This window comes from Streptomyces cavernae, from assembly GCF_004023625.1.
Lineage (GTDB): Bacteria > Actinomycetota > Actinomycetes > Streptomycetales > Streptomycetaceae > Streptomyces > Streptomyces cavernae.
In genome coordinates this window covers 173,015-217,329 of the sequence record NZ_RPDJ01000026.1, presented here as the reverse complement: position 1 = coordinate 217,329, position 44,315 = coordinate 173,015, and the positions used below count along the sequence as shown (strand labels likewise).

Here is a 44,315-nt window from a genome sequence, read left to right as displayed (position 1 = left end):
CGCACCGCCGCGTCCGGCGCGCACCGCCGTGTCCGGCGCGCACCGCCGTGTCCGGCGCGCACCGCCGTGTCCGGCGCGCACCGCCGTGTCCGGCGCGCACCGCCGTGTCCGGCGCGCACCGCACCGTGCGGCACACACCGGCCCCGTCGGGCCCGCGCCGAGCGGTCCCTCAGCGCCCACCCGACCCCGGTGCGGCCCAGGCCAGCAGATAGCCGATGCCGTTGAGCGCCCAGTGCAGTGCCGCGGGCGCCACCAGGCTTCCGGAGCGGCGCCGCAGCTCGCACAGAACGACCCCGGCGGCGGTGGTGCCGACGACGGCCGCCGCCATCGCGAGTGTGGCACCCGCCGACCCGGAGCCGAGGGTCGCCGCGGCGGCGTTGGCCCGGGCCAGCCCGCGAGAGGGCAGCACATGCCACAGACCGAACAGCGACGACGACACCGCGGTGGCCCAGGCGGTACCTCGCCGACGCCGGACCATCGCCCACAGAACCCCCCGGAAGGCGGTCTCCTCCAGCAGCACGGTCCCGAACGGCACGCGGAACAGTACCCGCCACAGCAGTTGCCCGGCCGACAGACTCGCCGCACGGTCGTCCTGGAACGCCTCCCGGGTGGCCGGCACGGCCAGCGCGAGCAGGTAGACGGCGAGGACGGCACCGATGAGGACCGGGGCCCACCGCAGCCCCCGGCGCAGGCCGGGCCCGTCGAGCCCGAGGTCGGCGCGGGTGAGACCGTCCCAGCGGGCGATCAGCAGCAGCGCCGCGGTCGCGACCACGCAGGTGAGCACGTAGACGCCGGGCGCGAACCGGTTGTTGAGCAGGTTCGCGCCGAGCAGGACCGCGATGGCACAGAACAGCCGCATGGTGTCACCAGGATCCCGCGACGAGCGCGCCGGGGCCCACCCACCGGTCGGAGTCGGTGGACCCGAGCCCGCCTGCCGTCGAGCGAATCGTCGTCGAGGTGGCGGTGCGGGTAGGCCGGTGGCGTGCTTATCGCGGGTCGGCTGGTGGGGTGGCGGCGCGGGTCGGCCGGTGGGGTGGCGGCGCAGGAGGCGGTGGCGTGCTCATCGCCGGTCGGCCGGCACCGGCGCCGTCGCCGACGCCTCGCCGCCCGCATCAGGAAGCACCGCCTGCTCACCGACCGCCGGGCAGCGCCTCCGGTCCGGCCGAACGGGTCCGCAGGGGCGCGGTCTCCAGCAGTTCTGGTCGTAGCTCAGGGACAGACCGGCCAGCCGAGCGGTGCTCCCATCTGCGTGAAGCTCGACCACAGTCCGCGCCGCCGCTCCCCGGCGTGCTCGACGACCATGAGCGTGGCACCGCCCCACTCGCCGCCGATGGCGACGCCCTGGACGACACGCAGGGTGATCAGCAGGACCGGCGCCCAGACGCCGATGGTGTCGTAGGTGGGCAGCAGGCCGATGAGGAAGCTGGCGCCGCCCATCAGGCCCATCGTGAGCAGCAGCATGGACTTGCGGCCGAGCCGGTCGCCGAAGTGCCCGAAGACGATGCCGCCGAGCGGGCGGGCGACATAGCCGGCGGCGAAGGTGCGAACGCGGCGGCGGGGGCGGCGGCGGGGGCGGCGCCGGGGAAGAACAGCTCGCCGAAGACGAGGGCGGCGACGGTTCCGTAGACGAGGAAGTCGTAGAACTCCACGGCGGTGCCGAGCAGTCCGGAGGCGGCGACTCGGCGCAGCTGCCGGGCTCGTTCAAGGTCTGCGGACGGTAATGCGTGGGGGGACGGGGGCATCGCGGTCTCCCTTGACCGGGGAAGGACACCCGCGAATCTGAGCATCTGACTTACTGTCGTCAAGAAAGTGCACAACATTGACAGGTGGGGGACAGGTGGGGCTCCGCCCCTGCGCCGATATTGGGATTCGTTGCGCTCATGACAGACATGGCTGAGCTGTAGATGTCACGCCCCCGCCGAAGGTGATCGGTGACCTCGCTTCAGAAAGACGCGAACCACTCGACGATGGCCTCGCGGTCCGCGTCCCGCACCAGCAACTCATGGAGCAGGAGGCGTGCTTGGTACGGGCCGAGTTCGCCGGACGGGATCAGCCCGCGGCCGATCAGGTCCTTCTCGGAGCCGGGATATCCGTAAGTTCCGGTCAGGACGGGGCCGTTGTCGATGCGCGAGGAGAGGACCACGGGGAGCCGCGCGGCGAACCGCTCGAGGCCCTCGACGAGTCGCTGAGGCACGTGGCCCACACCGAACGCGGCGACGACGAGCCCGTCACAACGGCCCTCCCACGCCCCGAGCAGCGCGCCGTCGTCGCCGAGGCCGACCGTGTACAGGCCCACACGCACCTCTCGGCCGCGCGGCCGGGCCAGGGGGCCGACCCGGCGGGGCGGCGCGGCGATCAGCCGTACGCGGCCCTCGGCGATCCGACCGACGGGCCCGGTGGCGGGCGAGGTGAAGGCAGCGGGGCTGGTGGTGTGGGACTTGCGGACGTGGCGTGCCGCGTGGATCTCGTCGTTCAGGACGACCAGCACACCGGCGCCGCGCAACCGCGGGTCGGCCGCGGCGAGGACGGCCGCGTACAGGTTGGCGGGTCCGTCGGGGCCGGCCATGGTGGGGTTGCGCATGGCGCCGGTGACGACGACGGGCTGCTCGTGGCCGTGACGCAGGTCGAGGACGAACGCCGTCTCCTCGATCGTGTCCGTCCCCTGCGTGATCACGAGCCCGTCGACGTCGCCGCCGGCGAGGGTCTCGTCGATCGCCGCGCCGAGCTCCGCCAGGTCGTCGAAGGTGAGCGAGGCACCGGCCACCCGGCGGAAGTCGTGCACGCGCAGCTCGACGCCGTGGCCTTCCAGGTGGGGGACGGCGGCGAGCAGGTCATGCGGGGAGAGGGCCGGGACGACCGCGCCGGTGGCCGGATCGGTGGTCATGGCGATGGTCCCGCCCAGGGAGTAGACGGCCACCGTTCTCACCGCGCTCATCCGCGCCCCCACTTCCGACCGATCCCGGCCTGACCCTCACCCGTCGAGGTCGCCCGGTGCAGGCTATCGGGTGCCCGTCCGCGGACGCCGGTCACATGACGCCGGTCGCCCGTGGACGGTCACCTGTCGCCGGTCACCTGTATGCGGTCACCTCTCGGAGGGCGACGGTGCGGGTCGGCAGAGCACCGCGGCCAGGGCCTCCCTCAGCAGGCGCGTCGCCTCCTCGACGCCAGGGGCACCACCCGGCCTGCGCCACGCCACATACCCGTCGGGACGGACCAGCAGTACGCCGTCCTCGTCGATCTCCGCGCGGCGGCTCCACTCGCCGTAGGCGTCGTGCGCGTCGCGGTCGATGACGACGGCACGCAGACCGAGAGCGAGTTCCCGTGCCACGGCGTCGGCGGCGTCCGCCCACTGCGTTCCGGACAGGGCCGCGTCCTGCTCGAAGTCGATCAGCGCGGTGTTCAGCCTGACCACGGCGCCCCGCTTGGCGGCGCCCGCCAGGAGGATGGGCTCCAGATAGGTCTGCGGGAGGTCGATCATTCCGCACGGGCTCTGGGCCGCGTACTCGGTCAGGCTCTCGTCGCCGGTGCCCCAGGTACGGATGCGGCCGATCTCGTCGCCGAGCAGCGCGGTGGCGAACACCGTGTCGCCCATCAGGGAGCTCGGGGTGCCCTTCTCCAGCACCTCCTGCTCGATCCCGAGATCGCGGAAGACCTCCATGGCACGCTGGTTTGCCGACGCTTCTCCTGCACGGACGCGGTATTCCTCTGCACGAAAACGGCGTCGGCCGCCGCCCGGGCCAGGGCGGCAGGCGGCTTGCCCACCCACGCACGGGCGGACAGACTGGGCCGGGAAGGAGGCCGCAGGGCAGCCCTCCCCACCGGTACCAGGGAGGACCCCATGACGCCGCTCCTTGTGGGCAAACGCTGCCTGCCGGGGCACTAGGTTCTCGGCCGCCCCGGGTGAGTGCCGGCCGCCCCGGTTGTCCGGCCGCCCCGGTCGGACAACGACCACCCCGGGTCAGTGCCAGCCGAACCGGCGGTCCACGACCGCCGCGAACTCCTCCAGGGTCAGTTCCGCGTCCCCGTTCTGGTCAGCGGCGTCGAACAGCGCGGAGGAGGCGTCGACGTCTCCCAGTCCCCAGAACGGCAGATCCCCCGACGCGGCCAGAGACGGCCCCTTCGCCCGCAGGGCGATGATCACCTCTTCGCGGCTCAGGGTCCCGTTCTGGTCGAGGTCGAGTGCCTCGAACAGTTTGCGGGCCTTGTCGCTCATCTCGTCGTCCTCGTTCCTTCCGCCGACAGGGCGGGCCGCCCCGCCCCGCTCCCACTGGTAAGAACGCCTCCATCGCGGTCCGGGTTCCCTCGGGGCGCCTCCGGGAGCTCATCCCTCCCGCCCCGGTCCCCCCGGTCCGTGTGGACCGTAGTGCTCCAGGAACATGTCCACCCCGCTGACGACGAGGCGCTCCGTGAGGCTGTCGTCGATGTGGGTGTCGTACATCCCGAAGACCATGTGGGGGAAGACGAGCAGCGCGTAGAGCTGGATGATCGCCGCTTCCAGGTCGGGGATCACCAGCCGTCCCTGGTCCGCGAGCGCGCGAAGTGCGCCGGCGACGGCCGGGTGGTGGCCCTCGGGACCGCGCCCCTGCCAGGCCCGTCCCAGTTCCGGAAAGCGGTTCCGTTCGGCGGCGACCAGGTTGCGCAGGGCGATGACGTCCTCGTTCGTCCTGACGGCGTGCACCCAGGCGCGGGCGGCGAGGAGGAGGGCCGCGCGCAGGTCCTCGGCCTCCGGCAGCCCCTCGAGCGCGGCCGACGAGGCATGGCCGAGGGGTTCGTCGAGCGCACTGGTGATGACCGCTGTGAACAGGGCTTCCTTGCTGCCGAAGTGGTTGTAGACGGTCACCTTGGACACGCCGGCCTCGGCGGCGATGACGTCCATTCCGACACCGAAACCGTCCCGCAGGAACAGTTCCCGCGCCGCACGGACGATGGCCCGCCGTTTCAGTTCTGCACGAGGGCCGCTGGGGGGTTGCTTGACGTTCTCCGCGGTCATGAGCCCGATCCTAGCGGCTGAACTGAACTGAACCGTTGAGTTCAATTGAACTGTGCCGTACAGTTCAGTTGAGGCCTCGCCCACCCGTCCGTCTCCAGCCGTCGAGGAATCGTCATGACTCACCCCGCAGCCGGCACGCAGCACGCGCCGGACCACCACAGCCCACCGGCCGATCCCCGTCGCTGGACGGCACTGGCTCTCATCTGCGTCGCGCAGTTCATGCTCGTCCTGGACGTCACCGTGGTGAACGTCGCGCTGCCCGACATGGCCGCCGACCTCGACCTCGGCCGGACGATGCTGACCTGGGTAGTCACCGCGTACACCCTGTGCTTCGGCGGCCTGATGCTGCTCGGTGGCCGCCTCGCCGACGCCCTGGGCGCCCGCCGCACCCTGCTCACCGGGCTCGCTCTCTTCACCGCCGCGTCGCTGGTGGCCGGCCTCGCCTCGAGCGCCCCCATGCTGCTCGGCGGCCGTATCGCCCAGGGCGTCGGCGCCGCCCTGCTCTCCCCGGCGGCGCTCTCCGTCGTCACCACCACCTTCCACGGCACCGAGCGCAACAAGGCGCTGGGCGTCTGGGCCGCGATCGGCGGCACCGGCGCGGCCGCCGGTGTACTGATCGGCGGCGCACTGACCTCCGGACCCGGCTGGCAGTGGGTCTTCTACATCAACGTGCCGATCGGCCTCGCCGTCCTCGCTGCCCTGCCCGCGTTCGTCCCCGCCCGCCCACCGCAGCCGATCCGGCTCGACGTGCCCGGCGCGCTGCTGGTCACCACGGCCACCGCCTCCCTCATCTACGGCCTGGTGCAGGCGGGTGACGTGGGCTGGGACGGCGCCGCCGCACTGCTCCCGATCGCCGCCGCGCTGGTTCTGTACGCGGTGTTCGCCGCGGTGGAACGGGCGAGCCGGGCCCCGCTGATGGACCTGCGGATGTTCACCCGGCGGCCGGTCGTCGCGGGCGCGTTCCTGATGCTGATCGCCACCGCGCTGCTGCTCGCCTTCTTCTTCCTCGGCTCGGTCTACCTGCAACACGTGCGGGACTTCAGTCCGCTCAAGACCGGTCTGCTGTTCCTGCCGATGGCCGTGGCGACCGGTCTCGGCGCCCACCTCGGGTCCCGGCTCGTCGGGCGGCTCGGCAGCCGCGCCGTCGCCGTGGGCGGCATGGCGATCGCGGCTGCCGGAGCCGTGCCCCTGACCCGGCTCACCGCCGACGGGAGCGTGTACGCCGGTCTCGTCTCCGGCTTCGTCGTCGCGTCCTTCGGGATCGGCGCGGTCTTCGTCACCGCCACCACCACCGCCCTGGGCATGGTGGAGCACCACGAGGCGGGCCTGGCGTCCGGAGTCGTCAACACCTTCCACGAACTGGGCGGTTCGATCGGCGTGGCGGTCGTGTCGACCATCGCCGCGACGGGCATCGAGCGCGGCTCCGTCGGCGGCTTCAAGGACGCCTTCGTCGTCTGCGCCCTCGCGACGGCGGCGAGTGCGGTGGTGGCGCTGGGACTCGTACCGCGCGGTAAGCCGCAGTCGACCGGCGGCCCGCATGTGCACTGACGGCATCGACGCCCGCCGGGTCACCCGCCGGCGGGCCGGCTCGGGGAACTCCATCGACCGGCCGAGAGGACGACCGCAGTGAAATCCGGAGCTCCGGGTGGACGGATCCTCGTCGTCGGCGGCTACGGAGCCGTCGGTTCGACGGTGACCTCCCAGTTGAAGGAGTGGTTTCCCGGGCAGGTGGTGCCCGGCGGACGTGACGGTGCCCGCGCTCGTCGGCAGGGCGGTCAGCGGGTCGACGTGGGTGACCTGGCCGGCTTCCGGCAGGTGCTCGACGAACTCGGTGACGTGCTCGTCGTGGTGTTGTGCGTCGAGCCCCCGGAGGCCGCGGTCGCACGAACCTGCCTGACACGAGGCATCCATGTCGTGGACGTCGGCGCCAGTCGTCGGCTGCTGGACGCCGTGGCGGAATGGCACGAGCCCGCGGTCGACGCCGGGGCCACGGCCGTCCTCAGCGTCGGCGTCGCCCCCGGGCTGACGAACCTGCTCGCCCGCCGCGCCCACGAGGCCGTCGGCGGAGCCGACCGCCTCGATCTCACGGTGCTGCTCGGCGCGGGCGAGCGGCACGGCGCCGACGCGGTGCGCTGGACCGTCGCGGCTCTGGCCGAGCCGGTCACGGCCCGTCCGAAGCGCATCGCCGTGCCCGGGTACGGAAGGAGGACCGTCCATCCGTTCCCGTTCTCCGACCAGTACACCCTGCGGCGTACGCTCGGCGTCCCCGAGGCGACCACACGGTTGTGCCTGGACTCGCGGCCGCTGACCGCCGCGCTCTTCGCCCTGCGCCGGACCGGACTGCTGGGCGGCGCCGGTCGGCCCGGGCTCCAACGAGCGCTGACAGGCTCCTTCAGCCGTGTCCATTTCGGCGGTGACGGCTTCGCCGTACGGGCCGACGCCCGCCGCGGTGACCACCGCGCGGCCTGTGCCCTCACCGGGCGGGCACAAAGCCGCGTCTCCGGACTGGTGGCCGCGTACGTCACCCGCGAACTGCTCACCGCGAGCGTGCCCGCCGGGGTGCACCACATCGAGCAGTTGCCCACGCTGGCGGATCTGCCCGAGAGGCTGGCCGCCCACGGGGTGACGGTGCGGCACCTCGCGGGCTGACGGGACAGCCGGGCCACACCAACTCCCTCCCTGGTGCTGTCAGTTCGGTTCGAGCGCGAGCTGGGTGCCCGGCGATGACCGGGAACCGTGACCATGACCGCGACCGTGCCCCTGCGCCGCTTTCGTCGTCACGCCTCCTGCAGCGCCGGAGCAGGGCGCTCGCCCGAACCCCGGACGATCAGCCGGGTGCGGACGGTGATGGTGCGGACGCGGGAGCGATCGCCGTCCAGGCGGGCCAGGGCGGCGGTCGCCGCCGATCTGCCGATCTCCTCGGGGTGCTGGGCAACGACCGTCAGGGCCGGTTCCAGTGCCTCGGCGAGTGCCACGTCGTCGAAGGCGACGACGGCGACGTCCTTGCGTCTGCGGCGGGCGAGTTCGGTGACGATGCCCAGCGCGACGATGTTGTTGCCCGCGAACAGGGCGGTCGGGGGATCCGCCAGGCCCAGGAGTTGGGAGGTGGCGGCCGACGCCCCGCGCTGGTCGTGGGCGTTGACGACCAGCGAGCGGTCGTGGGGGAGACCGGCTTCCTGCAGGGCCGCACGGTATCCGGCCAGGCGCTCGCGGCGGGTGTAGAGCTTGGTGGGAAGGTCGCCCACGAAGCCGATGCGCCGGTGGCCGTGGGCGATCAGGTGGGCGACGCCGTCATGGGAGCCCGCGCGGTTGGAGCTGACGACGCTGTCCGTGACCAGGCCCGCACCCGGACGGTCGACGAAGACGACGGGCAGGCCCGCGGCGCGGTGGGTCCTGAGGTGGGAGTGGTCGGCGCCGACGGACGGCGCGACCATCAGGATGCTGATGCGGCGGGCGAGGAACGTGTCCGTCAGAGCGCGTTCGCGGTCGGGATCGTCCGCGGACGATCCCATGAGCAGGGTCAGGCCGCGGTCGCGGACCGTGTCCTCGATGCTCCTGGCCACGGCCCCGAAGAAGGGGTTGCCCAGGTCGGGGACGACCAGTCCGATGGTGGTGTCGGGCCCGCCGACGCGGATGTTGCGTGCCATGAGGTTCGGCTGGAAGCCGAGTCTGGCCACGGCGGTGAGCACCTGTTCCCTGGTCCGGGCCGAGACGGGTCCGTCCTCGTTGAGGACGCGGGAGACGGTCTTCGCACTGACACCCACTTCTCGGGCGACGTCTGCCAGCGTGGGGCGGCGGCCTGCTGCCATGGAGTGAACTGTCTCCCATGCTCGTCGGTTCCGGCCGCGGCGGCAAGGTGCGTGGCACGCGGCCGGACCCCGTGAGTGTTTCTGTCGTGTCGTCAGTTTGCCTGGACGCCCGCGGCCTTGGCCGCCTCGGAGTCCGCAACGACCGTACCTCCCGCAGCATCGACGGTGAGCGCCCCGGTCATGATGGCGACGACCTCCGCCATGGAGTAGTCGGAGGGCTTGATCACGGCAGCACGCCGGCCCAGCCGGTGGACGTGGATCCGGTCGGCGATCTCGAAGACGTGCGGCATGTTGTGGCTGATCAGGACGACCGGCATGCCCCTGTCCCGGACGCGGCGGATGAGGTCCAGGACCTGACCGGACTCCTTGACGCCGAGGGCGGCGGTGGGTTCGTCCATGACGACGACGCTGCGGGCCCAGGCGACGGAACGGGCGACCGCCACCGCCTGCCGCTGGCCACCGGAGAGCGTCTCGACCGACTGCGTCAGCGAGCGCAGGCCGATCTTCAGGTCGGCCATGTGCTCGGCGGCCTCCTGACGCATGCGCTTCTTGTCCAGCATGCGGAAGACACTGCCGAGGACGCCGGGACGGCGAAGCTCGCGCCCCAGGAACACATTGGAGGCGATGTCCATCGAAGCGGCCACGGCGAGGTCCTGATACACCGTCTCGATGCCGTGGGCGCGCGCACTCTGCGGACCGGAGAAGGTGATGGGTTCGCCGTTGAGACGTATCTCGCCCGCGTCGGGGACCAGCGCGCCGGTGAGAGCCTTGATCAGGCTGGTCTTGCCCGCCCCGTTGTCGCCGATGACGGCGAGGACCTCGCCCGGCAGCAGATCGAAGTCGGCGCCGTCGATGGCGGTGACATGGCCGTAGCGCTTGACCAGACCGCGCGCCTGCAGCACGGGGGTGGGGGAGGAGGTGGTGGTCATCGGGCCTTCTTCCGGGAGATCTGGTCGACGGTCACCGCGAGGATGACCAGGACTCCGGTGATCAGGGTCTGGTAGATGGAGGCGACCCCCATCAGCTGCAGGCCGTTGCGGAAGACGCCGACGATGAGGACGCCGATGAAGGTGCCCAGGACCGATCCGCGTCCGCCGAAGAGGCTGGTGCCGCCGAGGACCACGGCGGTGATGCTGTCGAGGTTGTCGGTCTGTCCCGCCTGCGGGTCGCCGACTCCGGTGCGGGAGATGAGCAGCAGGGCGGCGATGCCGTAGAGGACGCCGGCCACGGTGTAGATGCCCACGGTGAGCCGGCCCGTGCGGATGCCGTTGAGCCGCGCCGCTTCCTGGCTGTTGCCCAGCGCGTAGACGTGCCGGCCCCAGCTGGTGCTGCTCAGCGCGTAGGCGAAGGACAGGAACAGGGCGATGGTGACCAGGGAGCCGTAGGTGATGTCGGTGCGGCCGAGCGGGAAGGTCTGCCCGAGGGCCGTCAGCGGGCCGGGCAGGTTGGTGACCGTCTGCTCCTCGGAGTAGATGTGGGTCAGCGCGAACGCCACGTTGAGCATGCCGAGGGTGACGATGAACGGCGGCAGCGGGATCTTCTGCACCAACAGACCGTTGATCAGCCCGAATCCACCACAGACGGCGAGACCCAGGCCGATGGCGGCCAGCGGGGGCAGTGAGCCCTCGGCCGCCATTCTGGCGATCACGATGCTGCCGAACGCCATCACGGCACCGCACGACAGGTCGATGCCCGCGGTGAGGATGATCAGGGTCTGCCCGATGGCGAGGGTGCCGACGACCATGACCTGCTGCACGATCAGCGAGAAGTTGCCGCCCGTGAGGAACTGGTCGGTCGTCAGGGAGAAGAAGACGCAGGCGAGGAGGAGGGCGACCAGCGGGCCGGTGGTCGGTGCCGTGAGCAGTCTGCGGGCCGTGGTCGGTGCCTTGAGCTCGGCGTACGGCTTGGATGTGGACGGTGGCACGGACGGTGGCGTGGACGTGGCAGTCATCAAGAACTCCTTGCGTGGAAACATTTCCGGACACGCAGCGTCCGGCATGCGTTACGCTGTGTCGCGCCCGCCGGTGACAGCCAAGTCGGCGGGCGTACCGCCGGGCTGGCGGGAAGTCAGGTCTGTGGAGCTTGTGTAAGACCGTGGGCGGCGCACCGTCCCTTCGCTGGTAACCCAGGCGGCAGCGGGCTGTGAAGCAGAAAGCCCGACCCGCGAGGAAAGGGATCCCCGTCGTTCGGCGGGGAGGAGGTCAAGTGAAGTCCTTGTCGGAGGACGAGAGGCGGCCGCCCCTGGTCGGGAAGAGGGGTCGGCCGCCCCGCTGAGGGGTTTCAAGAGGCGGCGGTGGCTGGCGCGTGGGCGGCTCAGCCCCAGCAGTTCTCCAGGCCGTAGGCGGTGTCCTTGGACGCGACCCCGTCCTGCGGCTTGTCGGAGATCAGCGTGACGCCCGTGTCGGTGTAACCGGACGCCTTCTTGCCGTCCTTGGCGTAGGTGACGACGGCCTTGACGCCCTCGGCGGCCATCTTCAGCGGGTACTGCTGGGACGTGGCGGCGATCTTGCCGTCCTTGACGGCCGTGGTGCCGGTGCAGCCGCCGTCGACGGAGACGATCAGGACGTCCTTCTCCCGGCCCTTCGCCTTGAGCGCGGTGTAAGCGCCCAGAGCGGCCGGTTCGTTGATGGTGTAGACGACGTTGATGTCGGGCTCCTTCTGGAGGCAGTTCTCCATCGCCGTCTGGCCCTTGGCCTGGTCGCCTCCGGTGTCCTGGGAGCAGACGACGGCCGGGTCCTTCTCGTCGATGCCGAAGCCCTTCAGGAAGCCGTTGTGCCGCTGGACGCCCACGGACACGCCCGGCGCGAGGTCGAGGGTGGCTATCTTGGCGGTCTTGCCCTTCATGGCCGCCTTGGCGTATTCGCCGATCAGCTCGCCGGCCTTGAGGTTGTCGGTGGCGAAGAGCGCGTCGACCGCGTCTTCCGGCTCGGTCGGGGTGTCAAGGGCGATCACCAGGACGCCCTTGGCGCGGGCCTTCTCGATGGCGGGCACGATGGCCTTGGAGTCGCTCGGGGTGATCAGGATGCCCTTCACGCCGGAGGCGACCATGTTCTCGATGGCCGTGACCTGGCCTGCGTTGTCGCCGTCGAACTTGCCTGCGGCGGTGACCAGTTGGACGCCGTTCTCCTTGGCGGACTTCTCCGCGCCCTCCTTCATCTTCACGAAGAACGGGTTGGTGTCGGTCTTGGTGATCAGGCCGACCTTGACGTCACCCGAACCGGCGCTGGCGGAACCCGATCCGGAACCGGAGCCGGATCCGCAGGCCGTCAGGGTGAGGGCCGCGATGCCCGTGCACGCAGCGACTCTGAGGAGAGACAGGGGCAGACGAGTGGTGCGAGACATGAAACGACTCCTGCGGGATTGGAGCGGCGCGGCCGGCATCGGAGCATGCCGTCCCGAGGTGTCATCGTTGACTTATGTCATCGTTGACACTGCATGGCGAGGATGATGGACTCCGTCTCCCGGAAACGTCAATGCCCTGCACTCGTCACAAATCGGCAACGCCCGTGGCCCTCGCCCATCCCCAGATGTCGGGCGGCTGCCCCACGAATGCCCCGTGGGTTTCCTGCCCCGGACTGTTGACGGACCGACCGGATGGCCCCCATCATCGGGCCACTCGATGTCATCGCTGACACAAGTCAACGATGACACTCATGGACCACGGAGGACACCAGGCCGTGAACAAGACCCTGCTCGCCGAGTTCACCGCCCGCGAGGGCGCGGAGGACGAGGTCGCCCGGCTGATCGTGGACTACGCCCGCAAGGTGCGTGACGAGGACGGCAACCTCGCGTTCGACGTGTACACCAAGGCGGCGAGCCCCCGCGCCTACTGGATCTTCGAGGTGTACCGCGACGAGGACGCCTTCCAGGAACATTTGAAGGCCCCGTACGGCGGCCCGTTCAACACCGCACTCGCCCCGCTGATCGAGGAGGACGCGTCGGTCCTGACCTTCCTGGCGCCGGTGACCTGACCTTCCTGGAGCCGGTGGCCTGACTTTTCCTGGAGCCGGTTGACCTGACCTTCCGCATCCGGTGAACCGACGACGGCCGGGCGGGGCCCGCTCTGCGGGCCCCGCCCGGCCTCGTGCTGCGCTTTGCGCGGCCGTCGGTTGCCGCTGCTGTTGTTTCCGGCGCTTCATTCGAACGAGGAGCCTGCCCCGGACCGGGTGCGTGAAGAGTCCGGAAGCCGCTCCGCCGACTGGGCGTGGCATGCGTGCACGCCGGCCGCCGGGTAGGCCATTGTGGGCGATAGGCGCCATAAGCGCCAATTACCCAAAAATATAAGGACAAGCATGGCTGCAGTGACCGAGCCGGTCGCCCCGGTGCCGGCGGGGCGGAGTATTGGCCAGGTGATCGTGTCGTGGGCGTCGACCACGGATCACAAGAAGATCGGACACCTCTACCTGATCACGTCGTTCGCGTTCTTCCTCTTCGGAGGAGTTCTGGCGCTGCTGCTACGGGCCGAACTGGCGCGGCCGGGGCTGCAGTTCTCCTCGGCCGAGCAGTACAACCAGGCGTTCACACTGCACGGCACCGTGATGCTGCTGCTGTTCGCCACACCGACCTTCGCCGGGTTCGCCAACGCCGTCATGCCTTTGCAGATCGGGGCTCCGGATGTGGCCTTCCCACGGCTGAACATGCTGTCGTACTGGCTGTTCCTCTTCGGCGGACTCATCGTCGCCAGCGGCCTGCTGACGACGCAGGGCACGGCCGACTTCGGCTGGACCGCCTACACACCCCTCAGCGGCGGGGAACGTACGCCCTACGTCGGCGGCGACATGTGGGTCATGGGTCTGGCGCTGTCCGGATTCGGCACCATTCTGGGCGCCGTCAACTTCATCACCACGATCATCTGCATGCGGGCCCCGGGTATGACCATGTTCCGCATGCCGATCTTCACCTGGAACGTGCTGCTCACCTCGGTCCTGGTGCTGCTCGCCTTCCCCGTGCTCGCGGCGGCGCTGCTGGTGCTGGAGGCGGACCGCCGCTTCGGCGCGCAGGTCTTCAACCCGGAGAACGGCGGCGCCGTCCTGTGGCAGCACCTGTTCTGGTTCTTCGGCCACCCGGAGGTCTACATCCTCGCCCTGCCGTTCTTCGGCGTGGTCACCGAGATCCTGCCGGTCTTCTCCCGCAAACCGATCTTCGGCTACATGGGACTGGTCGGCGCGACCATCTCGATCACGGGTCTGTCGGTGATGGTGTGGGCACACCACATGTTCGCCACCGGCGCGGTGCTGCTGCCCTTCTTCTCCTTCATGACCTTCCTGATCGCGGTCCCGACGGGGGTGAAGTTCTTCAACTGGATCGGCACGATGTGGAAGGGCTCCATCACCTTCGAGACACCGATGCTGTGGGCCACGGGCTTCCTGGTGACGTTCCTGTTCGGCGGGCTGACCGGCGTCATCCTGGGCTCGCCCCCGATGGACTTCCACGTCACGGACACCTACTTCGTCGTGGCGCACTTCCACTACGTGCTGTTCGGCACGATCGTGTTCGCGATGTTCGCCGGGTTCCACTTCTGGTGGCCGAAGATGACCGGCACGATGCTCGACGAACGCCTCGGCAAGATCCACTTCTGGACCCTCTTCGTCGGCTTCCACGGCACCTTCCTGGTCCAGCACTGGCTCGGCGCGGAGGGCATGCCCCGCCGCTACGCCGACTATCTGGCCGCCGACGGCTTCACCGTCCTGAACACCGTCTCCTCCATCGGCGCCTTCCTGCTGGGACTGTCCACGCTGCCGTTCCTGTACAACGTGTGGAAGACCGCCAAGTACGGAAAGCGGGTCGAGGAGGACGATCCCTGGGGCTACGGCCGCTCGCTGGAGTGGGCCACCTCCTGCCCCCCGCCCCGCCACAACTTCGTCACCATGCCCAAGGTCCGCTCGGACTCCCCTGCCTTCGACCTGCACCACCCACAGGTCAGCGCCCTCGACCAGAAGGAATTCACCGGCCGGCGCGACGTGGTGGAGCCCGACCAGGACTCCGATCAGTCATGACGGCCGGCAGCAAGGAGGACCCGCCGTCGCGGACAGTGGCGGCGGCGGTGAACGAGATCGAGGGCTTCCTGCTCCTGCACGCGGAACGCGAGGCCGCGCACCGCGAAGCGCGGGAGTTCACCGACCGCATGCCGTGGCTGTCCACGGCCGAGCGGGAAGAGATCTCACGCCACTACGTCGAGCAGCGCGGACAGCTCACCGAGCTGATGCTGAGGACGGTGGTCAACCGCGCCCACTCCCTGCGCCACGAGTACGAGTCCCGCTACCGCCTCCTGCGCGCGAGGCTCCTGAAGACCGGCGTCGTGGTGGTCTGCGCCGCCCTGCTGTGGACGGCGGGCCTGACCACCTGGTTCGCCTGGCCCATCGGTGACTGAACCAACGCCCTCCGCCGGGCGGTACGCGCTCACGCAAGCCGTCCGCCGGGCGCGCCAGGTCCCGCTGTCCGCCGGGCGGGACCGGCTCACGCTGTCCGCCGGGCGGGACCGGCTCACGCTGTCCGCCGGGCGGGACCGGCTCACGCTGTCCGCTGGGCGGGAATGGGCAGGCTCGGAGCCGTCGGGACGCGGTTCGCGCCACGGTGCCCCAGGGCGCCCGCGGCTATCCCGCCGGCAATGATCAGACCGCCCGCGACCAACGCCCCGCGGGCGCCCGCCAACTCGAGCAGCAGGCCGAGCAACGGCGGCCCCGCCAGTCCCCACGCGGTGCTTGCGCTGCGCCAGACACCCAGGACCCGGCCGCGCATATGGGGCGGTGGGTCGGTCTGGAGCACCGTGGCGCCGGCGGTGTCGGAGACCGACTCCAGCACGGCCATGGGCAGCACCAGGACCATGAGCAGCATCAGCGTGCCGGACAGTCCGGCGGCCACCTGGAGGATGGCTCCCGCCGCGGCGAGCGCGGCGACCAGCCGGACGGACGGGCTGCGCAACCGTCCGGCGACGACGGCCCCGGCCATCCCGCCGACGGCCAGGACGGTGGAGACCATGCCGTAGGCCCCGGTGCCGCCGTGCAGGGGTCCGGTCACCAACACCGCGAGGGTGAGTGTGTAGTTCCTGCCGAAGATGGAGCTCAGCGCGGTGATCGCGGCGAGCGCGACCAGCCGGGGCCTGCTCAGGAAGTACGTCAGGCCGCCGGGCGTCCGCGCCGCCTTCCCCTTGGACGCCGGAGAAGCCGGAGGCGTGCCGCGCGTGTCCTGCGTGCCGTGCGTGCCCGGTGCCGGCCGCAGAAACGGGATGACGGCGGCGACGGCGAGGAAGGACAGGCCGTTGGCCAGATAGGCGGTCGCGGTGCCGAACAGGCCCACGACCACGGCGGCCGACGCGGTGCCGGCGAACCGGCCGACGCTGTGCACCGCGGAGCCCAGGGCGATGGCGGACGGCAGGTCCTCCGGCCGGACCAGGTCGTTGCCCAGCAGAGCGGTCGCCGGCCCGTCGACCGTCGCAACCAGCCCGGTGACGGCGGCCAGCACCAGCAGGCCGCCCGTGCTGAGCTGGTCCAGCGCCACCATGGCGGCGGTGACGAAGGCGACCAGGGCCAGCACCGTCTGGCTCACCAGCGCGGTGTACTTGCGCGGCCAGGCGTCGACCACCGCCCCGCCCGCGACTCCGAGCAGCAGTCCCGGGGCGGCCTGGACCGCCAGGGACAGGCCCGTCGCGGCGGCGGAGCCGGTGAGCTGCAGCACCAGCAGGTTCTGCACGGTGAGCTGCATCCAGGTACCGGTGTTCGACAGCAGGTTGGCGGCCGACCACCACCGCATGCTGGGGTACCTCAGACAACGCCAGGCGGCGCGATCGCCGCGCTTGCGGGCGCGGTCCCGGACACGGGCGCGTGGGCGAGGCGCCGCGGGGGCGGGTTCTTCAGGGGTGACACGGGTGGCATGGGTGGCAGGGGTGCCAGGAGTGGCGAGGGTGGGTTCAGAGGAAAGAGACACGTCAGAGCGCTTCGTGAAGCCCCGGCAGGGCGAAGTTCGGGCACAGGGGGACAGCAGACCGAGCGGGACGGCGGCAGCCGTCACTCGGGTGCGGGGCCCTCGCTGCGAGCGATGCCGCGCTCGACGGTGAGGCAGGCCGGGCCCTCGGGCCGAGCCATCCTCACAGACGCGTACTCGATATGGAATTTGACCGTCCGCTCCGGCCGCCCGGAATGAACCGGTTGTCCCGCGCCACCTGGCATTTCGTCGCCGAGGTGGACTTCCTCACACGCCCCGCCGACGCACCCTCAGGGGCGTCGCCAGGAGTCGTCGGGGAGATGGGAACCGGCCTGCGGTCCCATGCGCAGCATCCCTCCGTCAACCACCCACGAAGCGCCGGTGACATAGGACGCGTCCGGACCGGCGAGGAAGGCGATCACGGCCGCTACCTCCCGGGCATCGCCCGGGCGGCCCAGCGGCACGCCGGGCCGGGGTTCCGTCGTGACGTCGGTGTCCTCCTGGCCGGTCATCGGGGTGGCGATCTCGCCGGGAGCGACGGCGTTGACGGTGATGCCGTGCTCGGCCAGTTCCAGCGCCATCACCTGGGTGAGCAGCCCGAGCCCGCCCTTGGCCGCGCAGTACGGTGCGGCGCCCACCCGGGGCTGGTGCTCGTGGACGCTGGTGACGTTGACGATCCGGCCCCCGCCACCCCGGGCGATCATGCGTCGGGCGGCGCGCTGGCCGCACAGGAACGGCCCCACCAGATCGACGTCGATGACCTCGCGCACGCTACTCAGATCCAGTTCCAGGAAGGGGGTCATGGTGCCCGTCCCGGAGTTGTTCACCAGCACATCGACCCTGCCGAGCTCGTCGGCCATGCGGTCGATGACCCCGGCGGCCTCCGGGAGCCGGGTGAGGTCCAACTGCTCGATCGCGGCGCGGCGCCCCGCCGCGCGCACCTCGTCCGCCGTCCGCCGAGCTCCCTCCTCGTCACGGTGCCAGGTGATGCCGATGTCCATGCCGGCCTCGGCCAGCCGGACGGCGGTCGCGCGGCCGATCCCCGAGTCGGATCCGGTGATCAGGGCCACGCGGGCTGCGTCGCGAGGGGATTCCATGGGTTCTCCGTAGGTTGTCGGGTGGCCCAGGAGGGCCGGATGCGACTGGTCGTCACCGCAGCAGCCCGGGCGCGACTGGTCGTCACGGCAGAAGGCCGGGTGCGACCGGCCGTCACGGCAGATCCCCGGAGTCCAGGGCGCGGGCCTGCCGCTCCAGCCAGTCGGGTACCGTTCGCCGTTCGGCCAGTGCCCGGGGCAGGCGGCGGACCGCTCCGGCGAGCGCGACCCGTGCCTGCCGGTCCGTACGGCAGTCCCGGGCGAGCCGCCCCGTGCGGATCAGCGCCTGGCGCAGGGGGCGGCGCATCCAGGCGGTGAGCAGCTCGTTGCGCCGCACCAGGGCGTTCCGGCCGGTCCGCCCGGCGGGGGCGGGGTCGTGCCGGGCGACGACCTGCGGGCAGTGCGCGAGGCCCCAGCCCCGCGCCGCGAGATCGAGGGCGAGCAGTTGTTCCTCCCCGCCGAAGTGCAGCACCGGGTGGAAGCCGCCCACGCCGAGGAACGCCTCCCGCCGGACGACGGCCCCGCAGGCGAGGAAACCCAGCACCGGCCGGCCGGGCAGATCCGGTACGTTGCCCAGTGGCGACGCGGCGAGGACGTCGTTCAGCGGATCGGAGCGCCCGTCGGGACCCACCCGGGTCGCCGCGGCGATCAGTGCCAGCCGCGGGTGGGCGTCGAACAGGCCGGCCGCGCGGCGCAGGGCGCCCGGCTCCCACCAGGAGTCGTCGTCACTGAACGCGACATAGGGCGTGGTCAGCGCGGCGACGCCCAGGTTGCGGCCCACGGCGCCGAGGTTGCGGCCCGCGGTGATCAGCCGAACCGCGGGATGGGCCTCCCGGACAGCCCCCGCGCTGCCGTCCGACGAGCCGTTGTCGACGACGGCGATGGGCGGCCGTTCGGGGAGCGCGTCCAGCCGGTCCAGGGTGCGCAGCAGGCTGTCGCGACGGTCGCGCGTGATCACGACCACCCCGATCCCGGAGGCGGAGCCGGTCACGGCAGCCGCCCGGCGGCGACCAGCGGCCCGTGCCCGGCCCCCGGCAGCCGGTCCACCGCGGCGACGACCTCGGCGGGCGTGATCCGCAGCAGCCGCTCGTCGGGCCGGTCCCCATGGGCGTCCCCCGGCCGGGGCACACCCCCGGGGTCGCCGTGCCACAGAACACGGTGCCGCGGATCGGCGGGCGGCCCCCACAGCCGGGGGGCGACCGGCCCGAACAGCACCACGGACGGTGTTCCGAGGGCGGTTGCCAGATGGGCGAGTCCGGTGTCCCCGACGACGACCGCGCGGGCACCGGCGACGAGCGCGGCGAGCTCCTCGAACGGGACGTCCGCCGCTCCGCCGAGGACCGACGACGCCGGCAGCCCGGCGCACTGCGCGACCCGACGGGCGAGAGGACCCTCGCCCGCTCCAGCCGTGACGACCACCCGGTGCCCGGCGGCGCACAGCGCGCTCCCGACAGCCCCGAAACGTTCCGCGGGCCAGCGCCGGGCGGCGGCGTCCGCGCCCGGGTGGACGATCGTGGCGCCGGGAACCGACGGGTGGGCATCGGGCGCCGGGATCCGCAGATCCGCGGGGTCGGCGGGGATTCCGTAGGACCCCAGCAGCCGGCACCAGCGGTGTCGCTCGTGTTCGTCCTCACACCACTCAGGTCCGTCGGGCCGCGCGTACGCCAGCAGCCGGGAGGGGTTCAGCGCCTCCAGCGGACGGAGACTCAGCGGACCGTTGCCGTGCAGATCCACGGCGATGTCGGGCGTCGGCCAGGGCCAGTCGATCCGGGCGGGCACCGCACGGCCCGGAGCCTCGGCGGGCAGCAGCCGGTCCACGACACCCGTCGCGGCGGCCGCGTCGGCCAGCCGCGCGGGCGCCACCAGCACCGTCTCGTGATCCGGGAAGGCCCGGCGCAGCGCACGCAGCGCGGGCACGGCGGTCAGCAGATCACCGAGCCCCAGTGCGCGCAGCACCACCAGCCGCCGGGTCATCGTGGGGGCGCCGAGTTCTTGTTACGGGTACGGGCGAGTGCCGCGCGGCGCGCGAGTTCGGTGGTGGATCGGCCGTCGAGGTACGGCAGGACGACGGCCTGCCCTCCCCACTCACGCAGGGCGGCGGCTTCCGGCAGTGAGTCGGCGGTGTAGTCGCCGCCCTTGACCCAGACATCGGGACGCAGCTTGCGCAGCAGGGCCTCCGGGGTGTTCTCGTCGAACACCGCGACGGCATCCACACAACCCAGGCCGCCGAGGATGCGCCTGCGGTCCGCCTCCGGGGTCAGCGGGCGGCCGGGCCCCTTCAGGCGGCGGACCGAGCTGTCCGAGTTGACGCAGACGATGAGACAGTCGCCGATCCTGCGGGCGCCCTCCAGCAGGCCCACATGGCCCGCGTGGAGCAGGTCGAAGCAGCCGCCCGTGGCCACGACCGTGCCGCCGCGCGCCCGGACCCGCTCGGCGAGCTCGAAGGGGTCCAGGGGCCGCACCGGCGGCACGGACGGGGCCTCGGCGGGGACCTGCCAGAGCGAGTGGTCCCCGGCCCCGGCCCCCGCGACGAACGCGGTGGCTTCGGCGACCGCCCGCTGCACGGCCTCCTCGGGCAGCGCCCCGTCGGCGAACGCCCCCGCGGCGGTCGCGGCGAAGCAGTCGCCCGCACCGCACGGGTCGCCGTCGGCGCGGTAGGGGGCGGGGACGAGCATGGGGCTGTCGCTGCCCGCGCGGGTCAGCATCGCGCCGTGCTCGCCCAGGGTCACGGCGACGGCCGCCGCCTTCCAACGGTCGGCCAGGCGGGTACCCCGCAGGGCGTGCGCGCGCAGCGAGTCGTCGCCGACGCGGGTCATGGCGTACGCCTCCGCCCCGCTGGGCGTGACCAGACGCGCGCCGGGGACGGGCGCCTCGCCGCGCGGATGCGGGTCCCACACCAACGGCAGCCGCCATGCGACCCGCGCGAGGAGGTCGCGTACGGCGACGGCGGTGCCGCGACCGTAGTCGGCGACCAGGACGGCCCCGGCATCGTCGAACACCGCCCGGACCGTGTCGTCCGGTTCGCCGGGCCGGCCGCCGCCGTCGTCGACCCGCACCACGGGCCGGCCGCCGACCCGTACCCGGGTCTTCACGGGCAGGGTGCCCTCCAGCGCCAGTTCGACCAACCGGACCCGGGGCCGCAGCGCGTCCCGCACCGTACGGCTGGCCGGGTCGTCGCCGAGCGCGGTGACCAGGACGACCTCCCGGCCGCTGCGTGCGGCGAGCGCCGCGGCGAGCCCGGCGCCGCCCGGTCGGCATCGGTCGTGGACGACGTCCACCACCGGGACCGGAGCGTCCGGGGCCAGCCGGGTGGTCTCCCCGTCGATGTCGCGGTCGAGCAGCGCGTCCCCCACCACGACGAGCGGCTTCCCCGCGTTCACGTGGCCCTCCGAACAGTGGCGGTGAGGCGCTCCGGCGCGGCGGCGTGCGCGTCGAACGCCTCGCAGAGCATGTGCACGGCGACGAGGTGGGCCTCCTGGACGGTGGCGGTGCTGGCCGAGTCGACGCACAGGGCGTCCTGGGCGCGGGCCGCCAGTGGATTGGGGCGGGGCCCGGTCATGGCCCACACCAGCAGCCCGGCGGCGCGGCCGGTGTCGGCGGCGGCCAGCACATTGGGACTGCGCCCGGAGGTGGACAGCAGGACGAGTACGTCGCCGGGGCGTCCGTGGGCGGCGACCTGGCGGGCGTAGAGCTCCTCAAAGCCGTAGTCGTTGGCGATGGCCGTCACGCTGGAGGTCTCGGAGTGCAGGGCGATCGCGGAGTACGCCGGGCGTTCGTCGCGATAGCGGCCGACCAGTTCGGCGGTGAGGTGCTGTGCCTGGGCGGCGCTGCCGCCGTTTCCCGCGGCCAGCAGTCTGCCGCCGACCGGCAGGACGGCGGCGAGGTGCCGCCCCCAGTCCGTGATCCGGCCGAGCTCCTGCCGACCGAGGCGGTCGAGCGCGTCCTGCAGCGACCGGCAGTGCTGCCGCGCTGCGTGCAGAGAATCTGGCATGGCGGTCGGGTCCGGGCCGTGAAGGCCGGGTCCTGCCTCCTTTCCACGGGGTACGAGTCCACGGGGTGCGTCATGGTCCGGGTCCACGGGGGTTCGACTTCCCGGCTTCGGGGGACGGGAGTGGGCACGCGCCCCGACGCCGGTCAGGCCACCCCCATGGCGGCGGGCCGCCGTACCAGCACCTCGCGGTAGACGTCCTCGGTGGCCTTCGCGACCCGGTTCCAGCCGTAGTGGGCGAGCACCCGGCGCCGCCCGGCGGCACCACACGCGGCGGCCTGCGCGGGGTTGCCGAGCAGGTCCGTGATCGCCTCGCTGAGCGCGTTCCGGTCGCCGGGCGGCACCAGGCGGCCGGTCACCGGGTCGTCGATGGTGTCGAGATGGCCGCCCACAGCGCTGGCGATCACCGGGGTGCCGCAGCCCATGGCCTCCAGCGGCACGAGCCCGAAGGGCTCGTAGTCGGCCGGGCAGAGCACGACATCGGCGGCGCGCAGCAGCGCGGGTATGTCCTCGGGCGGCAGGCCTCCGGTCAGCCGCACCCGGTCCGCCACGCCGGCCCGCGCGGCGACGGCCCGCAGTCGCCGGGCCTCCGGATCGTCGTCGAGCCGGTCGGCGGGCGGACCGCCGACGACGACCAGTTCGGCGTCGGGCACCCGCGCCAGGGCCTGAATGGAGACGGCGGCTCCCTTGCGGGGCACCAGACGGCCGATCTGCAGAAGCCGCCGTGCGGTGCCGCGCGGCCCGGCGGGCCCGTGGGGGGTGAAGCGGGAGGGATCGACGCCGCAGGGCACGACGGCCGCCTTCCCGCGGGGTATGCCCATGGCGGAGAGTTCGCCGACCTCGTCGTGGCAGGTGGCGATGATCCGGTCACAGCTCAGCCCGACGCGGGTCTCGATCGATATCCGCTCCGGCGGACTGGTGTCGTAGTCCTTCTGGTGTCGTCGCTTCACCGTGCCCAGCGCGTGGTACGTCTGCACGAACGGCAGACCCAGCTCCCGGGTGGCGTGCATCGTGGCGTAGCCGGACATCCAGAAGTGGGAGTGCACGAGATCGGGCGGTGCCTGCGCCCACTCGTCGGCCAGGAAGAGGCTGAACTGCTGCATGTGGACGAGGAGTTCGTCCTTGGGGATCGGCCGGGCCGGGCCGGCGGGCACATGCCTGATCTCGACACCCGGGCGCATCAGGATGCGCCGGGGCAGGTCCGGCGCGTCCTGCCGGGTGTAGACGGTGACCCGGTGGCCACGGTCGGCGAGGGCGCCGGCGAGGTGGGCCACATGGACGTTCTGGCCGCCTGCGTCGACCCCGCCCAGTACGGCGAGGGGGCTGGCATGCTCCGAGACGAGCGCGATGTCGAGCGCGTCGGGGTCGTACGCGCGGCCCGTCAGGTCGGTCCCTTTGGGGGTCATCCGTGGGTCACCTCTTCCAGCACGCGATCCCAGTCGTCCAGGAACCGCTTGAGTCCATAGCGTTCGAGGGCGGCCCGGCGGGCGCGCGCCCCGTCCTCGGCCGCGGCCCGCGGCTCCTCCCGATAGCGGCGGGCGGCATCGGCCAGGACCTCCGGCCGGGTGGACAGCACCCCCGCCCCCGGCGGGACCGCCTCGACCGCCTCGGTCGTGGCCAGGGCGACCACGGGCATGCCCAGATGCATCGCCTCCAGCAGGGACAGCCCGAGCGAGGTCCAGCGCACCGGGTGCAGGTAGAGCCGCCGTTCGGCCATGGCGTCGTGCAGCTCGCGCTGCGGCAGGTCGGCGGTTCGGCAGCGGTCGGGTGGCAGCCCGAGGTGGTCGGCCAGGCCCTCGGTGCGCATGCCGAACACATCGAGGGGCACGGCCTCGGCCAGGGCGGGCAGCAGGTCGGTGCCGGTGAAGCGGCCCCGGCGGACGGGTTCGTTGACGACGACGGCGGCCCGGTCCAGCCGTCCGGTGTAGCGGTGACCGGGGTCGACGATGCCGTGTTCGATGACGGTGGTGCGGGTGGAGCCGTTGTCCCAGAAGAGCCGGTTGAAGTGCGTGACGTGCACCAGCAGCAGGTCGTCGCGGTCCGCGCAGGGGTGGCGGGTACGCGGTACGTCGTCGTCGGGGGCGTTGTGTTCGAGGTACACGGCGGGCACGTCCCGGCCCGGCCGGCGACCGCCCAGCCAGTCCTCGGCGAGGGCCGCCTCATGGGGTCGCTGGAGTACGACGAGGTCGACGGGCGCGTCCCGTAGCTCCGCCGGCGAGAGCTCCCTGACCGAGTCGGGCCAGGCGTACGTCCGCGCCCGGCCCAGCCCGTCGGGACCGCGGTCCGGCAGGACCGGCACCAGGTAGCTGTGGGGGCCCTGGACGAACGCGGTGGTCCAGGAGCCGTGCACATGCCACACAAGAATGTTCATGCGGCTCACCTCCGAAGGTCGCGGCCGTCACCGGCCCGGTAGTCGCGGGAGACGGCGGCGTCAGCGGTGCTGTCGCGGTTCTTGGTGCTCTTGCGATCAGCGGTGCGGTCACGGTCCTCGGTGCCTTCGCGACCAGCGGTGCGGTCACGGTCCTTGGTGCCTTCGCGATCAGCAGTGCGGTCGCGGTCACCGGTGCGCCCGCGGTCAGTGGTGCCGGGGCCCGCGGCCGTCAGGGAGGCGACCGCCGTCAGCACCTCCTCGTCGGTCACCGAGTCGAGGCAGGGGTGTCCCGGCACCGCGCAGAGCCGGGCGCGGCTGCCGGCGCACGGCGCGTCGTGCCGTCCGAGGAGCACACTGGGCACCCCGTACGGCGCCCAGCGCTCGGCCGGTACGACGGGGGCGTACAGACAGACCACCGGCGTGGCGACCGCTGCCGCGAGATGGCAGGGGCCGGTGTTGCCGACCACGACGGCCTCCGCCCGCGCGAGCACCCCGGCCAGTTCCGGAAGGCTGGTCCGGCCGCCCAGATCCAGGGCGTGGGTGTCCGCCACGGAGGCGGTGAGCTCCTTCTCGGCAGGCCCGCCGGTGACCACGACCCGGTGGCCTGCCGCGTCCAGGGCGGCCACCGCCCGCGCGGCCCGCCCGGCGGTCCAGGCGCGGGCCGGAACCGCCGCGCCGGGATGGACCACGACGTACGGCGCGGTACCGGTGAGCGGCGTGGTGTCCGGCGGGGCGGTGATGGCGAGCCGCCCGTCGTCCCCCGGCGGCAGCGGGTAACCGGCAGCCTCCGCCAGGTCCAGCGCGGCCCGTACCTCATGCCGGTGGGGCGCCCGGCGATGGCGCAGGTCCAGCAGCGAACCCGGGTAGTGCTCGCTGTCCGCGGCCACCCACGGGATACCCGCCGCCTTGAGCAGCAGCGCCGTCGGCAGCGGGCTCTGGTGGAACGAGGCCAGCACCAGTGCCCGGTCGAACCGCCGGCCGGCGAGCACGTCGGCCACGGCGTCCAGGTCACCACGGCGCACCGGCGGCGGGTCGAACCCGACCCAGGGCGCGTCGTACAGCAGCACCTCGTCGAGACCGGGCAGCAGCCCCGCGGCCCGCTCACCGAGCGGACCGCACAGCATCGCCGTGTGCGCCGACCGGGCCGCCACGGCGCGTACCGCGGGACCGGCCAGCAGCACGTCGCCGGCACTGTCCAGCCGGACGACGAGGGTGCGCGGGGCGGCGGTCATCGGGCTCCTCCCGTCCCCGGCGCCCGCCCCAGCACCCGGTGTACGCAGGTGAGCAGGTCGGGAGCGGTCTCCGCGGTGGCCCGGACCTCCCCGGGCAGCGTCACCGGGGTGGGTACGAGGATGCCCCGCGCGCCCGCGGCCCGGGCCGCCGCCGTGTCCGCGCCGATGTCCCCGATGACGACCGTGCGCCCCGGGTCCACGCCGAGCCGGCCGCACGCGGCGACGACCAGTCCCGGGGCGGGCTTGCGGCACCGGCAGCCGTCGTCGGGTCCGTGCGGGCACACGGCCCACACCGCGAAGGGACCGAGAAGGGCATCCACCCGCCGGCACACCGCCTCCACCTGGTGGAACGTCAGCAGTCCCCGGGCCACGCCCGACTGATTGCTGACGACGCCCACCGGCACGCCCGCGGAGCGGACCGCGTCCACCGCGGCCCGTGCTCCCGGCATCGGCCGGACCGCGCCGGGGTCCCCGTTGTAGGGCACGTCCTCGACGAGCGTGCCGTCCCGGTCGAACAGCACCGCCTCGGGAAGCGCCGGATCGTGGGGAGCCGGCGCCGCCCCGCGGCCCTCGCCGGACAACCAGGGCGCCCTGGCTCCGGCACCCTTCGTCCGTGCGGACCGTGTCTCAGCCGGCTCCGGCACGGTCGTACCGCGCCCGGCGCCTGGTGTCACACCGGGAGTCTCACGCGCAACTGGCCGTCGCATCCGGTCCCTTCACCCCCTCTCCGGCCGCCGCGGGCCGGTGGGCGGTCGTGGTCATGGTCAGCCCCCGCAGCCAGTGGTAGGCGGCGACCGGGGGGATGAGGACACTGGTCAGGGCCATGGCACTGATCTCGTCACCCGTACGGGGGCCCGGCCGGACCCGGGCGAGCGCGAATTCCGCGGTACCGGCGAACCAGAGGCCCGCGCAGGCCAGGGCGGCGCGCGGCCGTCGCACCGTCGCACAGCCCAGGGCGGCCAGGGCGGCGGCGGTCACCGCCAGATGGCGGGGAAGCCGGCCGCGCGGGGCTCCGGCGCGCTCCCACCAGCCCCGGCCGTGCAGCCGGTTCATCAGGACGTCGTCGGCGTTGCCCGCCTGGGTGCGCACCGAGACCCAGCGGTCGGCGGGCCGTACCGGGTGGGTGGTGCGCCGGTCGCCGAGGACCAGTTCCCAGCCGCGGTCGAGGACCCGCAGCGCCAGGTCGACGTCCTCCCGGAAGGCGCGCGGGAAGCGTGCGTCGAACCCGCCGGTGTCCTCGAGCACAGCCCGCCGGTACGCCATGTCCGCGGTGATCCACCGGGCGGTGGCCAGCCCCGCCGTCACGCGCTCCCAGTCGGTGGGCCTGCGGTGCTCGGGCAGCGGGACCTCGATCCGGCCCTGCACACCCGCGGTGCGGTCGCCGGCCGCGGCCAGGTCGGCGGCGAGCTCCTCCGCCCACGACGGGCCGGGCAGCACGTCGTCGTCCAGGAACGCGATCCAGGGCTCCTTGACGGCCCGCCAGCCGGTGTTTCGGGCCGCCGCCGGTCCGCGTCCACCGCCCCGGACGACTTCCACCAGTTCCCCGAGGCCGCCGGGGATCCCGGCCGGCAACGGGGTGGGGTCGTCCGGCCCGCGGTCGTCGACGAGCACGATGCGCCGGGGCCGCGGTCCCGTGGATCCGGCCAGGGCGGCCAGCAGGACGGTCAGACTGGGGCGGCCGAGCGTCGGGATCACCACCGCGTACTCCGGGTCGGGAGCCGGTGGGCGGGCGGCGTTCATCGCGCGCTCCCGCGTCCGTCGGCGAAGAGAGCGCTGCGGCGGACGACGAAGGGACCGAGGGCCAGCAGGTCGACCGGGGTGGAGCCGAAGCACTCCAGTGCGTCGCGCGGATCGTCGACCATCGGCCGGCCCGCGGTGTTCAGGCTGGTGTTGACGACCACGGGCAGACCGGTCAGCTCCTCGAACACGCCCAGCATCCGGGCGACCAGAGGTTCGTTCGCCGGGTCCACGGTCTGGATACGGGCGGTGCCGTCGACGTGCACCACGGCGGGTACGCGCTCCCGCCACCGCTCCGCCACGTCGTGCACGAAGAGCATGTACGGGCTGGGCAGCGGGCCGTCGAAGATCTCGGCCGCCCGCCCGGCGAGCACCATCGGCGCCACCGGCCGGAACTGCTCACGGCCCTTGACGTCGTTGAGCCGTTCCAGGTTGCCCGCCCGTCCCGGGTGGGCGAGCAGCGAGCGGTGCCCCAGCGCCCGGGGGCCGTATTCGGAGCGGCCCTGGAACCAGGCGACGATCCCGTCGTCGGCCAGAGCCCTGGCGACCGTCGCCGCCACGTCCGGCGGGCGCTCGAACGGCACCGCGGCCGTCTTGAGCCAGCCCTCCAGTTCCGCGTCGGACCAGCTGCGTCCCAGGTCGGCGCCCGGCATCGGCTCCGGCTCGTCCCCGCCGTGCGCGGCCAGCAGGAGGGCCCCGCCGAGCGCGGTGCCGGCGTCGCCGGCGGCGGGCTGCACCCATACGCGCCGGAACGGTCCCTCGCGGGCTATCCGGGTGTTGGCGACGCAGTTGAGCGCCACCCCGCCGGCCATGGTCAGTACCTCGTCGTGGGTCCGGCCGTGCAGCCAGCGCACCAGGTCGAGCAGTGTCTCCTCCAGGCACGCCTGCGCGCTCGCGGCCAGGTCCGCGTGTTCCTGCGCCCACTGCTCACCGGGACGCAACGGGGGGCACAGCTCGTGCCAGGGCACTCCGGTGGCACGGAAACCGCCGTCGCCGGTCGGGTGGACGTAGCGGCGCAGTTCGGGAAGGAGGCGTGGCCTGCCGTACGAGGCCAGCGCCATCACCTTGAACTCGTCGGAGGAGCGCAGGAATCCGAGGTGCTCGGTGAGTTCCTCGTAGACCAGGCCCAGGGAGTGCGGCAACTCCTGCGCGTACAGCGGTTCCAGCCGGTCACCGACCCGGCGGGCGGCCAGGTGGGAGGCTGACTCCCCGCGGCCGTCCAGGACCAGCGCGGAGGATGGCTCGGCGTCCGGTGCCGCGAACGCGCCGGAGGCCGCGTGCGCCATGTGGTGCGGGACGAACCGCACGATGCCCGGGTCGAGCCCGGGAAGCGCCGTGCTCAGGAAGCCGGGGGCCTCCCGGGCGTAGGTCAGGCGCAGATGGTCCCAGGGGTCGTCCAGGCCCATGTCCGCGGTGGGCCGGGCCAGGGCGGGATCGAAGGAGTACGCCACGGCGTCCAGGTCCTGCGGGCGCAGCCCCGCCTCGGCGAGACACCAGGCGGCGGCCTTCTCCGGGACCTCCCAAGCGGCGAACGGCACCGGACGCTTGCCGTGCTTGCGCCGGGAGAAGCGCTCCTCCTCCGCGGCGGCCACCGTGTGCCCGTCGATGACCAGGGCGGCGGCGGGGTCGTGGAAGAGGGCGTTGATGCCCAGTACGCGCATGGTGAGGCGGCCCTTCGACGATGGTCAGGCGTCATGCTGTCCGGCTGTGTGCTGTGCGGGGGTGTGCTGTTCGCCGTGGTGCTGTGCGGAGGTGTGCTGTCCCCCGTCGTGCTGTGCGGAGGTGTGCTGTCCCCCGTCGTGCTGTTCGCCGCCGTGCTGTCCGCCGTCGTTTTGTTCGCGGAACCAGGCGATGGTGCGCGCGAGTCCCTCGGCCGCCTCCACGCGCGGCTTCCACCGGAGCTTGCCGCGGGCGAGGGTGATGTCGGGGCAGCGCACGGCCGGGTCGTCGGTCGGGCGGTCCACGAAGCGGATCTCGGAGCGCGACCCGGTGAGCGCGATGATGGTACGGGCCAGGTCGAGCATGGTGATCTCCGCCTGATTGCCCAGGTTGACGGGGCCGCGCAGATCGGAGGCCGCCATGGCGAGGATGCCGCGCACGGTGTCGTCGATGTAGGCGAGGGACCTGGTCTGCCGGCCGTCGCCGGTGACGGTGAGCGGCTCTCCCGCCAGCGCCTGCCGGATGAACGTCGGTACCGCCCTGCCGTCGTAGCCGCGCATCCGTGGACCGTAGGTGTTGAACAGCCGCACGATGCCGGTGTCGGTTCCGTGCTCATTCGCCTCGGCCACGGTGAACGCCTCGGCGAAACGCTTGGCCTCGTCGTACACGCTCCGGGGTCCGACGGGGTTGACGTTGCCCCAGTACTGCTCGTTCTGCGGGTGCTGTTGCGGGTCGCCGTACACCTCGGAGGTGGAAGCCAGGATGAAGCGCGCTCCGTCCCGGCGGGCGAGGGCCAGCGCGTTGCGGGTGCCGAGGCTGCCCGTCTCGAGGGTGTGCAGGGGCAGCCGCAGATAGTCGGCGGGCGACGCGGGGGAGGCGAAGTGCAGCACCAGGTCGACGGGCCGGTCCACTGTGAACGGTTCTCTGACGTCGGCGTTCAGAAAGGTGAAACCGGGCTGCCCGGCGAGATGCGCGATGTTTTCCACCATGCCGGTACACAGGTTGTCGACGCAGGTCACGGCCGTGCCTTCGGCCAGCAGCGCGGTGCAGAGATGGGAGCCGACGAAGCCGGCCCCGCCCGTCACGACGGCGTGTTTCCCAGTGGAGCGGCGAGTAGAACTCATGTGCGGGTCCTCCGTGTTCCGTAGGAGGCAGGGCGGACGACAAGGCAGTGCCGGCTGGGGGACCTGGCGGTCCGGGACTCCGCCGAGACTCAAGTCAAGGACATCGAGTCGTGCTTCGCCCGCGGGGTCGACTGTTCGAGTGAATGTTCAGCCTGAGCCGGCCCCGCACCATGTGCCCGTTTTCGGAGTTGCACGAGTGCCCGGTGATCCTTCAGGGAAACTCGGGATCACCTCCCGATCGTCCCTGGGCCGCCCTGGATCGCCTCCGGTACTTCCCGGACACGGGCCGCGCAGTGCGATTGCCCAGGCTCCCGCCTGCCTGCGCCGCTCTCGGTGCGGGCCGGGTAACCCGAGACGCGCCAGTCAGTCTCGGACGAACAGTGGGGGTGCCGCCGCTTCAGGGGTCCTTTCCCTATGAGCGACCTGATCAGGTCGCTCATAGGGAAAGGACCCCTCAGGCGGGGAACTAACGTCCCTCGCCCGGCCCGGTCGGCAAAGTACCGCCCTGCCGGCGCCCGGTCGTGGCGGAGGCCCAGATCATGCCGATCATCTGCTCTGCGGTCGCCTCACCGGCGACCCAGCGCGGGCCTTCTCCCGCGGCCGCCTGCAGGGGCCGGGCGGGCGGTTCGGCTTGGGCGGCGCCATGCCGCAGGCCGGCAGCACGGACGACTGGGGACACCCGCAACGCTTCTCCTTCTGCGCATCGGCAGCGGCGGCGGCCGTGTTGGCCGGCTCGTTCGCTGGGGGAGCGAGGCGCCGCCGTGCGGGGTGGCACGCTACCCGCGGCCGTGCCCCGATCGGCGCAGATGACACCTCAGCCTCCGCGGGCTTCACCCGTTCGGCCGAGATGGGGCAGGCGATCGCGCCGGCCCTCCCTTCGGCTCGACCGCAGGGCTGCGGCCGCGAGGACGCGACGAATGCCGTGGCCGAGGTCGCCCGCTCACGGGCGATCATCCAGCCGCTCACAGAGGATGGACCGGGGTCCGACCGCGGGCTCCGGTCCCGATCCCCAGCCGAACCGGAAGGGATTTGTCTCGATGACCGTGACGACGGATGCGCTGATACCAGCGCTGGAAGACGCCCGCCTTGCCCACGCAGCGATAATCGACCGATTCCGGACCGACGCGGCCGTCACACCCACAGGCCCACACCGGGCAGCGCTGGAACGGCACTTGTCCGCGGCGCAGGAACAGATGGACCGCCTCGACGACCACGTCCGTACGCTGCGCCGCTCCAGCCGTCCGCTGCAGGACACCGTCCAGACGGCCCGCGTCATCGCCGACGAGGTGATCCGGCTGACTCGGCTGCCACTGGAGATGGGAGCACTGATCGCATCCGGGATGTCGCGTGGCCGTTCCCGGGCCAGTGCGCGCCGGCTGCTGAAGAACACCGAGGACGAGTACACGCTGACCGCCCGGGCGGTGGCGACCTGCAGGGCTGGTCGGAGCATCGCCGAACAGGCCTTGGACCAGGCCGCCATCGCCCTGCTCGCCGAACTGCTCCGCCAGGACGAGGAAGTGCTGGGCAAGCTTCAGGGCAGTCTCGCCGAGTACGCCGAGGCCGTGGTGGCGGCTGCCGCCGCCGACGGCGGTCGGGGCATCTCTTCGGACCGTGCACCGGAGCGGCCAGGTGCTCGCCTGGCCCAGAAGGTCCAGGGCGCGGCCACTCCGGTGGAGGACCTGCCCATCGTCGGCTACGACCAGCTCAGCGTCACCGGCATCACCAGCCGGCTGCCGGGTCTGTCGCGGAAGGACCTCGCGGTCGTCGAGGGCTACGAACGCGCGCACGCCAAGCGGTCCGAGATCCTCAACACCATCGAGCGGCTGCACGCCGACGGGCACCGAGACGGACGCCACCGGCAGAACGTGGCCCCGCTCGTGGGGTGAACCCCGCCCGGACCGACACCAGCAGCCGGCCCATATCCGCTCCGAGAGCTTTCCGACACCTCTCCGACACCAAGGACGGTGCGTCATGACCAGCAAGACCGAGACCGGTGGGGTCACCGGCACGAAGGACAGGGACTACAACCTGATCTGGTACGTCGAGGCGTGCCTGGACAACGCCCTGCGGATGGAGACCTACATCAAGGACGCCGAGCGCTCGAACGACACCGAGGTACTGGAGCTCTTCCGCAAGGCACAGGCCGACAGCCGCAAGGGGGGAGAGCTGGGCAAGGAGTTGCTGCGCAGCCGCCTCGGCGGCTGACTTCGCCCTCGCTCCTGCGCTGGGCCCGGCGGTTGTCCGGTTGCCATCGGTGGCAACCGGACAACCGTCTGCGTGCCGCGGCATCGCGTACGCATCACCACTCGGGGTGCGGCATGAAGCCCGTCGCGGCAGCCGGTCGATCCGACCGCTCCGCGTGCGCTGGTCGTCGGTCGGTGAACCGTTCAGGGGGTCCCGACCGATGTAGGGGTGGATGCCCCTTCGGGCTGGAGAAAGGGATGTGGAATGCAGAGCAGTTTGTTCTTCGCTCTCTGTCTTGTAGTGGTCATGGTGTGCGTGCACGCGCTGATCGACTGCCTTCGGACTCCGGCGGAGCGGATCCGCTATGTGTCGCGGGGGTTCTGGCTGCTCTTCATGTTCTCCGCGCCGCTACTCGGCGCTCTCACGTGGACGTATCTGGGCAAGCGGCCCGCCGCGCGCGGGGCCGGGAGTGATGCCGAGGTACCGCGGGAGGCTGCCTACGGTGAGTGAGCCGGGCACCTGAAGCCACGCGGAAGTTCGACGCGTGGGCGATGCGGAGCTTCGACAGCTGCGACAGCGCGCGGTCAGCATCAGTGACGGCGCGGGGGAGAGCCTTGTTGGGCCCCGCCGGGGGCGCACTGTGTCCCAGCCGAAGCCTGAAGGCAGCTCTCGCTGCCGGTCGGCGGACGGTGGGACGTCAGCGGGGCAGGGCGTGGTGCAGCCAGGTCAGCAGGTCGTCGATGACCTCCCGGCTGTTGGTCTCGTTGAACAGTTCGTGGCGGGCTCCCGGATACGTTCGGTACGTGATGTCCGTGACGCCGGCCGTGCGGTAACGCTTGACCAGCAGGTCACTGAGCTGAAGTTCTTCGTTGAGCGGGTCCATGTCTCCGACCATGACGCAGATGGGCAGCCGGGCCGGAACGCCCTGGGGATCGGCGAGCGTGGACGATGCGGCGGCGATGTCCGCCATGCCCTGGGCGTCGAGGCTGAAACCGCACAGAGGGTCCGCGAGGTAGGCGTCGACGGCACGCTCGTCGCGGCTGAGCCAGTCGAACGGTGTGCGGGCGGGCTCGAACGCCGCATTGAGGGCGCGCAGAGGGTCTTCTTCGGTGCTCTGTCCCGCGAGCATGACGTCGACCGCTGTGGTGCCGGTCAGCGCGACAGCGTTGATCAGGGAGGCGTGCCGCAGTATGTACTGCTGGGCGGCGAAGGACCCGAGGCTGTGGCTGATCAGTACCAGGGGGAGGCCTGGGTGCCGCTCGTGGGCGATTGCCGAAAGGGCGGCCAGGTCCTCGACGAGCCGGTTCCAGCCGTTGTCACCGAGATGGCCGGGCGCGGCGTGTCTGCTGAGTCCGTGTCCGCGGTGGTCGTTGGCGTAGACGGCGAAGCCCTGCTCGGTCAGTGCCGTGGCGAGCGGCGCGTAGCGGCCGGCGTGTTCTCCCATGCCGTGGGCGATCTGCACTACGGCACGCGGCGGTGTGTCGGGCCGCCATTCGTGCACGTGGATCGTGACACCGTCCGTGCTGTCGAAAGTGAACAACGCAACTCCTGATGTATGGATCCGGGCAGCTTCGAGCGCCGGGCCGGGTGTCCTGAGTGGCCGGCCGCGGCTGAGAGGCGTGTTCGAGGCCCGGGGAGGCGGATGGATCAGACGGGGTGTTCGCCGAGATAGCCGGCGACGATCCTGGCCTGGTCGGCATCGAGTTCCCGGGCCGCGGCGTGGGTGGTGATCTCGCCGTGGGAGAGGACGTAGCCGTGGTCCGCGACCTCGAGGGCCAGACCGACGTGCTGTTCGACGAGCAGTACTCCGCAGCCGGAGTCGTCCGCGTAGCGCCGTACGACGGGGAGCAGTTCCTCCACGATGATGGGTGCCAGGCCGAGGCTGAGTTCGTCGAGCAGAAGCAGTTTCGGGCGCCGGGCCAGTGCGCGCCCCATGGCGAGCATCTGTTGCTCGCCGCCGGAGAGCAGGCCTGCCCTGCGGTCCTTGAGGCGGGACAGGACTGGGAAGTAACGGTAGGCGGCGGCCTCGTCCAGGCGCTCTCCCCGATGACCGAGGCGCAGATGTTCCGCCACGGTGAGACCGGAGAAGATGCCCCGCCCCTCGGGGACATGGGCTATGCCGAGACGGGCGCGGGTGGCGGCCGGGATCCTGTCGAGGGGCGTACCGGCGAAGGTGACCGTGCCGGCCATGGGGCGCAACAGTGCGGAGATGGCCTTCAACGTGGTGGTCTTCCCGGCTCCGTTGGCCCCGAGCAGGGCGACGACCTGTCCCGCCGCCACGGTCAGGTCGACGTCGCGGACGACAGGGGCACCGTCGTATCCGGCGGTCAGTCCGCTCACCTCGAGAACAGGGGTGCTCATGATGGCTCCGGTGTGGTGGTGGCGACCTTGGACGGGCCCTCGGCGGATGGTGTGCCGCCGTGCTGCTGGGAGGCAGCGGTGGGCTGGGCGGCGGAGGCCCCCAGGTAGGCGGTGATGACGGCCGGGTCGGTGCGGACCTGCGCCGGTGGCCCGGAGGCGATGACCTTGCCGAATTCCAGGACGACCACGTGGTCACAGATGCCCATGACGAGACTCATGTCATGGTCGATGAGGAGCAGTGATGTGCCGTCGTCCGCGATGGCGCGCAGGCGGCGTCCGAGTTCGGCGCTCTCCGCCGTGTCCAACCCGGCAGCGGGTTCGTCGAGGCAGACGACGCGCGGTCGGGCGGCCAGGGCCCGGGCCACGCCGACGAGTTTGCGCTGTCCTTGGGACAGTTGGTGGGCCGAGGCGTGCGCGAGATCCTCGAGCCCCAGGGCCGACAGGGCCTGTGTGGCGGCGGAGTCGGGCGACACGCGGCGGCCGAGGGTTTCGCCGAGAGCCCTCCACCAGCTCGGCCGGTCCGCCGTGATCTGAAGGTTCTCCGTGACCGTGAGGTCCTCGAAGAGCTCGCTGCTCTGGAAGGTACGGGCGAGCCCGCGTCGTGCTCGCGCGTGCGGCGGCAGACCGGTGAGGTCCTGGCCGTCCAGCGCTACCCGTCCACGCGCCGTGACGAGGCCGGTGACGGCGTCCACGAAGGTGGTCTTGCCGGCGCCGTTGGGGCCGATCAGCCCGACGAGCTGGCCCTGCCCGACGTCCAGGGACACCTCGCTCAGCGCGTGCACTCCGCCGTAACTGACACTGACCGACTGGACCGACAGTACGTTCACGAGGCGACCTCCGTGGTGTCGAGCGCGGCGGGTGCGTGGTGCTCCCCCTCGGGGTGCGGGCCATCCGGCTCACTCACCCGGGCCGCGGCACGTGCGGCTCTCTTCGCCGCCCTGCGGCGGTGGCCGGCGCCCGCGATACCGTCGGGGTTGGCGATCAGCGTCACGATCAGGGACACCCCGCCGAACAGCAGCGCCCAAGTCCCCTTGATCCCGAACCATTTGTCCAGCGCGTGCGGCAGCAGCGCCTCGGTCGACATCAGTCCCGCGATCACGGCTCCGGACACCATGGTGATGCCGCCGATGTAGGCGAAGCCGATGAGGCCCAGAGCGGCCAGCGCGGTGAACCGGGCCGCGCTGACAGAGCCGAAGTTGTAGCCGTACAGGGTGCCGGCGACGCTGGCGATGAAGGAGCTGATGGCGAAGGCGGCGATCTTCACGGCCCGTACGTCGACTCCCGCCGCCGCCGCGGCCCGTTCGTTGGAGCGAACTGCGAGCATGCGTCTGCCGAGACCGGTGCGCCGCAGATGGGCGACGTACAGTCCGAGAACGACGGTGACGGCAAGCACGAGGAATCCGAACATGGGGCTGGGCTCGTTGCCGTCCAGACCGCGGAAGTCCGCTCCCGGGCCGAGGTTCACCCCGAACAGGCGAGGCGGGGGTACGGACACACCGGCGGTGCCGCCGAAGGAGGTGTTGCCGAACAGGGCCTGTTCCATGGCCAGGGCAGCGGCCAGAGTGACGACGGCGAGGCTCACACCGCGGACCCGGAGGGCGGAGATGCCCGCGGCCACGCCGAGCAGTGTGGCGAGCAAGGTGGCGCCGAGGGCGTCGAAGGGGAAGGGAACCCGCAACTGGATGGCGACATGGGAGAGGGCGAAGCCCGCCGTGCCGGAGATGGCCAGCTGCATCACGGAGATCTGTCCGACGTAGCCGGTGATGACGACGTACGACAGGACGATGACCATGCCGATCATCGAGTTGGTGAGGGCCTGACGGAAGTCGAACGGCAGTACCACCAGGGCCGCTGCGGCCACGACCGCGGCCAACAGGGCGGGGCGCAGCAGCCGTTCAGGCAGGGGGACGGCGGGCAGCCGCTGTTCGACGGCTTCCCCGCGGCGCGGCAGGCCGGCGCCCCGGACGTACAGGGCGACCACCATCAGCACGAACACCAGCAGCTGCTGAAGGCCCGGCATGGCGTTGCCGTTGTCGGTCGGGAACCAGCTCTGCGTGGAGAGGAAGTACACGATCGACTGCAGCACTCCGATGAGGATGCCCGCCGTGCAGGCGATCCACAGCGACGTGAACCCGGCGAAGAGCGCGGCCGCGAGAGCGGGGACGACCTGGAGGGGGAGGGTGATGGAGTCGACCTGGACGATGGGCGCGGCCAGGACGCCGAGCAGGCCGGCGACCAGGGCGGCCAGGAGGGTGTTGGCCAGGGAGATTCCGTTCGGAGACAGGCCCGCGAGCAGCGCGGCCTGTTCGTTCTCCGAAGCGGCGCGGGTGGCGAGGCCGAACCGGCTCCACCGGTACAGGGCGCCCAGGGCCAGTGCGATCGCGATGACGAGACCGGTCAGCAGGAAGCGGTCCGCCGGAGTGGTGATGCCGAGCACGGTGACGGTCTCGCCGGGAAGGACGCTCGGTGCCTGCTGGGGCTGGGTGCCGAAGACCAGCAGCACCGTGGCCTGCAGAGTGAGCAGGATGCCGAGCGAAGCGGCGAGCTTGGCCAGCGGTGAGACGGTGCGCAGCGGCCGGAACACCGCCACCTCGATGAGCACCCCGATGGCGAGCGCGGCCACGAGCGCTCCGATGAGAGCGGCCACGGTCGGCAGGGTGAAGCCGAAGAACCCGGAGGTGAGCGCCCAGAAGATGTAGGCCGAGGCCATGGCGACGGCGCCGGTGGCCAGGTTGATGATGCCGGAGCCCCGGTAGGTCACCACGACGCCGAGCGCGATACCGGCGATCAACGCTCCCTGGCCGAGTCCGAGCACGGCGAAGAGCAGGATCTGATCCATGCATGACTCCTGTCATGACTGTGGGAGTCCCGTGCCGACGGTGCTCCGTTGGGGAGGGACGGCTGCACCGTCGGCACGTGGGTTGAGCCCGAGGGCCCGTGGGAGGGTGGGAGCGGGGCCTACTGGGGCGGGCGGATCCAGTCGGTCAGCGGCTTGAACTGGCCCTTGCCCTGGTACTGGTAGAACCGCGCCTGGTCGTTGCAGACCGCGGGGGCGTCCTTGTACTTGCCGCACTCGACCTCGGCAGCGCCCATGATGACCGGCCCGGTGAACTTCTTCAGCTGCTCGGTGACCGTCGCGGGAGTGATCTTGTCGGGGCCGACGGCGTTGAAGATCTTGGCGTACGTCAGCACCGTGCTCCAGGCCAGCGGTGCGAAGACCTTGGCTGCCGTGTCCTGCTTCAGCCCCACCTGTGCCGAGGCGGTCAGGAAGGCCTTGGAGTCGGCTGCCGAGGAGTCGGCCGTCAAGGTCTGGGCGACCCCGTACGTCCAGGTGGGCAGATCGCCGCCGAGGCCCTGGGCGACGTCCGGAGACATGCACAGGGGGGTCGCGACCACCGGCTTGGTGACCGCCAGCTGCTTCAGGGCCTTGGCCACGCCGACGCATCCGGAACCGATGGTGATGGGCACGACGACGTCGGCCGTGCTCGCGCCCGCCGCGGTGACCGGGCCGATGAGATCGGTGGCCTGGGCGTCGAATCCGACGGACTTCACCTTCAGCCCGGCGGCCTCGAGGCCCTTTGCCGCCGCGCTGGAGGCGATCTTGTCTCCCGGCGTGTTGGTGTGGATCACCGCCGCGGTCTTCGCCTTCAGCACGTCGCGGGAGTATGTCCCCCAGGCGCCGAAGATGTGCGGCAGGTCGCCGAAGGTGCTGAACGTGTTCTTCGCCGTGGGCATGGTCGGGCCCGTCGCCACCCCGACCAGCACCGGCTTCTTGCCCGCGACCACGGCGTTGAAGGAAGCGTCACCGAGGTAGAGGTTGCCGACACCGATGGCGGAGACACTCTTGTCGCCGAGCAACTGCTGGCCGCACTTCTGCCCCTCCTCCTCTGCCGACACCACAGTGCAGACGTTCAGTTCCAGCGGATGCCCGCCGATCCCGCCCAGCTTCTCGTTGACGTACTTCACGGCCGCGCGGGCGCCCGCGGTCGCCTCGGGGTTTCCTCCAGGGCCGCCCTCCACGTTCACCCAGCCCAGGCCTATGGGGGAAAGGCTCTTGTCGGCCTTTGCCTCCTTCCCCCCGACGTAACGCAGGTAGTCGGTCACGACGGCGCTCGCCGGGCGGGAGTCCACAGCGGAGGAGGAGGCCTGCGGGTCGGCGGTCGATGTCGATGCGGGTGTGCTCGAACCTCCGCACGCCGAGATGCCCAGCAGGGACGTCGTGACGGCGGAGACGAGGAGCAGTCTTCGGGGACGTGAGGTTGCGGGCATGCGGGATCCTCCGTAACGGGAACAAGGGCAGGGCGGCGCCCGGCGGGGCATGCGGAAGGAGAGGTGGACGGCAGCGAGAAGTCCCGGGCGGCCCGGGGTGACCGGCGCGGCTGACTGGCTCGGAGAGGCGCGAAAGGCCTGCTCATTCAGCCTTGCGAGCTTTCGTAACTTTCTTACGGAGCTGGAATCTAGGTGTAGGCTTTGCGCCGTGTCAACGCCTTGGTGACACCGAATTAACGATCATGCAATGGGGAGGGGCAGGGCATGACAACGGAAGCTGGGCGGCGCCGGCTCCCGCGGCGTTCCCTCGAGGAGACGCGGGTGCTGATGCTCGAAGCGGCCACCAAGCTCGTATGCGCCGGCACGGGCGACACCAGTGAGGCAGCCGTCTCCGCCGCCCTCGCCCACATCCGCGTGAAGCAGGTCACCGAGGAAGCCACGCGCATCATGCGGGAGCGGCTGGGCGACGACCGGGCACCGGCGATCACGACCGGATCGATCTACCAGATCTGGCCGGCGCAGGCGGATTTCCAGGCGGAACTCCTTTTCCACCTCACCACCCGCCAGGCCGAGCTGGTCCCGAGCCTGCCGGACAGCATCCGCCGCTTCGAGGAAGCGATCGACAACGGCATCACGTGGCGGGAGGCGCTCAACGACGTACTCACCCACAACCACGAGAACCACCGCGTCGACCCGATCTACCGCGTGATGCTCGGCTTCTACGCCAGCGCGGCCAACCCGCGTGTGCGCGAGGCCCTGGGGCATTACGGCGATTCGTTCACCAAGGTCGCCTGTGAGGCGTACCAGGCCCTGCTCGACGCCTACGGACTGCGGATGCGCGCCCCCTACGAGGTCGAACACCTCGCCACCACTCTCGCGGCCCTGCTCGACGGCTTCCATATGCGTTGGATCGCCGGATACGCCGATCTGGACGACCCGGAGCGACGGGACGGCTGGTCCCTCCTGACCCGGGCCGCCGTCGCGCTGTTCGAGCAGTTCACCGAGCCGACACAGCCGAGCGGCACCACTGGGCACGTCCAATCGACCCCGAGCACACCGACGTGACGACTACGAAAAGCCGTCCGCCGAGAAGCCATGGATCACCTTCGCTTGTGGTGGGCCCGTGTTGTGGGCCAGGAGGTTGTCGGCCCTGCCGGTCGGTGTTGACCTTCGAGTTGGTTGAAGCTCAATGATGGCGGGGTGCCACATTCCGAGCTGATGCCGATCGGTGTCTTCGCCCAGCGCAGTGGTCTGACCTCGAGCGCACTGCGGTTCTACGCCGACTCCGGGCTGCTGCGTCCTGCCGAGGTCGACCCGGTCTCGGGCTACCGCTACTACAGCGCCGACCAGTTGGCGTGAGCGACCGCGCTTCGCCGGCTTCGTGAGATTGCCCTGCCTCTCATGACCGTCGAGGCGGTCCTCGACGCAGGGCACGGTGAGGCAGCTCGGCTGATCGAGTGGGACATTCGGGCCCTGGACGCTGCGGACGCCGTGACCGAACAGCGCGTCCAAGAGCACCACACCAGCCTTCACAGCAGATTCGGCTCGCTGTTTCTGGCCGGGTCGGTGATCTCGATGCCGGCCGGGATGTAGCCGGTCTGTCCCTGGCCGGCCAGCTCCCTCAGGTGCTGCTGGTAGCGCTGCGGGGAAACGACCTTGACGTTGAACAGCATCCGGGCGTGGTCGACGCCGCAGAGTTCGGCGCACTTGCCCCGGAAGGTCCCCTCATGGTTCGGGGTCACCTCGAACACATTGACGTTGTAGCCGGGGAAGACATCCAGCTTCATCAGGAACGGCAGTACCCAGAAGGAGTGGATGACGTCACGAGAAGACAGGACGAAGCGAACTTTCTCTCCCTCGGGCAGCCACAGAGTCGGGCCCGGGTTGCCGGTCTGCGGGTTGCGCTCGCCCGGGGTGCCGACCTCGTAGACGCCCTCGGCACCCGCGGGGAAGTCGCGGCTGGTCCTGTCCGGGATGACTCTCAGATCAGGGTCGGCTTTCGCGTTCCCCGTGTCGGTCCTGCCGTCCACGTTCTCGATGTAGTTGAAGCCCCAACTCCACTGGAAGCCGACGACGTTGATGGTGTGAGCCGGCTTTTCCGAGAGTTCGAGGAGCTCCGCCTCATCACGGGCGGTGAAGTAGAAGAGCACCGAGACGATGATCAGCGGAACCGTCGTGTACAGCGCCTCGATGGGCATGTTGTACCGGGTCTGCGCAGGGATCTCGACCTTGGTCCTGTTGCGCCGGTGGAAAAGGGACGCCCAGATGATGAGCCCCCACACGACCAGGCCCACGGCGAGCGCGGCGACCCACGAGCCCTGCCACAGGGAGAGAATCCGCGGCGCCTCTTCCGTGACGGGGGTGGGCATCCCCAGCCGGGGGAAGTCCTGCGATGAATGTTCACAAGCAGAGGCGGTCGCCAGCACCAGGCCCGCAGCCAGCGTCTGCAGCAGCCTGCGACGCATCGGACGCCGCAGCGGGTGGTGAGAGCTGTTCGGGCTCACGTAGCGCCTTTCCGAGAGTCCGGCCCGCGGATCGGAGATCGGCTACGGCCGTCTCGTGGGTTGGGCAACGGCCGACGCGGACAGGAGGTTTGGTCCTTTATGCGGACGAAACCCTAGTGGGGTTGTGCTCTGGAGGGTGTCCAACGCGCCGCCGACGCCTGGCTCCGCCACGCGCCTACGCCTGGTTCCGGCACGCGCCGACGGCTGGCTCCGCCACGCGCCGACGGCTGGCTCGCACGCGCCGACGTGGCTCCGGCACGCGCCTACGCCTGGCTCCGCCACGCGCGACGAGCTCTCCGGCCGCGCGCCGCCGCGCGCTTTCTTCCGGTCAGCAGGGAAGTCGGACCCGACCGTGGCCGGCGCGACGATGTGACGAGCTCCGTCCGTTTGCCGTATGCGCGGGTGGGGACCCGGCGCCCATGAGCACAACGCCTCGTCGCCGCAGGATCCGGCACAATCCGCTGCTTCGGCTGCTGGACCGCCTGGAGCGGGAACCGGTGGCCGATCCGGTGATCGACGCGGTCCGCAGGGGCGTACGGTCCCTGCCGCTGGGGCGCGGCCGGGACGTGCTGCACGGCAGGTGGCTGGGACATCCCGCCCACCCGCTGATGGTTCAGGTGCCGATCGGAAGCTGGCTGTCCGCGGCGGTGCTGGACCTGCGGCCCGGACGCTCCCGTGAGGCGGGAGTGCTCGTCGGCGTCGGACTGGCGGCGGCCGCGCCCGCGGCGCTGACGGGCGCCACCGACTGGGCCGAACTGCACCGGCAGCAGATGCGTGTCGGACTGGTGCACGCCATGGCCAACACCACGGCCACCGGTCTGTACGCGGCCTCGTTCGCCTGCCGGATCAAGGGCCGCGCCGGCCTGGGCAGGGCATACGGGTTCCTGGGGCTGGCGGCGGTCTCCGTGGGTGGTTTGCTGGGCGGTCACCTGGCTTACCGCCAGGCGTCCGGAGCCAACCACGCGGAAGAGGTCCCGCACGTCGTTTCGAAGGGCTGGCACCGGATCGGCGCGGTGGAGGAGTTCCCGGCCGGGGAGCCCGTGCGCCGCAGTGTGGACGACGTGCCCATCCTCGTCGTCCGGGAACCCGGCGGGGCCCTGCACGCACTGTCCGAGCGGTGCAGCCATCTCGGGGGCCCGCTCGCGGAGGGCACGGTTGTCGATGGATGCGTCCGGTGCCCCTGGCACGGCAGCGGCTTCCGCCTCTCGGACGGCTGGAACGTCCGCGGTCCCGCCACCGCGCCCCAGCCCGCCTTCGACACCCGGATCGTCGACGGCCACGTCGAGGTGCGCCTGCGCCGGCAGGACCGGGGCGAGGACGACGCCAACCACGACACCGACCGTACCGACACGGGCCGGCAGCGGGTCGAGGCAGGAGTGGACACCGCCCATGGATAGCGAAACCGACAGTCGCAGTCGCTCCGGGGCTCGTCTGCACGGGCTTCTCCGCCGCACCGCACGGCGCTATTCCGCAGGAAGCGAACAGTCGCTGGGCGGCTACCTCGCGACCATGGCCGGATTCGGCGCTTACACGGCGGCCTGGGCCACGGCGGTGCGGCTCAGCGGCCGCCCGCTGCCCGAGCGGCCCGAGCCCTGGGACGTGGCGCTCACCTCGGCGGCCACCTTCCGGCTCGCCAGACTGCTGAGCAAGGCGTCGGTGACCAGCCCGCTGCGCGCCCCCTTCACCACGTACGTCGGTCCCCAAGGCCCGGCCGAGCTGCACGAGGAGCCGCGGTCCGAGGACGGCAGGGAGACCGTCGGCGAGCTGCTGTCCTGCCCCTTCTGCCTGAGCGTCTGGGTGGCCTCGACCCTGACCGCCGCCCAGTTGCTCTGGCCGCGCGCGACCCGGACCGTCATGGGCACGTTCACCGCGCTCGCCGGGGCGGACGCGTTGCAACTGGCCTACGGGGTGCTGATGGGCAAGGCCACCCGCGAGTGACCCTTCAGCGGGCCGTCTGGTTGTGGCACCGCACCCGCCGCGGTTTCCGGGTCGACTGACCGGGGGCCGGGCCCACCGGCAGCAGGGCTCGAACGTGCTCGGACGTGCTCGATCCGCCCGGTGCGCGGCTGATCGGCCCGGTGCGCGGCTGATCGGCCCGGTGCGCCGCCGATCCGCCCCGGTCCGTCACCGACCCGCCCGGTCCGCCGCCGGTCACGCCAAGCGGCTCAGCAGGACCCGTGCCTCGTCCCTGGCGGCGGCCACCGCCGACTCGCCGAGCCCGCACAGACGCAGGCACGACGACGCGATGGCGTCCGTATCGGCCGCTTCCGGCTCACGGGAACGCCGTATCTGGATGACGACCTCCACCAACTGGATCAACAGTTCGCCCATCCGCTCGGTGGGCAGGCTGCGGACGACGCCCTCGGCCGCCGCCAGGGCGCCGAGAGTGCCGTAGCTCTCCTGCAGTCGGCCCCGCTCGGCACGGAAGGCGTCGAACCGCTCGGCCTGCACCTCCGGCAGCAGGTAGAGCGTGCCGACGTTGTACGGGGTGCGGCAGAGGGTGCGTACGTCCATCGCGGCCACCGCGTAGAGGGCCGCGGCCGGATTCGCCTGCTCGGGCACCAGCGCCTGGATCCGCTCCACCATCTGCAGACTGGGCCGCACGGAAGTGGCCAGCAGCTCGGCGAGGATCTCCTCCTTGGTGGCGAAGTGGTAGTAGAGCGAGGCCTGCCTGATGCCCACCCGCTCGGCGATCATCCGGGTGCTGGTACTGGCGATCCCACGTTCGACGAAGAGCGCCCCGGCGGCGTCGAGAATCTGTTCCCGGGCGGACGCGCCAGGGTCGGACGGCGGCGTGTGCCGGGGCCTGCCCTGGCGGGGACGGGTCATCGTCATGGACCCATCCTGCCACCCCGGTGGCGGACACCCTGCCGTGCCCGGCACCGGGGTGCGACCCCGTCACCTCCCGTCATACGGACCCCACATAGGCCCGCCAGCCACCGAAGCGGGTGATGTCGGGCGCGCCCTCGACGGCGTACGGCTCCACCAGGAAGCCGCTGACCTGCCGCCCGTCGGCCAGTTCGACGGTGCCGATGGTCATGGGCGCGGGAACGGCGGCCGTGAACGCCCCGAA

At 71.7% G+C, this 44,315-nt stretch carries 41 protein-coding genes and 3 pseudogenes (1 of these 44 cut by a window edge); 12 read left to right on the top strand and 32 right to left on the bottom strand.

All coding sequences use genetic code 11. The features are described 5' to 3' along the window. Positions 1-169: 169 nt before the first annotated feature. The 6 genes and pseudogenes from EF387_RS31625 to EF387_RS31600 form a co-directional block, all read right to left on the bottom strand. Entirely contained in the window at positions 170-859 is a 690-nt protein-coding gene (locus EF387_RS31625) for a CPBP family intramembrane glutamic endopeptidase (protein WP_128380060.1), read from the bottom strand. A gap of 368 nt (positions 860-1,227) precedes the next feature. Then, positions 1,228-1,742: pseudogene (locus EF387_RS31620) on the bottom strand (MFS transporter); the annotation flags it as partial. A gap of 200 nt (positions 1,743-1,942) precedes the next feature. Continuing rightward, positions 1,943-2,935 carry an asparaginase gene (locus tag EF387_RS31615; protein ID WP_128380059.1) on the bottom strand — a complete coding sequence of 331 codons (993 nt, stop codon included), beginning with the start codon at positions 2,933-2,935 and terminating at the stop codon, positions 1,943-1,945. Positions 2,936-3,082: 147 nt separating this feature from the next. Beyond that, the gene (locus EF387_RS31610; RefSeq protein ID WP_274388965.1) at positions 3,083-3,766 is read right to left on the bottom strand and encodes an FAD-dependent monooxygenase; all 684 of its coding nucleotides are present in this window, start codon (positions 3,764-3,766) and stop codon (positions 3,083-3,085) included. A 192-nt stretch (positions 3,767-3,958) separates the two neighbouring features. After that, positions 3,959-4,213, bottom strand: a complete 255-nt coding sequence (locus EF387_RS31605; protein ID WP_128380057.1) for an EF-hand domain-containing protein — start codon at positions 4,211-4,213, stop codon at positions 3,959-3,961. A gap of 108 nt (positions 4,214-4,321) precedes the next feature. Further along, positions 4,322-4,990 (bottom strand): TetR/AcrR family transcriptional regulator, encoded by a 669-nt coding sequence (locus tag EF387_RS31600; RefSeq protein WP_128380056.1) that lies wholly within the window; start codon positions 4,988-4,990, stop codon positions 4,322-4,324. Between the two features lie 114 nt (positions 4,991-5,104). Here EF387_RS31600 and EF387_RS31595 point away from each other — a divergent pair, with 114 nt between their 5' ends. Both EF387_RS31595 and EF387_RS31590 read left to right on the top strand, forming a co-directional pair. After that, on the top strand, positions 5,105-6,538 hold the full coding sequence (locus tag EF387_RS31595; RefSeq protein ID WP_128380055.1) for an MFS transporter: 1,434 nt from the start codon (positions 5,105-5,107) through the stop codon (positions 6,536-6,538). A gap of 78 nt (positions 6,539-6,616) precedes the next feature. After that, on the top strand, positions 6,617-7,639 hold the full coding sequence (locus tag EF387_RS31590) for a saccharopine dehydrogenase NADP-binding domain-containing protein (protein ID WP_238431813.1): 1,023 nt from the start codon (positions 6,617-6,619) through the stop codon (positions 7,637-7,639). Positions 7,640-7,767: 128 nt separating this feature from the next. Here EF387_RS31590 and EF387_RS31585 read toward each other — a convergent pair whose 3' ends face one another. From EF387_RS31585 to EF387_RS31570, 4 genes are all read right to left on the bottom strand, one after another. Next, the gene (locus EF387_RS31585; RefSeq protein WP_128380054.1) at positions 7,768-8,799 is read right to left on the bottom strand and encodes a LacI family DNA-binding transcriptional regulator; all 1,032 of its coding nucleotides are present in this window, start codon (positions 8,797-8,799) and stop codon (positions 7,768-7,770) included. Positions 8,800-8,891: 92 nt separating this feature from the next. After that, positions 8,892-9,728 carry an ATP-binding cassette domain-containing protein gene (locus tag EF387_RS31580; RefSeq protein WP_128380053.1) on the bottom strand — a complete coding sequence of 279 codons (837 nt, stop codon included), beginning with the start codon at positions 9,726-9,728 and terminating at the stop codon, positions 8,892-8,894. Continuing rightward, positions 9,725-10,750, bottom strand: a complete 1,026-nt coding sequence (locus EF387_RS31575) for an ABC transporter permease (protein ID WP_128380052.1) — start codon at positions 10,748-10,750, stop codon at positions 9,725-9,727. Before EF387_RS31575 ends, EF387_RS31580 begins: the two co-directional genes overlap by 4 nt. A gap of 362 nt (positions 10,751-11,112) precedes the next feature. Further along, complete coding sequence (locus tag EF387_RS31570; RefSeq protein ID WP_128380051.1) at positions 11,113-12,141, bottom strand: sugar ABC transporter substrate-binding protein; 1,029 nt, start codon at positions 12,139-12,141, stop codon at positions 11,113-11,115. A gap of 335 nt (positions 12,142-12,476) precedes the next feature. On the opposite strand from EF387_RS31570, the gene EF387_RS31560 reads away from it, so the two are divergent. The 3 genes from EF387_RS31560 (at position 12,477) to EF387_RS31550 (ending at position 15,169) form a co-directional block, all read left to right on the top strand. After that, positions 12,477-12,770 carry a putative quinol monooxygenase gene (locus EF387_RS31560; RefSeq protein WP_128380081.1) on the top strand — a complete coding sequence of 98 codons (294 nt, stop codon included), beginning with the start codon at positions 12,477-12,479 and terminating at the stop codon, positions 12,768-12,770. A gap of 321 nt (positions 12,771-13,091) precedes the next feature. After that, complete coding sequence (ctaD, locus tag EF387_RS31555; RefSeq protein ID WP_128380049.1) at positions 13,092-14,795, top strand: aa3-type cytochrome oxidase subunit I; 1,704 nt, start codon at positions 13,092-13,094, stop codon at positions 14,793-14,795. Further along, a complete protein-coding gene (locus tag EF387_RS31550) occupies positions 14,792-15,169 on the top strand; it encodes a hypothetical protein (RefSeq protein WP_128380048.1) in 378 nt (125 codons plus the stop codon). Before ctaD ends, EF387_RS31550 begins: the two co-directional genes overlap by 4 nt. A gap of 140 nt (positions 15,170-15,309) precedes the next feature. Here EF387_RS31550 and EF387_RS31545 read toward each other — a convergent pair whose 3' ends face one another. The 14 genes and pseudogenes from EF387_RS31545 to EF387_RS31480 form a co-directional block, all read right to left on the bottom strand. Next, positions 15,310-16,548, bottom strand: a complete 1,239-nt coding sequence (locus tag EF387_RS31545; protein WP_238431812.1) for an MFS transporter — start codon at positions 16,546-16,548, stop codon at positions 15,310-15,312. A gap of 461 nt (positions 16,549-17,009) precedes the next feature. Next, positions 17,010-17,816: an SDR family oxidoreductase gene (locus EF387_RS31540; RefSeq protein WP_128380046.1), complete on the bottom strand. Its 807-nt coding sequence runs from the start codon at positions 17,814-17,816 to the stop codon at positions 17,010-17,012. 112 nt (positions 17,817-17,928) lie between these two features. Beyond that, positions 17,929-18,804 carry a glycosyltransferase family 2 protein gene (locus EF387_RS31535; protein WP_128380045.1) on the bottom strand — a complete coding sequence of 292 codons (876 nt, stop codon included), beginning with the start codon at positions 18,802-18,804 and terminating at the stop codon, positions 17,929-17,931. Continuing rightward, positions 18,801-19,787 carry a glycosyltransferase family 9 protein gene (locus EF387_RS31530; RefSeq protein WP_128380044.1) on the bottom strand — a complete coding sequence of 329 codons (987 nt, stop codon included), beginning with the start codon at positions 19,785-19,787 and terminating at the stop codon, positions 18,801-18,803. The genes EF387_RS31535 and EF387_RS31530 overlap by 4 nt, the downstream gene beginning before the upstream one ends. After that, positions 19,784-21,193 (bottom strand): D-glycero-beta-D-manno-heptose 1-phosphate adenylyltransferase, encoded by a 1,410-nt coding sequence (rfaE2, locus tag EF387_RS31525; protein WP_128380043.1) that lies wholly within the window; start codon positions 21,191-21,193, stop codon positions 19,784-19,786. The genes EF387_RS31530 and rfaE2 overlap by 4 nt, the downstream gene beginning before the upstream one ends. After that, complete coding sequence (locus tag EF387_RS31520) at positions 21,190-21,804, bottom strand: D-sedoheptulose-7-phosphate isomerase (RefSeq protein WP_128380042.1); 615 nt, start codon at positions 21,802-21,804, stop codon at positions 21,190-21,192. The genes rfaE2 and EF387_RS31520 overlap by 4 nt, the downstream gene beginning before the upstream one ends. Before the next feature lie 143 nt (positions 21,805-21,947). Beyond that, positions 21,948-23,207, bottom strand: coding sequence for a glycosyltransferase (locus EF387_RS31515; protein WP_128380041.1), 1,260 nt, complete (start codon positions 23,205-23,207; stop codon positions 21,948-21,950). Next, positions 23,204-24,172: a glycosyltransferase gene (locus EF387_RS31510; RefSeq protein ID WP_128380040.1), complete on the bottom strand. Its 969-nt coding sequence runs from the start codon at positions 24,170-24,172 to the stop codon at positions 23,204-23,206. The genes EF387_RS31515 and EF387_RS31510 overlap by 4 nt, the downstream gene beginning before the upstream one ends. Before the next feature lie 218 nt (positions 24,173-24,390). After that, positions 24,391-25,404 (bottom strand): annotated as a pseudogene (locus EF387_RS31505) (glycosyltransferase family 9 protein); the annotation flags it as partial. Next, entirely contained in the window at positions 25,401-25,985 is a 585-nt protein-coding gene (locus EF387_RS31500) for a D-glycero-alpha-D-manno-heptose-1,7-bisphosphate 7-phosphatase (RefSeq protein WP_238431811.1), read from the bottom strand. The gene EF387_RS31500 and the pseudogene EF387_RS31505, both read right to left, overlap by 4 nt. A gap of 103 nt (positions 25,986-26,088) precedes the next feature. Further along, positions 26,089-27,144, bottom strand: coding sequence for a glycosyltransferase family 2 protein (locus EF387_RS31495; RefSeq protein ID WP_128380037.1), 1,056 nt, complete (start codon positions 27,142-27,144; stop codon positions 26,089-26,091). Then, a complete protein-coding gene (locus EF387_RS31490) occupies positions 27,141-28,802 on the bottom strand; it encodes a carbamoyltransferase family protein (RefSeq protein ID WP_128380036.1) in 1,662 nt (553 codons plus the stop codon). The genes EF387_RS31495 and EF387_RS31490 overlap by 4 nt, the downstream gene beginning before the upstream one ends. A gap of 24 nt (positions 28,803-28,826) precedes the next feature. After that, the gene (locus tag EF387_RS31485) at positions 28,827-29,924 is read right to left on the bottom strand and encodes a UDP-glucuronic acid decarboxylase family protein (RefSeq protein ID WP_128380035.1); all 1,098 of its coding nucleotides are present in this window, start codon (positions 29,922-29,924) and stop codon (positions 28,827-28,829) included. A 466-nt stretch (positions 29,925-30,390) separates the two neighbouring features. Beyond that, complete coding sequence (locus EF387_RS31480; RefSeq protein ID WP_128380034.1) at positions 30,391-30,603, bottom strand: hypothetical protein; 213 nt, start codon at positions 30,601-30,603, stop codon at positions 30,391-30,393. A gap of 493 nt (positions 30,604-31,096) precedes the next feature. Between EF387_RS31480 and EF387_RS31475 the strand changes: the two genes are divergently transcribed. The 3 genes from EF387_RS31475 (at position 31,097) to EF387_RS31465 (ending at position 32,618) form a co-directional block, all read left to right on the top strand. Continuing rightward, a complete protein-coding gene (locus EF387_RS31475) occupies positions 31,097-31,810 on the top strand; it encodes a hypothetical protein (RefSeq protein ID WP_128380033.1) in 714 nt (237 codons plus the stop codon). Between the two features lie 85 nt (positions 31,811-31,895). After that, positions 31,896-32,129 (top strand): hypothetical protein, encoded by a 234-nt coding sequence (locus tag EF387_RS31470; protein WP_128380032.1) that lies wholly within the window; start codon positions 31,896-31,898, stop codon positions 32,127-32,129. A 243-nt stretch (positions 32,130-32,372) separates the two neighbouring features. Beyond that, positions 32,373-32,618 carry a hypothetical protein gene (locus tag EF387_RS31465; protein WP_128380031.1) on the top strand — a complete coding sequence of 82 codons (246 nt, stop codon included), beginning with the start codon at positions 32,373-32,375 and terminating at the stop codon, positions 32,616-32,618. A gap of 187 nt (positions 32,619-32,805) precedes the next feature. Here the strand turns inward: EF387_RS31465 and EF387_RS31460 are convergent, their stop codons facing one another. From EF387_RS31460 to EF387_RS31440, 5 genes are all read right to left on the bottom strand, one after another. Beyond that, on the bottom strand, positions 32,806-33,648 hold the full coding sequence (locus EF387_RS31460; protein ID WP_128380030.1) for an alpha/beta hydrolase: 843 nt from the start codon (positions 33,646-33,648) through the stop codon (positions 32,806-32,808). A 107-nt stretch (positions 33,649-33,755) separates the two neighbouring features. After that, positions 33,756-34,469 (bottom strand): ABC transporter ATP-binding protein, encoded by a 714-nt coding sequence (locus EF387_RS31455; RefSeq protein WP_128380029.1) that lies wholly within the window; start codon positions 34,467-34,469, stop codon positions 33,756-33,758. Beyond that, the gene (locus EF387_RS31450) at positions 34,466-35,296 is read right to left on the bottom strand and encodes an ABC transporter ATP-binding protein (RefSeq protein ID WP_128380028.1); all 831 of its coding nucleotides are present in this window, start codon (positions 35,294-35,296) and stop codon (positions 34,466-34,468) included. Before EF387_RS31450 ends, EF387_RS31455 begins: the two co-directional genes overlap by 4 nt. After that, positions 35,293-37,308: a branched-chain amino acid ABC transporter permease gene (locus tag EF387_RS31445; protein ID WP_128380027.1), complete on the bottom strand. Its 2,016-nt coding sequence runs from the start codon at positions 37,306-37,308 to the stop codon at positions 35,293-35,295. The genes EF387_RS31450 and EF387_RS31445 overlap by 4 nt, the downstream gene beginning before the upstream one ends. A gap of 119 nt (positions 37,309-37,427) precedes the next feature. Beyond that, a complete protein-coding gene (locus EF387_RS31440) occupies positions 37,428-38,738 on the bottom strand; it encodes an ABC transporter substrate-binding protein (protein WP_128380026.1) in 1,311 nt (436 codons plus the stop codon). 264 nt (positions 38,739-39,002) lie between these two features. On the opposite strand from EF387_RS31440, the gene EF387_RS31435 reads away from it, so the two are divergent. Both EF387_RS31435 and EF387_RS48680 read left to right on the top strand, forming a co-directional pair. Further along, the gene (locus EF387_RS31435; protein ID WP_128380025.1) at positions 39,003-39,803 is read left to right on the top strand and encodes a TetR family transcriptional regulator C-terminal domain-containing protein; all 801 of its coding nucleotides are present in this window, start codon (positions 39,003-39,005) and stop codon (positions 39,801-39,803) included. A gap of 135 nt (positions 39,804-39,938) precedes the next feature. Then, a pseudogene (locus tag EF387_RS48680) lies at positions 39,939-40,196 on the top strand (MerR family transcriptional regulator); the annotation flags it as partial. A gap of 71 nt (positions 40,197-40,267) precedes the next feature. Here EF387_RS48680 and ctaC read toward each other — a convergent pair. Continuing rightward, the gene (gene ctaC, locus EF387_RS31425; protein WP_128380024.1) at positions 40,268-41,242 is read right to left on the bottom strand and encodes an aa3-type cytochrome oxidase subunit II; all 975 of its coding nucleotides are present in this window, start codon (positions 41,240-41,242) and stop codon (positions 40,268-40,270) included. 419 nt (positions 41,243-41,661) lie between these two features. Here ctaC and EF387_RS31420 point away from each other — a divergent pair, with 419 nt between their 5' ends. Further along, positions 41,662-42,639 carry a Rieske (2Fe-2S) protein gene (locus EF387_RS31420; RefSeq protein ID WP_202918422.1) on the top strand — a complete coding sequence of 326 codons (978 nt, stop codon included), beginning with the start codon at positions 41,662-41,664 and terminating at the stop codon, positions 42,637-42,639. Further along, entirely contained in the window at positions 42,632-43,180 is a 549-nt protein-coding gene (locus tag EF387_RS31415) for a DUF1360 domain-containing protein (RefSeq protein WP_128380023.1), read from the top strand. Before EF387_RS31420 ends, EF387_RS31415 begins: the two co-directional genes overlap by 8 nt. Positions 43,181-43,393: 213 nt before the next feature. Here EF387_RS31415 and EF387_RS31410 read toward each other — a convergent pair whose 3' ends face one another. After that, on the bottom strand, positions 43,394-44,077 hold the full coding sequence (locus EF387_RS31410) for a TetR/AcrR family transcriptional regulator (protein ID WP_128380022.1): 684 nt from the start codon (positions 44,075-44,077) through the stop codon (positions 43,394-43,396). Between the two features lie 73 nt (positions 44,078-44,150). Beyond that, positions 44,151-44,315, bottom strand: the final stretch of a protein-coding gene (locus tag EF387_RS31405; protein WP_128380079.1) for an allophanate hydrolase. 1,584 nt of this gene lie beyond the right edge of the window; only the last 165 of its 1,749 coding nucleotides appear in the window; its start codon lies off the right edge, out of view; the stop codon is at positions 44,151-44,153.

Excerpts from the sequence above, each read along its gene's own strand:
- EF387_RS31595 (WP_128380055.1), top strand. The coding sequence starts at position 5,105 with ATGACTCACCCCGCAGCCGGCACGCAGCACGCGCCGGACCACCACAGC.
- EF387_RS31490 (WP_128380036.1), bottom strand. The coding sequence starts at position 28,802 with ATGCGCGTACTGGGCATCAACGCCCTCTTCCACGACCCCGCCGCCGCC.
- EF387_RS31625 (WP_128380060.1), bottom strand. The coding sequence starts at position 859 with ATGCGGCTGTTCTGTGCCATCGCGGTCCTGCTCGGCGCGAACCTGCTC.
- EF387_RS31570 (WP_128380051.1), bottom strand. The coding sequence starts at position 12,141 with ATGTCTCGCACCACTCGTCTGCCCCTGTCTCTCCTCAGAGTCGCTGCG.
- EF387_RS31455 (WP_128380029.1), bottom strand. The coding sequence starts at position 34,469 with ATGAGCACCCCTGTTCTCGAGGTGAGCGGACTGACCGCCGGATACGAC.
- EF387_RS31605 (WP_128380057.1), bottom strand. The coding sequence starts at position 4,213 with ATGAGCGACAAGGCCCGCAAACTGTTCGAGGCACTCGACCTCGACCAG.
- EF387_RS31515 (WP_128380041.1), bottom strand. The coding sequence starts at position 23,207 with ATGACCCCCAAAGGGACCGACCTGACGGGCCGCGCGTACGACCCCGAC.
- EF387_RS31580 (WP_128380053.1), bottom strand. The coding sequence starts at position 9,728 with ATGACCACCACCTCCTCCCCCACCCCCGTGCTGCAGGCGCGCGGTCTG.
- EF387_RS31440 (WP_128380026.1), bottom strand. The coding sequence starts at position 38,738 with ATGCCCGCAACCTCACGTCCCCGAAGACTGCTCCTCGTCTCCGCCGTC.
- EF387_RS31510 (WP_128380040.1), bottom strand. The coding sequence starts at position 24,172 with ATGAACATTCTTGTGTGGCATGTGCACGGCTCCTGGACCACCGCGTTC.
- EF387_RS31540 (WP_128380046.1), bottom strand. The coding sequence starts at position 17,816 with ATGGAATCCCCTCGCGACGCAGCCCGCGTGGCCCTGATCACCGGATCC.
- EF387_RS31470 (WP_128380032.1), top strand. The coding sequence starts at position 31,896 with ATGACCAGCAAGACCGAGACCGGTGGGGTCACCGGCACGAAGGACAGG.
- EF387_RS31550 (WP_128380048.1), top strand. The coding sequence starts at position 14,792 with ATGACGGCCGGCAGCAAGGAGGACCCGCCGTCGCGGACAGTGGCGGCG.
- ctaD (WP_128380049.1), top strand. The coding sequence starts at position 13,092 with ATGGCTGCAGTGACCGAGCCGGTCGCCCCGGTGCCGGCGGGGCGGAGT.
- EF387_RS31520 (WP_128380042.1), bottom strand. The coding sequence starts at position 21,804 with ATGCCAGATTCTCTGCACGCAGCGCGGCAGCACTGCCGGTCGCTGCAG.
- EF387_RS31615 (WP_128380059.1), bottom strand. The coding sequence starts at position 2,935 with ATGAGCGCGGTGAGAACGGTGGCCGTCTACTCCCTGGGCGGGACCATC.
- EF387_RS31415 (WP_128380023.1), top strand. The coding sequence starts at position 42,632 with ATGGATAGCGAAACCGACAGTCGCAGTCGCTCCGGGGCTCGTCTGCAC.
- EF387_RS31485 (WP_128380035.1), bottom strand. The coding sequence starts at position 29,924 with ATGAGTTCTACTCGCCGCTCCACTGGGAAACACGCCGTCGTGACGGGC.
- EF387_RS31585 (WP_128380054.1), bottom strand. The coding sequence starts at position 8,799 with ATGGCAGCAGGCCGCCGCCCCACGCTGGCAGACGTCGCCCGAGAAGTG.
- EF387_RS31495 (WP_128380037.1), bottom strand. The coding sequence starts at position 27,144 with ATGAACGCCGCCCGCCCACCGGCTCCCGACCCGGAGTACGCGGTGGTG.
- EF387_RS31575 (WP_128380052.1), bottom strand. The coding sequence starts at position 10,750 with ATGACTGCCACGTCCACGCCACCGTCCGTGCCACCGTCCACATCCAAG.
- EF387_RS31410 (WP_128380022.1), bottom strand. The coding sequence starts at position 44,077 with ATGACGATGACCCGTCCCCGCCAGGGCAGGCCCCGGCACACGCCGCCG.
- EF387_RS31445 (WP_128380027.1), bottom strand. The coding sequence starts at position 37,308 with ATGGATCAGATCCTGCTCTTCGCCGTGCTCGGACTCGGCCAGGGAGCG.
- EF387_RS31545 (WP_238431812.1), bottom strand. The coding sequence starts at position 16,548 with ATGCGGTGGTGGTCGGCCGCCAACCTGCTGTCGAACACCGGTACCTGG.
- EF387_RS31600 (WP_128380056.1), bottom strand. The coding sequence starts at position 4,990 with ATGACCGCGGAGAACGTCAAGCAACCCCCCAGCGGCCCTCGTGCAGAA.
- EF387_RS31530 (WP_128380044.1), bottom strand. The coding sequence starts at position 19,787 with ATGACCCGGCGGCTGGTGGTGCTGCGCGCACTGGGGCTCGGTGATCTG.
- EF387_RS31435 (WP_128380025.1), top strand. The coding sequence starts at position 39,003 with ATGACAACGGAAGCTGGGCGGCGCCGGCTCCCGCGGCGTTCCCTCGAG.
- EF387_RS31465 (WP_128380031.1), top strand. The coding sequence starts at position 32,373 with ATGCAGAGCAGTTTGTTCTTCGCTCTCTGTCTTGTAGTGGTCATGGTG.
- EF387_RS31420 (WP_202918422.1), top strand. The coding sequence starts at position 41,662 with ATGAGCACAACGCCTCGTCGCCGCAGGATCCGGCACAATCCGCTGCTT.